The organism is Streptomyces sp. NBC_01341 (genome assembly GCF_035946055.1).
Taxonomy (GTDB): Bacteria; Actinomycetota; Actinomycetes; order Streptomycetales; family Streptomycetaceae; genus Streptomyces.
Genome location: NZ_CP108364.1, coordinates 4,456,923 through 4,514,593, shown reverse-complemented (window position 1 = coordinate 4,514,593; position 57,671 = coordinate 4,456,923). Strand labels below are relative to the sequence as shown.

Annotated in this window: 42 protein-coding genes and 3 rRNA genes (2 of these 45 cut by a window edge); 17 read left to right on the top strand and 28 right to left on the bottom strand. The window is 69.9% G+C overall.

Translation table 11 applies throughout. The features are described from left to right. Window positions 1-1,181, bottom strand: partial view of a preprotein translocase subunit SecA gene (gene secA / locus OG206_RS19990; RefSeq protein ID WP_327117962.1) — the 5' end (the start) only. It extends 1,648 nt beyond the left edge of the window; the window shows 1,181 of its 2,829 coding nt (coding positions 1-1,181); it begins with the start codon at window positions 1,179-1,181; the stop codon falls past the left edge of the window. A gap of 239 nt (window positions 1,182-1,420) precedes the next feature. On the opposite strand from secA, the gene OG206_RS19985 reads away from it, so the two are divergent. Further along, on the top strand, window positions 1,421-2,011 hold the full coding sequence (locus tag OG206_RS19985; protein WP_327117960.1) for a GNAT family N-acetyltransferase: 591 nt from the start codon (window positions 1,421-1,423) through the stop codon (window positions 2,009-2,011). Between the two features lie 10 nt (window positions 2,012-2,021). Then, window positions 2,022-3,197, top strand: a complete 1,176-nt coding sequence (locus tag OG206_RS19980; protein ID WP_327117958.1) for a winged helix-turn-helix domain-containing protein — start codon at window positions 2,022-2,024, stop codon at window positions 3,195-3,197. A gap of 19 nt (window positions 3,198-3,216) precedes the next feature. On the opposite strand, the gene OG206_RS19975 is transcribed toward OG206_RS19980, so the two are convergent. From OG206_RS19975 to mtnA, 7 genes are all read right to left on the bottom strand, one after another. Next, entirely contained in the window at window positions 3,217-3,969 is a 753-nt protein-coding gene (locus OG206_RS19975) for a response regulator transcription factor (protein ID WP_327117956.1), read from the bottom strand. 196 nt (window positions 3,970-4,165) lie between these two features. Beyond that, window positions 4,166-4,855 (bottom strand): ribosome hibernation-promoting factor, HPF/YfiA family, encoded by a 690-nt coding sequence (gene hpf, locus OG206_RS19970; protein ID WP_327117954.1) that lies wholly within the window; start codon window positions 4,853-4,855, stop codon window positions 4,166-4,168. 329 nt (window positions 4,856-5,184) lie between these two features. Beyond that, the gene (locus tag OG206_RS19965; protein ID WP_327117952.1) at window positions 5,185-5,904 is read right to left on the bottom strand and encodes a ComF family protein; all 720 of its coding nucleotides are present in this window, start codon (window positions 5,902-5,904) and stop codon (window positions 5,185-5,187) included. A 200-nt stretch (window positions 5,905-6,104) separates the two neighbouring features. Next, complete coding sequence (locus OG206_RS19960) at window positions 6,105-7,931, bottom strand: LpqB family beta-propeller domain-containing protein (protein WP_327122340.1); 1,827 nt, start codon at window positions 7,929-7,931, stop codon at window positions 6,105-6,107. A gap of 28 nt (window positions 7,932-7,959) precedes the next feature. Continuing rightward, window positions 7,960-9,975 carry an MtrAB system histidine kinase MtrB gene (gene mtrB / locus OG206_RS19955; RefSeq protein WP_327117950.1) on the bottom strand — a complete coding sequence of 672 codons (2,016 nt, stop codon included), beginning with the start codon at window positions 9,973-9,975 and terminating at the stop codon, window positions 7,960-7,962. Window position 9,976: 1 nt separating this feature from the next. Next, window positions 9,977-10,666: a two-component system response regulator MtrA gene (mtrA, locus tag OG206_RS19950; protein WP_187281934.1), complete on the bottom strand. Its 690-nt coding sequence runs from the start codon at window positions 10,664-10,666 to the stop codon at window positions 9,977-9,979. 4 nt (window positions 10,667-10,670) lie between these two features. After that, complete coding sequence (gene mtnA, locus OG206_RS19945) at window positions 10,671-11,819, bottom strand: S-methyl-5-thioribose-1-phosphate isomerase (RefSeq protein WP_327117948.1); 1,149 nt, start codon at window positions 11,817-11,819, stop codon at window positions 10,671-10,673. A 140-nt stretch (window positions 11,820-11,959) separates the two neighbouring features. Here mtnA and OG206_RS19940 point away from each other — a divergent pair, with 140 nt between their 5' ends. From OG206_RS19940 to OG206_RS19920, 5 genes are read left to right on the top strand one after another with little or no spacing between them, the layout of a single operon-like run. After that, window positions 11,960-13,171 (top strand): glycerophosphoryl diester phosphodiesterase membrane domain-containing protein, encoded by a 1,212-nt coding sequence (locus OG206_RS19940; protein WP_327117946.1) that lies wholly within the window; start codon window positions 11,960-11,962, stop codon window positions 13,169-13,171. A gap of 4 nt (window positions 13,172-13,175) precedes the next feature. After that, complete coding sequence (locus OG206_RS19935; protein WP_442805872.1) at window positions 13,176-13,868, top strand: DUF4129 domain-containing protein; 693 nt, start codon at window positions 13,176-13,178, stop codon at window positions 13,866-13,868. After that, complete coding sequence (locus OG206_RS19930) at window positions 13,865-15,091, top strand: DUF4350 domain-containing protein (RefSeq protein ID WP_327117942.1); 1,227 nt, start codon at window positions 13,865-13,867, stop codon at window positions 15,089-15,091. The genes OG206_RS19935 and OG206_RS19930 overlap by 4 nt, the downstream gene beginning before the upstream one ends. Further along, window positions 15,088-16,107, top strand: coding sequence for an AAA family ATPase (locus OG206_RS19925; protein ID WP_327117940.1), 1,020 nt, complete (start codon window positions 15,088-15,090; stop codon window positions 16,105-16,107). Before OG206_RS19930 ends, OG206_RS19925 begins: the two co-directional genes overlap by 4 nt. A 10-nt stretch (window positions 16,108-16,117) precedes the next feature. Further along, entirely contained in the window at window positions 16,118-17,431 is a 1,314-nt protein-coding gene (locus OG206_RS19920) for a DUF58 domain-containing protein (protein WP_327117938.1), read from the top strand. 239 nt (window positions 17,432-17,670) lie between these two features. Here OG206_RS19920 and rrf read toward each other — a convergent pair. The 4 genes from rrf to OG206_RS19900 all read right to left on the bottom strand — a co-directional run bounded on the left by rrf (window position 17,671) and on the right by OG206_RS19900 (window position 24,524). Further along, window positions 17,671-17,787, bottom strand: a 5S ribosomal RNA gene (gene rrf / locus OG206_RS19915). 79 nt (window positions 17,788-17,866) lie between these two features. Beyond that, a 23S ribosomal RNA gene (locus OG206_RS19910) occupies window positions 17,867-20,991 on the bottom strand. A gap of 298 nt (window positions 20,992-21,289) precedes the next feature. Beyond that, window positions 21,290-22,815, bottom strand: a 16S ribosomal RNA gene (locus OG206_RS19905). The 16S, 23S and 5S rRNA genes sit together here, the layout of an rRNA operon. Before the next feature lie 701 nt (window positions 22,816-23,516). Continuing rightward, window positions 23,517-24,524, bottom strand: a complete 1,008-nt coding sequence (locus OG206_RS19900) for a stage II sporulation protein M (RefSeq protein ID WP_327122339.1) — start codon at window positions 24,522-24,524, stop codon at window positions 23,517-23,519. Between the two features lie 120 nt (window positions 24,525-24,644). Here OG206_RS19900 and OG206_RS19895 point away from each other — a divergent pair, with 120 nt between their 5' ends. Continuing rightward, entirely contained in the window at window positions 24,645-25,628 is a 984-nt protein-coding gene (locus OG206_RS19895; RefSeq protein ID WP_327117936.1) for an RDD family protein, read from the top strand. A 90-nt stretch (window positions 25,629-25,718) separates the two neighbouring features. Here the strand turns inward: OG206_RS19895 and OG206_RS19890 are convergent, their stop codons facing one another. The 9 genes from OG206_RS19890 to OG206_RS19850 all read right to left on the bottom strand — a co-directional run bounded on the left by OG206_RS19890 (window position 25,719) and on the right by OG206_RS19850 (window position 35,900). Next, entirely contained in the window at window positions 25,719-26,351 is a 633-nt protein-coding gene (locus OG206_RS19890) for a hypothetical protein (RefSeq protein WP_327117934.1), read from the bottom strand. 286 nt (window positions 26,352-26,637) lie between these two features. Then, complete coding sequence (ahcY, locus tag OG206_RS19885) at window positions 26,638-28,095, bottom strand: adenosylhomocysteinase (RefSeq protein ID WP_327117932.1); 1,458 nt, start codon at window positions 28,093-28,095, stop codon at window positions 26,638-26,640. Window positions 28,096-28,357: 262 nt separating this feature from the next. Then, window positions 28,358-29,350: a cation diffusion facilitator family transporter gene (locus OG206_RS19880; protein ID WP_327117930.1), complete on the bottom strand. Its 993-nt coding sequence runs from the start codon at window positions 29,348-29,350 to the stop codon at window positions 28,358-28,360. Between the two features lie 87 nt (window positions 29,351-29,437). Continuing rightward, window positions 29,438-30,607 carry a mannose-6-phosphate isomerase, class I gene (manA, locus tag OG206_RS19875; protein ID WP_327117928.1) on the bottom strand — a complete coding sequence of 390 codons (1,170 nt, stop codon included), beginning with the start codon at window positions 30,605-30,607 and terminating at the stop codon, window positions 29,438-29,440. A 177-nt stretch (window positions 30,608-30,784) separates the two neighbouring features. Further along, window positions 30,785-31,921, bottom strand: a complete 1,137-nt coding sequence (locus OG206_RS19870) for an SIS domain-containing protein (RefSeq protein WP_327117926.1) — start codon at window positions 31,919-31,921, stop codon at window positions 30,785-30,787. Window positions 31,922-31,960: 39 nt separating this feature from the next. After that, window positions 31,961-32,143, bottom strand: a complete 183-nt coding sequence (locus OG206_RS19865) for a Trm112 family protein (RefSeq protein ID WP_327117924.1) — start codon at window positions 32,141-32,143, stop codon at window positions 31,961-31,963. Between the two features lie 188 nt (window positions 32,144-32,331). Further along, window positions 32,332-33,699, bottom strand: a complete 1,368-nt coding sequence (locus tag OG206_RS19860) for a phosphomannomutase/phosphoglucomutase (RefSeq protein ID WP_327117922.1) — start codon at window positions 33,697-33,699, stop codon at window positions 32,332-32,334. 61 nt (window positions 33,700-33,760) lie between these two features. Then, a complete protein-coding gene (locus OG206_RS19855; RefSeq protein ID WP_327122338.1) occupies window positions 33,761-35,377 on the bottom strand; it encodes an L-lactate permease in 1,617 nt (538 codons plus the stop codon). 148 nt (window positions 35,378-35,525) lie between these two features. After that, on the bottom strand, window positions 35,526-35,900 hold the full coding sequence (locus tag OG206_RS19850) for a DUF3499 domain-containing protein (RefSeq protein WP_327117920.1): 375 nt from the start codon (window positions 35,898-35,900) through the stop codon (window positions 35,526-35,528). A 321-nt stretch (window positions 35,901-36,221) separates the two neighbouring features. Here OG206_RS19850 and OG206_RS19845 point away from each other — a divergent pair, with 321 nt between their 5' ends. After that, entirely contained in the window at window positions 36,222-36,650 is a 429-nt protein-coding gene (locus OG206_RS19845) for a metallopeptidase family protein (protein WP_327117918.1), read from the top strand. 91 nt (window positions 36,651-36,741) lie between these two features. Here the strand turns inward: OG206_RS19845 and OG206_RS19840 are convergent, their stop codons facing one another. The 3 genes from OG206_RS19840 to OG206_RS19830 all read right to left on the bottom strand — a co-directional run bounded on the left by OG206_RS19840 (window position 36,742) and on the right by OG206_RS19830 (window position 42,646). Next, window positions 36,742-38,283 (bottom strand): DUF5719 family protein, encoded by a 1,542-nt coding sequence (locus tag OG206_RS19840; RefSeq protein WP_327117916.1) that lies wholly within the window; start codon window positions 38,281-38,283, stop codon window positions 36,742-36,744. Beyond that, complete coding sequence (locus tag OG206_RS19835; RefSeq protein ID WP_327117914.1) at window positions 38,280-42,128, bottom strand: glycosyltransferase; 3,849 nt, start codon at window positions 42,126-42,128, stop codon at window positions 38,280-38,282. The genes OG206_RS19840 and OG206_RS19835 overlap by 4 nt, the downstream gene beginning before the upstream one ends. Before the next feature lie 254 nt (window positions 42,129-42,382). Further along, complete coding sequence (locus OG206_RS19830) at window positions 42,383-42,646, bottom strand: WhiB family transcriptional regulator (RefSeq protein WP_031093859.1); 264 nt, start codon at window positions 42,644-42,646, stop codon at window positions 42,383-42,385. 651 nt (window positions 42,647-43,297) lie between these two features. Between OG206_RS19830 and OG206_RS19825 the strand changes: the two genes are divergently transcribed. From OG206_RS19825 to OG206_RS19815, 3 genes are all read left to right on the top strand, one after another. Further along, entirely contained in the window at window positions 43,298-43,837 is a 540-nt protein-coding gene (locus tag OG206_RS19825; RefSeq protein ID WP_327117910.1) for a cysteine dioxygenase, read from the top strand. A gap of 136 nt (window positions 43,838-43,973) precedes the next feature. Then, entirely contained in the window at window positions 43,974-44,930 is a 957-nt protein-coding gene (gene cofD, locus OG206_RS19820; protein WP_327117908.1) for a 2-phospho-L-lactate transferase, read from the top strand. Then, entirely contained in the window at window positions 44,927-46,252 is a 1,326-nt protein-coding gene (locus OG206_RS19815; RefSeq protein WP_327117906.1) for a coenzyme F420-0:L-glutamate ligase, read from the top strand. The genes cofD and OG206_RS19815 overlap by 4 nt, the downstream gene beginning before the upstream one ends. A gap of 16 nt (window positions 46,253-46,268) precedes the next feature. On the opposite strand, the gene OG206_RS19810 is transcribed toward OG206_RS19815, so the two are convergent. From OG206_RS19810 to OG206_RS19800, 3 genes are all read right to left on the bottom strand, one after another. Beyond that, complete coding sequence (locus OG206_RS19810) at window positions 46,269-47,267, bottom strand: DNA-3-methyladenine glycosylase family protein (RefSeq protein WP_327117904.1); 999 nt, start codon at window positions 47,265-47,267, stop codon at window positions 46,269-46,271. A gap of 77 nt (window positions 47,268-47,344) precedes the next feature. Continuing rightward, the gene (locus OG206_RS19805; RefSeq protein ID WP_327117900.1) at window positions 47,345-48,436 is read right to left on the bottom strand and encodes an NDP-sugar synthase; all 1,092 of its coding nucleotides are present in this window, start codon (window positions 48,434-48,436) and stop codon (window positions 47,345-47,347) included. An 80-nt stretch (window positions 48,437-48,516) separates the two neighbouring features. Beyond that, a complete protein-coding gene (locus tag OG206_RS19800) occupies window positions 48,517-49,959 on the bottom strand; it encodes an N-acetylmuramoyl-L-alanine amidase (RefSeq protein ID WP_327117898.1) in 1,443 nt (480 codons plus the stop codon). Between the two features lie 138 nt (window positions 49,960-50,097). On the opposite strand from OG206_RS19800, the gene OG206_RS19795 reads away from it, so the two are divergent. The 4 genes from OG206_RS19795 (at window position 50,098) to OG206_RS19780 (ending at window position 56,064) form a co-directional block, all read left to right on the top strand. Further along, window positions 50,098-50,850, top strand: coding sequence for a TIGR03089 family protein (locus tag OG206_RS19795; RefSeq protein WP_327117896.1), 753 nt, complete (start codon window positions 50,098-50,100; stop codon window positions 50,848-50,850). A 186-nt stretch (window positions 50,851-51,036) separates the two neighbouring features. After that, window positions 51,037-52,434, top strand: a complete 1,398-nt coding sequence (locus OG206_RS19790; protein WP_327117894.1) for an LCP family protein — start codon at window positions 51,037-51,039, stop codon at window positions 52,432-52,434. 222 nt (window positions 52,435-52,656) lie between these two features. Next, the gene (locus OG206_RS19785; RefSeq protein ID WP_327117892.1) at window positions 52,657-54,360 is read left to right on the top strand and encodes an LCP family protein; all 1,704 of its coding nucleotides are present in this window, start codon (window positions 52,657-52,659) and stop codon (window positions 54,358-54,360) included. Window positions 54,361-54,408: 48 nt separating this feature from the next. Next, entirely contained in the window at window positions 54,409-56,064 is a 1,656-nt protein-coding gene (locus OG206_RS19780) for an LCP family protein (protein ID WP_327117890.1), read from the top strand. Between the two features lie 60 nt (window positions 56,065-56,124). Here OG206_RS19780 and OG206_RS19775 read toward each other — a convergent pair whose 3' ends face one another. Beyond that, window positions 56,125-57,147 carry a glycosyltransferase family 2 protein gene (locus OG206_RS19775; protein WP_327117888.1) on the bottom strand — a complete coding sequence of 341 codons (1,023 nt, stop codon included), beginning with the start codon at window positions 57,145-57,147 and terminating at the stop codon, window positions 56,125-56,127. A 141-nt stretch (window positions 57,148-57,288) separates the two neighbouring features. Here OG206_RS19775 and OG206_RS19770 point away from each other — a divergent pair, with 141 nt between their 5' ends. Continuing rightward, window positions 57,289-57,671, top strand: the 5' end (the start) of a protein-coding gene (locus OG206_RS19770) for an LCP family protein (protein WP_442805871.1). It continues 1,165 nt past the right edge of the window; the window shows 383 of its 1,548 coding nt (coding positions 1-383); the start codon lies at window positions 57,289-57,291; its stop codon lies off the right edge, out of view.

Below are 57,671 nucleotides of genomic sequence, written 5' to 3'. Positions count from 1 at the left end.
TGGAACTCCGCGGCCTCGGTCATGGCCGTACCGGTCATGCCGGAGAGCTTGCCGTACAGGCGGAAGAAGTTCTGCAGGGTGATCGTGGCGAGCGTCTGGTTCTCGTCCTTGATGTCCACCCCTTCCTTCGCCTCGATGGCCTGGTGCATGCCCTCGTTGTAACGGCGGCCGGCGAGGATACGGCCGGTGTGCTCGTCGACGATCATGACTTCGCCGTCGATGACGACGTAGTCCTTGTCCTTCTTGAAGAGTTCCTTGGCCTTGATCGCGTTGTTGAGGTACCCGACGAGCGGGGTGTTCACCGACTCGTAGAGGTTGTCGATCCCCAGCCAGTCCTCGACCTTCGCGACACCGGGCTCGTGGATGGCCACGGTGCGCTTCTTCTCGTCGACCTCGTAGTCGCCGGTCTCCTCGATGCCCTTCAGCGGGTTGCCCGCCTCACCGCGGGTGAGGCGCGTGACCAGCTTGGCGAAGTCGCCGTACCACTTGGTCGCCTGGTCGGCGGGGCCGGAGATGATCAGCGGCGTCCGAGCCTCGTCGACGAGGATCGAGTCGACTTCGTCGACGATGGCGAAGTTGTGTCCGCGCTGGACGAGCTCGTCCTGGGACCACGCCATGTTGTCGCGGAGGTAGTCGAAACCGAACTCGTTGTTCGTGCCGTACGTGATGTCACAGGCGTACTGCTCACGGCGCTGCGCCGGTGTCATGTTCGCGATGATGCAGCCGACCTCGAGACCGAGGAACTTGTGCACCCGGCCCATCATCTCGGAGTCACGCTCGGCCAGGTAGTCGTTCACCGTGATCAGGTGTACGCCCTTGCCGGAGAGCGCGTTGAGATACGCCGGCAGGGTGCCGACGAGGGTCTTGCCCTCGCCGGTCTTCATCTCGGCGACGTAGCCGAGGTGCAGGGCGGCGCCGCCCATCATCTGGACGTCGTAGTGGCGCTGTCCGAGGACTCGCTTCGCGGCCTCACGGACGGTCGCGAATGCTTCGGGAAGCAGGTCGTCCAGGCTCTCGCCGTCCGCGTACCGTTCCTTGTACTCGTCGGTGAGCGCCCGCAGCTCGGCGTCGGAGAGGTTGACGAAGTCCTCTTCGATGGAGCTGACCTGGTCCGCGATGCGGTGCAGTTTGCGCAGGATCTTGCCTTCGCCTGCACGCATGAGCTTGTTGAAGACGGACACTGAGGCTGGTCTCCTTGCCGGTCGGGCCTGGCACTGGGTCGTGTAATGGACTCGGCGCGGGCACGGCAGGTGGGCCCCACCGCAACGGCCATCGTAAGCGAGGACCCCGCCGCGCCGGGAGGGCTGCCGCCGCGTTGGCCCCGCCGCACCCTTCCAGGACAACGGACGGAGGGGACGGAAGGTGCCGGGCAGCCCGAAAAGTACTCGCATCACGGCGGCCGGCTCAGCAGTATTCCTTCATGGAACCCACGGCCTTCACCACCGATCGCCTGCTTCTGCGGCCCTTCGAGCCCGGGGACGCGGAAGCGGTGTACAGCGCCTGTCAGGACCCGGAGATCCAGCGCTGGACGGTCGTCCCCTCGCCGTACACCCGCGCCGACGCCGACCTCTTCACGCGGCAGCTGTCGCCCGCCGGATGGCAGGACGACACGATGTACAACTTCGCGGTCCTGCCGCGGGACGGCGGCACGCTCGTCGGCGCGCTCGGCCTCGGCTGCCGCACCCTGCCGGGCACCTACGAGGTCGGCTTCTGGACGACGGCCGGGCACCGCGGCGCCGGCTACACCACCGAAGCCGTGCTCGCGGCAGCCCGCTGGGCGTTCACCGAGCTGTCTGCGGACCGGCTGGAATGGCGGGCGGAGATCGGTAACACCCCGTCCCGGGCCGTCGCCCTGCGTGCCGGTTTCCGGATGGAGGGCGACCAGCGGTCCGCCCTGGTCAACAAGGGCGTACGGCTCGACACCTGGACGGGCGCCCTGCTCCCGGCCGACCTCGGGCTGCCCGGCGCCCTCCCCCACCGGTCGGCCACAGGTGTCAGCGGCGCGCTCTAGGGTCGTGCGCATGACGTCTGTGCCGCAGCCCGTTCTGGAACTCTCCGCCGACCAGGCCCGCCGTATCGCCCTTCGCGCCCAGGGCCTCCTGGGCGCCCCGGACCGCCGGGGCGGGGTCCGGGGAGTGCTGCGCGCCCTCGGGGCCGTCCAGCTCGACACGATCTCGGTCCTGGCCAGATCGCACGAGCTCGTCCCCTACGCGCGTCTGGGGGCCGTCGGACGGCGCACCGTCGACGAGGCCTACTGGTCGGGTGGCCACTCGTTCGAGTACTGGTCGCACGCCGCATGCGTCCTGCCGGTCGAGGAGTGGCCGCACTTCGCCTTCCGCCGCCGCGCCTACCGGGCCCGGCCGCAGTGGAACCACGACCTGCCCGACGGGGTCTACGAGACGGTGATCAAGCAGTTGCGCGCCGAGGGCCCGCTGACGGCCACCGAGCTCGGCGGCGCGAAGAACGGCGGCGAGTGGTGGGACTGGTCGGCGTCCAAGGTCGCCGTCGAGCGCGCCCTGATGTACGGCGAGGTCGTGTGCACCGAGCGGCGCGGGTGGAAGCGGATCTACGACCTGGCCGAGCGGGCGATCCCCGACCCCCTGCTCCACGACGGCATGGACGACAGGGAGTGCCTGCGCAGGCTCGTGGCGCTCGCCGGACAGTCACTGGGCGTCGGCACCCGGGCGGACATCGCCGACTACCACCGACTCAAGGCCGAACAGTTCGACGCGGTCGTGGCGGATTCCGGGCTGGTCCCGGTGTCGGTGCGGGGCTGGACGAAGCCGGCGTGGGCACACCCGGAGGCCCTGGCCTCGGAGCCACGCGGACGCCACCGCACGACGCTCCTGTCACCGTTCGACTCCCTGATCTGGGAGCGGGCGCGCACGGAGCGCATCTTCGGGTTCACCCACCGTCTGGAGGCGTACGTCCCCCGGCCCAAGCGGATCCACGGCTATTTCGCGATGCCGCTGCTGGCGGGCGGCAGGCTGCAGGGCCGGGTCGACCCGGCGAGGGAGGGGACCACACTGGTCGCACGCCAGGTGTCGCTGGACGGCGCGAAGTCCGTGGCGCCGATGGCCCAGGCCCTCGCCGAGGCGGCGTCCTGGGTCGGCTGCACCGACGTCCGGCTCGAGCGGGTGGACGCACCTGAGCTGCGCCGGCCTCTCATGGCAGCGATCGCCCGGGCTCTCGCCTGAGAGCTGTCCTGCCGGGACATCACCGGATCTCGAGGATCTTCTCCCGCATGGCATAGACCACCGCTTCCATCCGGGAGTGCAATTGCAGCTTCTCCAGGATATTGCGGACGTGGTTCTTGACCGTGTTCTCCGAAATGAACAATTCCTTGGCGATGTCGCGGTTGTTCATGCCCGTGGCGACGAGCTTGAGGACCTCCAGCTCGCGCTCGGTGAGACGCGGTGCCGGCACGAGGCGGCGCTCGTCGGTGCGCTGGATCATCGATTTGAACTCGGTGAGCAGCTTGGAGGCCATCGACGGACTGATCTGGGACTGGCCGTCGGCCACCGCCCGAATCGCCGTGGCCACCTCATCGGTGGAGATCTCCTTGAGGAGATAGCCGGTGGCGCCGGCCTTGATCGCTTCGTAGAGGTCGGCCTCCTCGTCGCTGATCGTCAGCATGATGATCTTGGCGCTGGGTGCGACCTCCTTGATGGAGGTGCACGCTTCGATGCCCCCGCGCCTGGGCATCCGTACATCCATCAGCACGATGTCGGGCAGCAGGTCCGCCGCCTTGTCCACCGCTTCGGCACCGTCCCCCGCCTCTCCGACGACCTGGATGTCCTCCTCCTGGGCGAGGACGATCTCCAGCCCCCTGCGGAACAGCGCGTGGTCGTCCACCACGAGCACCCTGATCGGCTCCTTGCGGGAACTGCCGTCGTCCGCACCGGAGTCCGCACCGGCAGCGCCGTCGGCACCGGTCGTCCCGCGCACGGGCCCGAAGGTGTCCGCCATCGTTTCTCCCCCCTGAAGGCCACTGCCTGAGGTCACAGGCTGTCCGCCAACGACAGTGCACACAGCACTGATTGGCCTGGGGCGCCATGCTTTCATGCCCGGCGGCCGAAGCGGTGCCCCCGCGTGCGCACGCGGTGCCCCCGGCAGCGCGCGAACGCTTCCAGGGGCACCGCGGATGAGCTGTGGACGGTGGACGTCAGCCGCCGAGCGCACCGCCCGCGCCGCCCGCCCCGTCGGAGGCCAGCGGGTCGGTCCTCAGGTGGATGACGCCGTAGTCGTAGGCGTGCCTCCGGTAGACGACACTGGGCTCCTTGGTCTCGGAGTCGACGAAGAGGTAGAAGTCGTGTCCGACCAACTCCATCTCGTAGAGCGCCTGGTCGAGCGTCATGGGCGCTGCGACGTGCATCTTCTCGCGCACGACGAGCGGTCCTTCGCCCTGTACCTCGAGCGAGCCGACCCTCCTGGTGGGGACGGACTCGGCCGGCTCCTCGGGAATCAGCTCCCCGTCCCCGTTGAACGAGGCGGCTTCCGGCACGACCTCTGCGACCTCGGCTGCGGACAACCGCCCGCTGCCGCGCCTGCTGTAGCGCTTGTCGTGCTCCTTGCGCAGCTGTGTGTCCAGCTTGTCGGTGGCCAGGTCCAGCGCTGCGTACGGGTCGCCTGCCGCCGCTTCCGCCCGGATGACCGGTCCACGCGAGCGGAGCGTGATCTCCACCCGTGCGGCTCGGTCGGCCTGACGGGGATTCGGCTCCTTGGACACCTCGACGTCGAGGCTGATCACCTTGCCGTCGAACTTCTGGATCTTGTCCAGCTTCAGTTTCTCGGCCACGTGCTTGCGGAACCGCTCAGGCACCTCGGTCTTGCGGCCCTTGACGACGATGTCCACGCAGAACTCCGTTCCCGGATCGCTCCGCTTCGGCGGCGGAGCATCTCCCTTTTGCACCAGGCTCCAGTGATCACCGGAGCCGCGGACTCGGTGACTTCCACCTCCTCCTCCCCCACCGATGAGGTATCCACCCCACCGACTTCCATGCTTCTGGCCTGCTGGTGAGTTACCTGCCCGAAACCTGGTGGTGCATTCGTCGAGGCGCGGGATTCACCGTTCCTCACAACCGAACATAGCCTGCCCACCACCGTGTCGGCACCCGCTACTCACGCGTACCTCCGATCAGGGCCCTTTACCCACTTACTACCTGCAACGATGCAAGTTAACTGTCAGTTCCGGTTTAATTCGAAAGCAGTCGGAGAAGCTGCGACAACCGCGGCCATGAGCCCCTCCGCCCCGACGCCCCCGGCGCGCGCCGCGGCCCGGACGGCGCGCGCGGCATCGGCCAGCGAGGCGCCCGTCGTCAACAGGTCGTCGACGAGTACCACCCGGCCCCGCACGAGGAGTTCCGCACCGCCGTCCGCGACCACCAGGGCGCCCGACAGATTCGCCTGCCGCTCGCGCGCCCCCAGCCCCGCCTGGTCGGCTACCGCCCGCCGCTGTCCCAGCACCGCGAGCACCCGGGCCCGCGCGCCCCCGCGCCGCAGCTCGGCGCCTGCCGCGACCGCGATCCTGCGCACCGGATCGTGCCCCCGCGCAGCCGTGGCACGCCGGGCGGACGGAACGGGGACCAGGAGCAGGGGACGCGCCCCGCCCGCTTGCCCCGCCCCGGCTCGTACGGCGGCCGCCAGCGCCCCGCCGAGTGCTCCGGTGAGGCCCAGCGCCCCTCGCTCCTTGTGGGCCAGCAGCACGGCGCGTACGGCGTTCTCGTACGGCGCGGCGGCGTGCACCACGGGGAGACCGGCCGGCTCGGGCGCGGGCCTCACCCGGCGCGGCTCGGCCCCCAGCGCCCGCGCGCACTCGTCACACAGATCGGAACGCGGCCTGCCGCACCCCGCACACGGCACGGGCAGAACAAGCCCCACGAACTCCCGCCACCAGCCCCTCACCCCTCCACTGTGCCGAGTGAACCGGCAGCGGGCCACCCCTGTGGACAGCGCCCTGTGGACAACCGGCCGACGGGACTGCGACGCCGGCCGAACGGACACCGCAGGCCGCGGGTCCCGCCTTCGCGCACAGGTCGTCCCTCACGGTCCGGCCCGGCGCTCGGCCGGCCACCGCGCACCTCCGGGCGGGCCCGGAACCCCCCTCAGCCCGGGTAGACGAGCGAGGAACCGTCCTTGAGGACCGTCTGCCAGTTGTCACCCGGCGACAGTTTCACTATCCCGTCGCTCTCGGTGTCAGCCATCAGCGGCAACTGCTCGTCGTCCGCCGCCGCGACAGCGGTCACCTGGTTCACGCCCGGCAGAACACCGGACGACGAGGTGGACCCGTCGGCCTGCACGTAACGCACCTGCTGCACACCGCCCTCCTCCTTGCCGACCACGACGAGCCGGCTGCGGCCCGACCAGGACACCGCCGTCACCTCCGCCAGCTGGGGCGCGGCCTGCCGCAGGTCCTCCACGGACACCGTCTCGGACTTCCCCGAGCCGTGGCGCTCGACCCTGCCGATGCGCAGCGTCGTATGCCCGTCCTGCGAGACCCGAAGGGCGATGCGCACCCCGTCGGACGACATCCGCAGCGCCTCGATCCGCCCCCCGTCCAGGCCAGGAACCGCGACCTCCTGCGGTTCTCCGGCCCCGTCCACGAGGCGCAGCAGCCTGGGACCGGCAGGATCGCGGTCGGCGACCCACAGGTCACCGTTGCCGTCCCAGCTCGGCGCCGAGAGCCGGTCGGCGGGCCTGGCCGCGCCGCTGGTCACCACAGGGGCGGACGGCTCGCTCTCCGAGACGAGGGAGGACACGTAGAGGTGCTGCCCGTTCGCCGAGACCGCGGCCGCCTGCTGCTCGTCCCTGGCCACACCGACGGCGCCCATGGCCACCGGGCCACTGCCGAACGGGCCGGTGACAGGCTCCGGATCACCGCTTCCCCTGCTGCTGCCGGGGATGCGCTGCACGTGCCCCTTGCCGTCGACGAAGTACTGGCTGTCAGGGGTGTCGGGCGCCTTGTCCGCGGCGAACTCCTCCGCCTCGTCCGCCCCCAGCGAGCACAGTGGCCCTTGCCCGCCCTGCAGCTCCACCTGCCCCACGCGCGCGGACGTCAGGTCGCGCAGGGTGAAGAGCACCTGGGCGGCCATCATCCGGCAGGCACCCTGGCCCGCCTTCTCCGCCTTCTTGTTCAGCGGCACCTTCAGAACGTTCTGGTCGTCCGGAGCCAGCGACGTGACCCCCTTCTTCAACGACGTACCGGCGGGGAAGCGCGAATCGACCACCGGCCGCAGCCAGTTCGAGGGCCCTGCCAGCAGCGCCCGCACCGTCTGCGTCGTGGTGTCCATGCGGGTGACGGGATCCGTACGGTTGCGTACGTAGACGGGGTCGGCGACCAGCGCCGGCTCCTCGCCCGCCCGGCCCGCGGCGAAGTAGTACTTGTTCACGGAACGGTAGAGACGCTTGAAGTCGGACTGTCCGAGCACCAAGCCGTCCGGCACCATGTCGATGCGCCATTCGTGCTTGCCGTCCGCCCCCTTCTCCCGGACCAGGTGCAGTATCTGGGAGTACTCCGTCGGGGCCAGCGGCCGGTAGGAGCTCTGCGCGTCGACCGCCGCCACCTGCTCGCCGGTCAGCGTGTAGATGGTCTCGGTCCCCCTGCGTTCCTTGTCGTGGATCGTGGGCCCGTTGCGGTTGGGCGCCTTCGCGAGCACCGTGGTGCCCTCGCTCGGCTGCCAGGTGCGGGCCGCCTCCGCCGTCAGGTACGTGCGGGTCGTCCGGAAATCCGGATCGTCGCTCGTCATCGACTCGAGGAACCCGTCGACGATCTCCAGCGGCGCGGCGCCCTCCCTCGGCGGGACGGCGTACACCTGCACCTGCGATTCCCCCGGCTGTGAGGCATCGACCGGTTTCACGTCACCGGTGTCCGGCATCGCCCCGCACCCCGCGAGTACCACCACACCGCAGCCGAGCAGCACGGACAGCCGCACCGCCCGGCCGCGGCCGCCCCGACGACGCTCACTGTCCACGAGTCGTGTCCTCCCGCTCAGGGTCCTGCGCCTCTGGATCGGCGGCGCCGCCGGCCGGGCGCGACACCACGCGCGCCCCGTTGCCCGGCAGCGCCGCCGGGTGGACCGATGCCGGGGTACGCGACCCCGCAGTGCCGTGCGCGGGCACGGTGATCGGAGAACGCGCGGAGCCGGACTGGCTCGGTACCGACATGAGCCGGTGCTCGGATGCGGCAGGCGCCGCCTCCGCACGCTCACGCTCTTCCCTGTTGCGCCGGGAATCCTCCGGCTCCAGCGGTATCGGTGACCCGCGCAGCGGCTCGTCCGCCGTACGCGGCAGGGTCAGCCGGAACTGTGAACCACCACCCGGCTCGCCCCACGCCTGCAGCCATCCGCCGTGCAGCCGGGCGTCCTCGACGGCGATCGACAGTCCCAGACCCGTACCGCCGGTCGTGCGGGCCCTCGCCGGATCCGCCCGCCAGAAACGGTTGAAGACGCGGGTCGCCTCGCCGGGCTTGAGCCCGACGCCGTAGTCACGCACCGCCACCGCCACCGCGCCCTGGGCAGCACCCAGGCGCACGACGACATCGCGGCCCTCGCCGTGCTCGACGGCGTTGACGACGAGGTTGCGCAGGACCCGCTCGACACGACGGGCGTCCGCTTCCGCGATCACAGGCTGCTCGTCGCCGATCACACGGATCCGGCTGCCCTTGCGTTCGGCCAGCGGCGCGGCGCCGCCGATCACGCGCCGGACGACCGTCCGCAGGTCTATCGGTTCCGCCTCCAGCGCCGCCGCCCCCGCGTCGAACCTGCTGATCTCCAGCAGGTCGGAGAGGAGCGACTCGAAACGGTCGAGCTGGTCCCCCAGCAGTTCGGCGGACCGGGCCGTGACGGGGTCGAAGTCGACACGTGCCTCGTGGATCACATCGGCGGCCATGCGCACCGTCGTCAGAGGAGTGCGCAGCTCATGACTGACGTCGGAGACGAAACGCCGCTGCATACGGGAGAGCTCCTCCAGCTGCTGGATCTTCAGCTGAAGGCTCTGCGCCATCTTGTTGAAGGCTTCACCGAGGCGGGCGATGTCGTCCTCGCCGGTGACTTTCATACGCTCCTGGAGCCGGCCCGCGGAGAGCCGCTCGGCGATGCCGGCCGCCATCCGCACGGGCGTGACGACCTGGCGCACCACGAACCACGCGATGGCCCCCAGCAGCACGACGACGAAGAGACCGGCCGTGGCCAGCGTCGTCGTCACGAGGGTCAGCGATTTCTCCTCCTGCGTGAGCGGGAAGAGGTAGTACAGCTCGTACGGGTTGTGGTCGATGTCGTACAACCGCTTGCCCACGACCAGCCCGGGCTCCGGGCTCTTGCCGTGGGAGTACCGGATCAGCGAGTACGTCTGGAAGGCACCCGCCCCCTGGCCCACGTCGTCGCGCAGCCTCTGCGGGATGCTGGACGCCTCCACACTGCCCGAACCCCGCGGGGCGCGGCTGGTGCCCTGCCCCGCCGAGTCGGGGCTGAGCGCCACGACGTTGAAGGCGTTGGCCCCGCCGCTGGCGAGCTGATCGACCAGCTCGGTACGCCACGAGGTGTTGGCCGTCGCGCCGTCGGCGCCCTCCTCGCTCTGGTCACCCGGAAGCAGGGGGGCGTTCGCGTTCGCCTGGGCGGCGGCGAAACCGCCGGCCGCCTGGGTCTGCGCGGCCTTGCCCTTCGCGTCGAGCAGGCCGTTACGGACCTGCCCGATCACGACGAATCCCAGGAGCAGCAGCACACTGACCGACATCAGCAGGGTGCCGGCGACCACCCGCAACTGCAGGTTGCGCCGCCACAGCCGGACCGCCGGAAGAAGGGGCCCGCTGATCCACCGCAGGAGCAACCGGGGCACGGGACCACCGGGTGTCCGGTCGCGGAGCAACCGGACACCCCGCTGGACCTTGCCGAAGCGAAAGGAGGCCCCCGTGGGACCGGCAGCCCGCTCCGTGCGTGCCCCGGTGCCCCCGGGTGGCGGAGCAGCGCTGCCCAGGGTCATGTCAGCTCGGTCCGGCCTTGTAGCCGACACCGCGGACGGTCACGACGATCTCCGGCCGTTCCGGGTCCTTCTCGACCTTCGAGCGGAGCCGCTGCACGTGCACGTTCACCAGACGGGTGTCCGCGGCATGGCGGTAGCCCCATACCTGCTCGAGCAGCACCTCACGGGTGAAGACCTGCCAGGGCTTACGGGCGAGTGCGACCAGCAGGTCGAACTCCAGCGGGGTCAGGGCGATGGACTGCCCCTCCCTCTTCACCGAGTGGCCCGCCACGTCGATGACCAGGTCCCCGATCGCCAGCTGCTCGGGCGCGGGCTCTTCGGACCTCCGCAGACGTGCCCTGATCCGGGCAACCAACTCCTTCGGTTTGAACGGCTTGACGATGTAGTCGTCGGCCCCGGATTCCAGGCCCACCACCACGTCCACCGTGTCGCTCTTGGCCGTGAGCATGACGATCGGCACACCCGACTCGGCCCTGATCAGCCGGCAGACCTCGATGCCGTCCCGTCCGGGCAGCATGAGGTCAAGCAGCACCAGGTCCGGCTTGGCCTCACGAAATGCGGCCAGTGCCTTGTCGCCGTCCGCTACGAACGACGGCTCGAAACCTTCTCCCCGCAGCACGATGCCGAGCATCTCGGCCAGTGCGGTGTCGTCGTCGACGACAAGGACGCGTCCCTTCATAAACGACATCATCCCATTAGCTAATCGTTACCTGCGATGATCTGGCACACAGCTCTGCCAGTCCGACTCCCGTTACCGGGGAAACTACGCCCTCCTCCGTGACGATCGCCGTGACCAGTTCGGGCGGCGTGACATCGAATGCGGGGTTGTACGCCTTGGCCCCCAGGGGCGCGAGCGCCCGCACGGCCCCCCCGCCCGCAGTCGGGAGCCCCGGCGCGGATGTGATCTCCGTCACCTCTGCGGCCGACCGCTGCTCGACGATGATCGACGCGCCGTCCGCGGTCTCCAGATCCACTGTGGTGGTCGGTGCCACGACGACGAACGGCACGTGGTGGTACTTCGCCAGCACCGCCAGCGGATAACTCCCCACCTTATTGGCCACCGAGCCGTCCGCCGCGATGCGGTCCGCCCCGATGAGCACGGCATCCACCTCCCCCGCCGCGAACAACGAACCCGCCGCACTGTCCGTGAGCACGTTGTACGGCATCCCGTTCCTTCCCGCCTCGTACGCCGTCAGCCGCGCACCCTGGAGAAGCGGCCTCGTCTCGTCAACCCAGAGCCGGAGCAGCCTGCCCTCACGGTGCGCCCTCAGCGCCACGGCGAAGGCCGTCCCCGCGCCGCCGGACACCAGCGCCCCGGTATTGCAGTGGGTCAGCAACCGGTGCTGACCGTCTCCCGGCAGGAGTTCCGCCAGCAGCTCCAGACCGTACTGCGCCATGCGCCCACTGGCTTCGGCGTCCTCCCGGTGCAACGCCCGCGCTTCGGCCAGGGCAGCCGCGGCAGCGGCAGGCATGCCGGCCCCGGCCTCAAGCGCCGACCGGTGCACCGCCGCGACCCGACGCGCCCCGTACCCCAGGTTCACGGCGGTGGGCCGCGCCCGCTCGAGCAGTCCCGCCGCCGACACCACGTCCTCGCCCCGGGCAGCGGCGAGCGCGACGCCGTACCCCCCTGCGATGCCCAGCAGCGGCGCACCACGCACCGCCAGCGTCCGTATTGCCTCGACGAGCGCCGGAACGTCGGCGCACACCAGCTCGACCTCCTCCGAGGGCAGCCGCGTCTGGTCGAGGAGCACCACGGCAGGCCCTTCGGGAGGCTCCTCCCAGCGAAGCACCGAAAGGGGCGGCGGCTCGATACCCACCGGCGTTTGCGCGTCCTGATCAGCCATCTGCCCAGTCTGCCCGCTGAACCGCCCGCACACGAAGGCGAGAAGGAGACGGAGGGCCAGGCCCGCACCGGAGCCACGCGTGGCACGATGGCTGCCAACCCGCCGCCCCGATGAGCGGACGGGACCGTGAAGGAGCGACGATGAACGACTCTCCGGGCTGGGCTTCGCCCGGATCCGCCCCCTCCGACGACCAGGAAGCGGGCATCCCCAAGCCGTCCTCGCCCGTCGACGAAGCCGGTCCCGCCGACGGGCAGTGGTCCCCCGCCCAGCCGCCACCGGGTCAGTGGACCCCACCTGCGGCTCCCGGCAGCGGCCCCGGCGCACCCCCGCCCGCGCCGAACTGGGGCGGCACGCCTCCGGGCCAGGGCTGGGGCGGTCCGCCCATGGTGGCGAAGCCGGGAGTCATCCCGCTGCGACCGCTCAGCGTCGGCGAAATCCTCGACGGCGCCGTCTCCACGATGCGCGCCCACTGGCGCACCGTGCTGGGCATCAGCCTCACCGTCTCCGTGTTCGCCGAGATCGTGGTCATCCTCGTGCAGCGCTATCTGCTGCCCGAGCCCACCTCGGTCGACCCGAATGCCGTGGGGGCGGAGGCGCTGCGCCAGGCCACCGACTCTGCGGCGTCGCAACTCCTCACCAGCGCCCCGGGCGCGCTGATCGCCATGATCGCCACGCTCGTCACGACCTCCGTCCTCACCGTGGTGATCAGCCGCTCCGTGCTGGGCCGCGGAGTGACACTCTCCGAAGCCTGGGCCGAGGCCCGCCCCCGGCTTCTGCCCCTTGTCGGGCTGACGTTGCTGCTGAGCCTGATGAGCGCCGCGATCATGGCTGTGGGCCTGCTTCCCGGCCTGCTCATGGGCGACGGCGCCGGAGGGATCGCCCTCGCCTTCGTCGGCCTCGTCGCCGCATGCGGCGTGGTGCTCTGGCTGATGATCCGCTTCACTCTCGCGGCACCGGCGCTGATGCTCGAGAGGCAGCCCGTACTCACCGCCCTGCGCCGGTCCGCGAAGCTGGTCAAGGGCAGCTGGTGGCGCACCTTCGGCATCCTGGCGCTCACCTATCTGCTGGTCGTCATCGTCAGCCTGATCATCGCGGTTCCGTTCGGCATCATCGCCGTGACAGTGGACAGCGACGGACTCAGCGAGTTCCTCAACAGCAGCTCGTCCGACTTCGGCTGGCCCTTCCTCGTCATCACCGGCATCGGCCAAGTGATCATCTCCACGCTCACCTACCCCTTCACCGCGGGAGTGATGGCCCTGCTCTACGTCGACCAGCGCATTCGCCGCGAGGCGCTCGACCTCGATCTCGCCCGGGCCGCCGGCGTGCCCGGCTACGACACCTCCGGGAACTGATGCGGTGAACGGGCCGGGGGGCACCATCGCAGCAGGACGCTTCACCGGGACGGGAGGGGACATACCCGTGGACACATCGCGCGTCCCCGCCCGCGAAGCGGCCCGGGACGAACTGTCCGACCCGATGTACCACGAACACGATCCGAACCTCCTCGAGCGCGGAATCGACCGCTTCTGGGACTGGATCAGCGGCCTTTTCGACGGTGCCGCCGGGGCCGCCCCCGGCGGCCCGGTCGGGCTCGTCGTGATCGTTCTGGCCGTCGTCGCTCTGGGCGCCGCCCTGTGGTGGCGGCTCGGAACACCGCAGCGCACCGTCCGCACACCCGATGCCCTGTTCGACGCCACCATGCGCAGCGCGGCCGGCCACAGGAGGGCGGCAGCCGCACACGCCGACGCCGGACGGTGGACCGAAGCCGTCCAGGAACGCATGCGCGCCCTCGTACGCTCCCTCGAGGACCGCGCCGTACTCGACACACGCCCCGGCCGCACCGCCGACGAGGCGGCGGTCGATGCGGGCCGGCTGCTGCCCGCCCACGCGGCCCGTCTCCGAACCGCCGCCCGGGTCTTCGACGACGTCACGTACGGCGGCCGCACGGCCGACGAGGCCGCATACCTGAGCCTGTGCACACTCGACCGGGACATCGAGGCAGCGAAGCCCCTGCTGACGGCCGCGACAGCCGGAGGAGCCGCCCTGTGACCGGCACGACAGCCGTCCCCACCACCTCCGCGTCCCGCACCCCCGGACAGATATGGCAGCGCACGCGAGGTGTCCTGCTGGCCGTCCTCGTCCTCGTCGTCGGCGGGGTGGCCTTCGCCGCCTTCCAGTCCGGCGGGCGGCACGGCCGCCTCGACCCCCGCTCCCCCGACCCCCAGGGCAGCCGGGCCGTCGCCGAACTCCTCCAAGACCACGACATATCCGTCGACGTCGCCACCACGCTCGCCGAGACAACTGCTGCGGCGGGGCCCGACACCACGCTCATGGTGGCCGGCCCCAACGTACTCACCGCCCACCAGCAGAGGCGCCTCAGCGCGGCAACCACCGAGTCCGGGGGGCGCACCGTGCTCGTCGCCCCCGGCCGGGACTCGGTGACCCGGCTCGCACCGTCCGTCCGTGCGGAATCCTCCGGCCCCGTGGCCGAACGCTCTCCGAGCTGCGCCCTCCCCGCCGCACGCTCCGCCGGAACCGCCGACATGGGCGGCGTGCACTACTCCACCGACGCAGACGGGGCCACCGCCTGCTACCCGGACGCCCGCCACGCCACCCTCCTCGTCCTGCCCGAACGGCGAACCGGCGACACCGTGCTCCTCGGCTCCCCCGACATCTTCCGGAACGACCGTCTCGACAAACAGGGCAACGCCTCGCTGGCCCTGCAACTCCTCGGCTCGCGACCACATCTCGTCTGGTACCTCCCCTCGCTCGACGACCCCTCCGCTGCCGAGCCCGGCAGCGGAAACCCCGATGACAGCGACAACGAAGGCGGCGGAGAGACCAGCTTCATCAGCCTGATCCCCTCCGGCTGGCTGTGGGGCGCGCTCCAGCTCACCGTGGCCGCCGCCCTCGCCGCCGTCTGGCGAGCCCGGCGTCTCGGCCCCCTCGTCACCGAACGGCTACCGGTCGCCGTGCGCGCCTCCGAATCCACCGAAGGACGGGCCCGCCTCTACCGCAAGGCCAACGCCCGCGACCGCGCCGCCGCCACCTTGCGCGCGGCCACCCGCACCCGCATCTCTCCCCTCCTCGGGGTGTCCCCCCGCGACACCGAGTCGCCCGAAATCCTCCTGCCCGCCGTAGCCGCGCGCCTCAGCATCCCGGGCGGAGACCTCGGCACCCTCCTCTTCGGCCCTCCACCCGCCGACGACGCCGCACTTGTCCTGCTGACCGACCAACTCGACGCCCTCGAAAGAGAGGTACGCACTTCATGAGTGCCACGACCCCGGAGACCGCCGAGCCAGCGGCACCCACAGGAACCCCTGCGCTCCCCGTGAACTCCGACAGTGCCCGGGCATCCCTGGAAGCTCTGCGTTCAGAGATCTCCAAAGCCGTCGTCGGCCAGGACCCCGCCGTCACCGGTCTGGTCGTCGCTCTTCTCTGCCGAGGACACGTCCTTCTCGAAGGCGTCCCGGGCGTAGCGAAGACCCTCCTGGTCCGGGCCCTCGCAGCGTCCCTGGAACTGGACACCAAACGCGTCCAGTTCACGCCCGATCTCATGCCGAGCGACGTGACGGGCTCGCTGGTCTACGACGCCCGCACCGCCGAGTTCTCGTTCCAGCCCGGGCCCGTGTTCACCAATCTGCTGCTCGCCGACGAGATCAACCGCACCCCTCCGAAGACACAGTCCTCGCTGCTGGAGGCCATGGAGGAACGCCAAGTCACCATCGACGGTTCACCCAGGCCGCTGCCCGATCCCTTCCTGGTAGCCGCCACCCAGAACCCCGTCGAGTACGAGGGTACGTACCCGCTTCCCGAGGCACAGTTGGACCGATTCCTCCTCAAGCTCACCGTGCCCCTGCCCTCACGGGAGGACGAGATCAACGTCCTCACCCGGCACGCGGACGGGTTCAACCCTCGCGACCTCGAAGCGGCCGGCATACGGCCCGTCGCCGGGCCCGCCGACCTGGAGGCCGCACGCGCCGCCGTCGCCAAGACCTCCGTCTCTCCCGAGATTGCCGCCTACGTCGTCGATATCTGCCGTGCCACGCGTGAATCCCCCTCGGTCAACCTCGGCGCCTCCCCGCGGGGAGCCACCGCACTGCTCTCCACCGCACGGGCCTGGGCCTGGCTCACCGGCCGGGACTACGTCACCCCGGACGACGTGAAAGCCCTCGCCCTGCCCACGCTTCGCCACCGCATCCAACTGCGCCCGGAGGCCGAGATGGAAGGAGTCACCCCCGACTCCGTCATCACAGCCGTCCTTGCCCACGTCCCCGTCCCCCGGTAAGGCGATCACCATGGCACTCACCGGTCGGGCCGCCCTGGTGGCGGCACTGGGATCACTCCCCGTAGCCATCGTGGCCCCGAGCTGGACCGGCATGCTCGCGGTCGATGTCCCGCTCTCATTGGCAATTCTGTGCGACTACGCCCTGGCCGCGCCAGTACGTACGCTCCAGTTCACTCGATCCGGTGATACATCCGTTCGACTCGGTGAGACCGCCACCGTGCAACTCACCGTGACCAATCCATCGCGGCGTCCGCTGCGCGCCCACCTGCGCGACGCCTGGCCCCCGAGCAGTTGGAGCTCGGAGCCCGAACAGCGCTCGTCGCGGCACGAGTTCGTCGTAGCCGCCGGTGAACGGCGGCGCCTCACCACTGTGCTCCGTCCGTCCCGGAGGGGGGACCGCCGGGCGGAGCGCGTGACGATCCGCTCGTTCGGGCCCCTGGGGCTCGCCGCCCGTCAGGGATATCACCGCGTGCCCTGGACGGTCCGGGTACTGCCCCCCTTCACCAGCAGGAAGCACCTGCCGTCGCGGCTGGCCAGGCTCCGCGAGCTCGACGGTCGGACCAGCGTGCTCACCCGCGGGGAGGGGACGGAGTTCGACAGCCTGCGGGCCTACGTCCCGGGAGACGACACCCGCTCCATCGACTGGCGGGCCACGGCACGCCAGACCGGCGTCGCGGTCCGCACGTGGCGCCCGGAGCGGGACCGGCACATCCTGGTCGTTCTGGACACGGGCCGTACCTCAGCGGGCCGGGTCGGCGATGTTCCCCGTCTCGACGCCGCCATGGACGCGGCCCTGCTCCTCGCAGCCCTCGCCACCCGCGCAGGCGACCGCGTCAACCTTCTCGCCTACGACCGGCGCATCCGAGCCCGGGTACAGGGCAGGGCAGCCGGCGGAGACATTCTGTCGGCCTTCGTCGGCGCGCTGGCACCGCTGGAGCCCGAACTGGTGGAGACCGATGCCCGCGGCCTCAGTGCGGCCGCGCTGGCGAGCGCGCCTCGACGCTCCTTGATGGTCCTGCTGACGAGCCTGGACGCGGCACCGATCGAAGAGGGCCTGCTTCCTGTTCTCCCTCAGCTCACCCGGCGCCACACGGTTCTGGTCGCCGCAGTCGCGGACCCCCAGGTCGAGGCGATGGCGCGGGCACGGGGCACGGTGGACGCGGCCTACGAAGCGGCAGCCGGCACACAGACCCAGGCACAGCGCCGCCGCACCGCGGACCAGCTTCGTCGGCACGGCGTCACGGTCGTCGACGCCCCTCCGGATGACCTCGCCCCGGCTCTGGCCGACGCCTACCTCACGCTCAAAGCAGCCGGCCGGCTGTAGTACAAGCAGAGTTTCGGCAAGGGGTACGGCGCTGCACCGTTGCGAGGCGTCTGCCAAGAACCCCGCACATCGGCCACTGGGTGCGGGATGAGCGGCGCCAGGCACGACCGGAGCCGGCCGCCATCACGTCGGGCACGAATCACCCTCGCGGCTACGCCAGTGCCGTCTTCGCCGTCCCATGGGCCGGGAACGCAGAAAAGCCCCGTGCCACAAGGGCACGGGGCTTTCCCGGAATAATTGTTCGGCGGCGTCCTACTCTCCCACAGGGTCCCCCCTGCAGTACCATCGGCGCTGAAAGGCTTAGCTTCCGGGTTCGGAATGTAACCGGGCGTTTCCCTAACGCAATGACCACCGAAACACTATGAAATTAACCAACACCGGATGAAAACACGGCCGTTCGTTATTTCAGAACTAACACAGTGGACGCGAGCAACTGAGGACAAGCCCTCGGCCTATTAGTACCAGTCAGCTCCACCCGTTACCGGGCTTCCACATCTGGCCTATCAACCCAGTCGTCTACTGGGAGCCTTAACCACTCAAGGTGGTGGGAATACTCATCTCGAAGCAGGCTTCCCGCTTAGATGCTTTCAGCGGTTATCCTTTCCGAACGTAGCCAACCAGCCATGCCCTTGGCAGGACAACTGGCACACCAGAGGTTCGTCCGTCCCGGTCCTCTCGTACTAGGGACAGCCCTTCTCAATATTCCTACGCGCACAGCGGATAGGGACCGAACTGTCTCACGACGTTCTAAACCCAGCTCGCGTACCGCTTTAATGGGCGAACAGCCCAACCCTTGGGACCGACTCCAGCCCCAGGATGCGACGAGCCGACATCGAGGTGCCAAACCATCCCGTCGATATGGACTCTTGGGGAAGATCAGCCTGTTATCCCCGGGGTACCTTTTATCCGTTGAGCGACAGCGCTTCCACAAGCCACTGCCGGATCACTAGTCCCGACTTTCGTCCCTGCTCGACCCGTCGGTCTCACAGTCAAGCTCCCTTGTGCACTTACACTCAACACCTGATTGCCAACCAGGCTGAGGGAACCTTTGGGCGCCTCCGTTACTCTTTAGGAGGCAACCGCCCCAGTTAAACTACCCATCAGACACTGTCCCTGATCCGGATCACGGACCCAGGTTAGACATCCAGCACGACCAGAGTGGTATTTCAACGGCGACTCCACAACCACTGGCGTGGCTGCTTCAAAGTCTCCCACCTATCCTACACAAGCCGAACCGAACACCAATATCAAACTATAGTAAAGGTCCCGGGGTCTTTCCGTCCTGCTGCGCGAAACGAGCATCTTTACTCGTAGTGCAATTTCACCGGGCCTATGGTTGAGACAGTCGAGAAGTCGTTACGCCATTCGTGCAGGTCGGAACTTACCCGACAAGGAATTTCGCTACCTTAGGATGGTTATAGTTACCACCGCCGTTTACTGGCGCTTAAGTTCTCAGCTTCGCACACCCGAAAGTGCACTAACCGGTCCCCTTAACGTTCCAGCACCGGGCAGGCGTCAGTCCGTATACATCGCCTTACGGCTTCGCACGGACCTGTGTTTTTAGTAAACAGTCGCTTCTCGCTGGTCTCTGCGGCCACCCCCAGCTCATGGAGTAAATCCAATCACCAGTGATGGCCCCCTTCTCCCGAAGTTACGGGGGCATTTTGCCGAGTTCCTTAACCATAGTTCACCCGAACGCCTCGGTATTCTCTACCTGACTACCTGAGTCGGTTTAGGGTACGGGCCGCCATGAAACTCGCTAGAGGCTTTTCTCGACAGCATAGGATCATCCACTTCACCACAATCGGCTCGGCATCAGGTCTCAGCCTTAATGTGTGACGGATTTGCCTACCACACGGCCTACACCCTTACCCCGGGAACAACCATCGCCCGGGTTGGACTACCTTCCTGCGTCACCCCATCGCTTACCTAGTACAAGTCTGGTTCGTCGGCTCCACCACTACCCTCAACTCCGAAGAGATCGGGCCGGCTTCACGGACTTAGCATCGCCTGATTCAGTATTGGGCGTTTCAAAGCGGGTACCGGAATATCAACCGGTTGTCCATCGACTACGCCTGTCGGCCTCGCCTTAGGTCCCGACTTACCCTGGGCAGATCAGCTTGACCCAGGAACCCTTAGTCAATCGGCGCACACGTTTCTCACGTGTGTATCGCTACTCATGCCTGCATTCTCACTCGTGAACCGTCCACAACTCGCTTCCGCGGCTGCTTCACCCGGCACACGACGCTCCCCTACCCATCCATACTCCCGTTGGGGATATGTGTATGAATGACACGACTTCGGCGGTACGCTTGAGCCCCGCTACATTGTCGGCGCGGAATCACTTGACCAGTGAGCTATTACGCACTCTTTCAAGGGTGGCTGCTTCTAAGCCAACCTCCTGGTTGTCTCTGCGACTCCACATCCTTTCCCACTTAGCGTACGCTTAGGGGCCTTAGTCGATGCTCTGGGCTGTTTCCCTCTCGACCATGGAGCTTATCCCCCACAGTCTCACTGCCGTGCTCTCACTTACCGGCATTCGGAGTTTGGCTAAGGTCAGTAACCCGGTAGGGCCCATCGCCTATCCAGTGCTCTACCTCCGGCAAGAAACACACGACGCTGCACCTAAATGCATTTCGGGGAGAACCAGCTATCACGGAGTTTGATTGGCCTTTCACCCCTAACCACAGGTCATCCCCCAGGTTTTCAACCCTGGTGGGTTCGGTCCTCCACGAAGTCTTACCTCCGCTTCAACCTGCCCATGGCTAGATCACTCCGCTTCGGGTCTAGAGCGTGCAACTCAATCGCCCTATTCGGACTCGCTTTCGCTACGGCTTCCCCACACGGGTTAACCTCGCTACACACCGCTAACTCGCAGGCTCATTCTTCAAAAGGCACGCAGTCACGACGCACCGAGCAAGCTCGATGCGCGACGCTCCCACGGCTTGTAGGCACACGGTTTCAGGTACTATTTCACTCCGCTCCCGCGGTACTTTTCACCATTCCCTCACGGTACTATCCGCTATCGGTCACCAGGGAATATTTAGGCTTAGCGGGTGGTCCCGCCAGATTCACACGGGATTTCTCGGGCCCCGTGCTACTTGGGTGTCTCTCAAACGAGCCGTTGATGTTTCAGCTACGGGGGTCTTACCCTCTACGCCGGACCTTTCGCATGTCCTTCGCCTACACCAACGGTTTCTGACTCGTCTCACAGTCGGCAGACTATGAAAGAGAGATCCCACAACCCCGCATGCGCAACCCCTGCCGGGTATCACACGCATACGGTTTGGCCTCATCCAGTTTCGCTCGCCACTACTCCCGGAATCACGGTTGTTTTCTCTTCCTGCGGGTACTGAGATGTTTCACTTCCCCGCGTTCCCTCCACACTGCCTATGTGTTCAGCAGCGGGTGACAGCCCATGACGACTGCCGGGTTTCCCCATTCGGAAACCCCCGGATCAAAGCTTGGTTGACAGCTCCCCGGGGACTATCGTGGCCTCCCACGTCCTTCATCGGTTCCTGGTGCCAAGGCATCCACCGTGCGCCCTTAAAAACTTGGCCACAGATGCTCGCGTCCACTGTGCAGTTCTCAAACAACGACCAGCCACCCATCACCCCACCCTTACAGGTGAGTGCACTGGGGCCGGCAACCGAAGGCAGCCTCACGGCCATACCTTCAGATACCCAACAGCGTGCCCGACCCGACCAACCCGTTCCCGTTTTCCACGCCGAAGCAGTACTCACAAAAACTTGCCGATCGTGCCGAATAGTCAACGTTCCACCCATGAGCAACCAGCACCGAACATTCGCCGGTGTACTGGCCTCTGGTCAGCCGAAGCTGACAAGAAGTGCTCCTTAGAAAGGAGGTGATCCAGCCGCACCTTCCGGTACGGCTACCTTGTTACGACTTCGTCCCAATCGCCAGTCCCACCTTCGACAGCTCCCTCCCACAAGGGGTTGGGCCACCGGCTTCGGGTGTTACCGACTTTCGTGACGTGACGGGCGGTGTGTACAAGGCCCGGGAACGTATTCACCGCAGCAATGCTGATCTGCGATTACTAGCAACTCCGACTTCATGGGGTCGAGTTGCAGACCCCAATCCGAACTGAGACCGGCTTTTTGAGATTCGCTCCGCCTCGCGGCATCGCAGCTCATTGTACCGGCCATTGTAGCACGTGTGCAGCCCAAGACATAAGGGGCATGATGACTTGACGTCGTCCCCACCTTCCTCCGAGTTGACCCCGGCAGTCTCCTGTGAGTCCCCATCACCCCGAAGGGCATGCTGGCAACACAGAACAAGGGTTGCGCTCGTTGCGGGACTTAACCCAACATCTCACGACACGAGCTGACGACAGCCATGCACCACCTGTATACCGACCACAAGGGGGGCACCATCTCTGATGCTTTCCGGTATATGTCAAGCCTTGGTAAGGTTCTTCGCGTTGCGTCGAATTAAGCCACATGCTCCGCTGCTTGTGCGGGCCCCCGTCAATTCCTTTGAGTTTTAGCCTTGCGGCCGTACTCCCCAGGCGGGGAACTTAATGCGTTAGCTGCGGCACCGACGACGTGGAATGTCGCCAACACCTAGTTCCCAACGTTTACGGCGTGGACTACCAGGGTATCTAATCCTGTTCGCTCCCCACGCTTTCGCTCCTCAGCGTCAGTAATGGCCCAGAGATCCGCCTTCGCCACCGGTGTTCCTCCTGATATCTGCGCATTTCACCGCTACACCAGGAATTCCGATCTCCCCTACCACACTCTAGCTAGCCCGTATCGAATGCAGACTCGGGGTTAAGCCCCGAGCTTTCACATCCGACGTGACAAGCCGCCTACGAGCTCTTTACGCCCAATAATTCCGGACAACGCTTGCGCCCTACGTATTACCGCGGCTGCTGGCACGTAGTTAGCCGGCGCTTCTTCTGCAGGTACCGTCACTTTCGCTTCTTCCCTGCTGAAAGAGGTTTACAACCCGAAGGCCGTCATCCCTCACGCGGCGTCGCTGCATCAGGCTTTCGCCCATTGTGCAATATTCCCCACTGCTGCCTCCCGTAGGAGTCTGGGCCGTGTCTCAGTCCCAGTGTGGCCGGTCGCCCTCTCAGGCCGGCTACCCGTCGTCGCCTTGGTAGGCCATTACCCCACCAACAAGCTGATAGGCCGCGGGCTCATCCTTCACCGCCGGAGCTTTTAACCCCGCCCCATGAGGGACAGAGTGTTATCCGGTATTAGACCCCGTTTCCAGGGCTTGTCCCAGAGTGAAGGGCAGATTGCCCACGTGTTACTCACCCGTTCGCCACTAATCCACCCCGAAAGGCTTCATCGTTCGACTTGCATGTGTTAAGCACGCCGCCAGCGTTCGTCCTGAGCCAGGATCAAACTCTCCGTGAATGTTTTCCCGTAATCGGGATCACAACACGAGAGCGGAACAACCAGGTCGGAATATGACCGGTTGTTCACAGCGTCCTCGCTGTTGTTGCCTACCGGATCCGAAGATCCCGCAGGACTTTTCAAAGGAACCACCAACCTGCCGAAGCAGGCCGGGGTATCAACATATCTGGCGTTGACTTTTGGCACGCTGTTGAGTTCTCAAGGAACGGACGCTTCCTTCGGTCCCGTTTCACCGGGGCCCTCCGGGCGCTTCCCTTCGTTCTTGCGTTTCCGACTCTATCAGACTCTTTCGTGTCCGATTCCCGGTCGAAGCGGGCTACTGCTTGTTTCGCTTTCCAGTTCTTCGCTTTCGCGTTTCCCTTTCCGGCGGTTCCAACTTTACCAGACTCTTTTTCGTTCCGTTTCCGGTCCGAATTTGATTCCGGCGACCTATGGAGTGGTCTTTGCCTTTCGGCTGACTCGACTTTATCAGAAGCAATTCGGCCGAAGCTAATCGGCGTGTTTGCCAGAGAGAGAAGAATCGATCGGCTCTGCGGGAATGTCGTCCCCTGCATGAGCGAGATGAACTTTAGCCGTCGCAACCGAGCCTGTCCAGCTCCTTGCAACCGTTCAAATCTACCTCCCCACGCCGACCGTGTCAACGGTTTTTTGTGGGCGAAGAGGAGACTAGCAGGCCAACGCCCTCTGACGCACATCGCCCTTCAGGCGGCCGAAGGGAGTTCGGCGCTTCGCTCGCCGGCCTGGAGATCCCCGGTGTCACCTGCCCGGGCCGCCCGTCCACCGAGCACGTAGACATAGGCGAGGAAGGCTCCCTCGGCGACGACGCCGATGGCGATGCGCGCCCAGGTCGGCAGGCCCGACGGGGTGACGAAGCCTTCGATGACACCGGAGACGAACAGGACCAGCGCCAGCCCTATGGCCATGCCGAGCGCGGCCCTGCCTTGCTGGGCCAGCGCCGTGCGCCGTGTGAAGGGGCCCGGGTCGATCACGGTCCAGCCAAGACGGAGTCCGGTACCGGCTGCCACGAACACAGCGGTGAGTTCGAGCAGCCCGTGCGGCAGGACGAGTCCGAGGAAGGTGTCCAGCCGGCCGGCGGAAGACATCAGGCCGATACCGACGCCGAGGTTCAGCACATTGACGAAGAGGATCCAGATGACCGGTATGCAGAGGAAGGCCCCCAGTACGAGGCACATAGCCGCGGCCTGGGCGTTGTTCGTCCAGACCTGGGCGGCGAACGACGCCGCGGGGTGGCTGGTGTAGTACGTCTCGTACTCCCCGCCAGGGCGCGTCAGTGCCCGCAGGTCCTCGGGGGCCGCAATCGCCGCCTGCACCTCAGGGTGGGTGCCGATCCACCAGCCGATGACCGCTGCGAGCAGCGTGGAGAGCACGGCTGTCGGGATCCACCAGTGCCGCGCGCGGTAGACGGCGGCAGGAAAGCCCGCCGAAAGGAACCGGGCGGCATCACGCCACGACGCCCGACGCGTCCCCGTGACAGTGGAACGTGCGCGGGCCACGAGCTGGGTGAGTCGCGCCGTCAGCATCGGGTCCGGCGCGCTCGATCGGATCAGGGACAGATGGGTCGCTGTGCGCTGGTAGAGCAGGACGAGCTCGTCGACCTCCGCCCCGGTCAGGCTGCGCCCCCGGTGCAGAAGGTGGTCCAGCCGGTCCCACTCGGTGCGGTGGGAGGTCACGAAGACGTCGAGGTCCATGGTCGGCTTCTGCTCCATGCATGGGTGCGTACGGGTCCGTAACTACTGCGGCGCGTTGCGGGTCAGCTTGGCAGACTGTGCCTCCGAGGGGCAGGGAAGGGCGGCGAGGGGTGGGTGGCGATGAACGAGCTCGTGACCGGGGACGCGGTCGTACTGGGGTTGCAGCCGGCGAGGCTTCCGAGCCGGGCGCTGGCGATCGCCATCGATCTCGCGGTACTTCTGACCGTTTTCGTCCTGCTGTCCGTGGGCCTGGCCGTGGCGACCGTGACGCTCGACGAGGCGGCGACCGCCGCGGTGGGCGTCGCCGCATTTCTTCTCGTGCTGGTGGGCGGGCCCATCGCGGTCGAGACCCTCAGCCAGGGGCGTTCACTCGGGAAACTCGCCTGCGGCCTTCGCGTCGTACGGGACGACGGTGGACCGATCCGCTTCCGGCACGCTCTGGTGCGGGGCTCCATGGGCGTGGTCGAGATCCTGGGCACGTTCGGCGTCGTGGCCTGCGTCTCGTCGCTGGTGTCCGCCCGCGGCCGACGGCTCGGTGACGTGTTCGGCGGGACCCTCGTCGTACGTGAGCGGGTGTCCGTGGCCCGGACCCCCGCCGTGCCCCCGCCACCGCCCTGGCTGGTGGGGCGCTTCCATCAGGCGGACCTGTCCACCGTCCCCGACGGCCTCTGGCTCGCGATACGGCAGTACCTCACGCGGATGCGCCAACTGGACGCTGCCGTGCGGTGGTCGATGGCGGAGCAGCTGTCGTCCGACCTCGCGGCGCTGACCGGGGCACCGGTGCCGCAGGGAGTTCCCGCGGCGGCGTATCTGGCGGCCGTGGTGCACGAGCGGCAGACGCGTGACGCCCGTCGGGTGGCTGCTGCCGCGAACCGCGCCGCGTGGACGCAGGCGGAGGTATCCCCTTCGGCGGCGCCCCTGTTCACACCCGCGCACCAGCCTGGACACCTCCTCCCGGACGCGGCCGGCGACGCACCGGGGAGCGTGCGCCGGCCCCTGCCGGATACAGGTCGGCCGCAAGCCCGCCACGAGCGCGATACGCCGACGGCGCGCCTCGACGGCGCTCAGGGGCGGCCGACGACCGGGTTCGCCCCTCCGGCCTGAGTCCTGAACTCGAAGCCCTGAAACCAGAACTCGGCACGCGCAGACCGGAACCCGGAACCCGGCACCTCGACGGACCGCCGGACTCGACGCCTAGGCCTCGCTCGCCGGGCGGGACATCGCCGAGGGCGGTGATTCGAGGTGTTCGAGCTCGATTCCCGGTGCGGCCAGCACCACGTCACCCGCGATGTGCACGGTGTGCCTGTCACCGGTGTCCAGGGCGTCGACCTGGTATTCGTCCACGACCAGAGGTCCGTTGTCAGTGGCGTGCGCTTCACTGTTCAGCAGGGACCAGGCCTGGTCGACGGTGCGGGGGGCGAGGACCGGGTCCGTGAAGGTGACCAGACGGACGCGGGTGGCGGGGGATGTGGGGGTGAGGCGCAGGATCCGGGCGGTGGCGACGAGGAAGGCGGGGGAGGCGCCGGAGAAGGCGTGGGCGCGGACGTTCCCTTCGGTGGCGTGCGTGCCGGTGGGGTCGGTCCGCACCCATGTGACGCCGTCGATGGCGGCACCGCGGATCTGCCAGCTCGCGGCGTGCAGTTCGAGGCGGATGGGGCGGCCGAGCTCGTCCAGGGCCAGATCGACGGAACCCAGGTGGGCGCCCGCGGGGTCCGTGGTCTGCGAGACGTAGCGCCAGCCGGACGGGCCGGGGGCGCAGTGGAAGTGTTCTTCGCCGAGGGGGGCGTGGTCGTGGAGATCGTGGAGCGAATAACGGCCGCGGGGCATGGGGTCCTTCGGGTTCCTCGGGCTGTGCGGGCCCGGTACGGCGCAGGCCCCCGGCACGGGGGTGCGGGGGCCTGCGTTCGGACCTGCTGCTGAGGGTTCCGCCGGCCGGGGGCCGGCGAGGGGCCTAGGGCCTCTCTTTTAGATCATGATGGGCTCGCGTGCCCTGGCACCGCACCTCGCGGCGTTGTCGTCAGTCGGCAACGCTCCGCGTTGACTCCCTCCTCCGCCTTGCGATGCACGGCACCAGACCTCGCTCCCTGATCCAGCCTGATCCAAACGAAAGACCCTAGTAGCGGTAGAGGTCGGACTTGTACGGGCCCTCGACCGGGACGCCGATGTAGTCGGCCTGCTCCTGGCGCAGTGTCGTGAGCTTCACGCCCAGTGCGTCGAGGTGCAGGCGGGCGACCTTCTCGTCCAGGTGCTTCGGCAGCACGTAGACGTCGGTCGGGTAGGCCTCCGGCTTGGTGAACAGCTCGATCTGGGCCAGTGTCTGGTCCGCGAACGAGTTGGACATGACGAACGACGGGTGGCCCGTGGCGTTGCCGAGGTTCAGCAGACGGCCCTCGGACAGCACGATCAGGACCTTGCCGTCCTTGAACTTCCAGGTGTGGACCTGCGGCTTGACCTCGTCCTTGACGATGCCGTCGATCTTCGCGAGACCGGCCATGTCGATCTCGTTGTCGAAGTGGCCGATGTTCCCGACGATGGCCTGGTGCTTCATCCGGGCCATGTCCGAGGCCATGATGATGTCCTTGTTGCCCGTCGTCGTGATGAAGATGTCCGCGGTCTCCACCACGTCCTCGAGCGTCGCGACCTGGTAGCCGTCCATCGCGGCCTGCAGGGCGCAGATCGGGTCGATCTCCGTGATGATCACGCGGGCGCCCTGTCCTCGCAGGGACTCGGCGCAGCCCTTGCCAACGTCGCCGTAGCCGCAGACGACGGCGGTCTTGCCGCCGATCAGGACGTCGGTGGCGCGGTTGATGCCGTCGATCAGCGAGTGGCGGCAGCCGTACTTGTTGTCGAACTTCGACTTGGTGACCGCGTCGTTGACGTTGATCGCCGGGAACAGGAGGGTGCCGTCGCGGTGCATCTCGTACAGGCGGTGCACACCGGTCGTGGTCTCCTCGGTCACGCCGCGGATCTCGGACGCCAGCTGCGTCCACTTCTGCGGGGACTCACCGAGGGTGCGGTTGAGCAGCGTGAGGATGTGGGCGAACTCCTCGCTGTCCGCGGTCGACGGGTCCGGGGCCGAGCCGGCCTTCTCGAACTCGACGCCCTTGTGGACGAGGAGCGTGGCGTCGCCACCGTCGTCGAGGATCATGTTCGGGCCGCCGGTGGAGGTGTTCGGCCAGGTGAGCGCCTGCTCCGTGCACCACCAGTACTCCTCCAGGGTCTCGCCCTTCCAGGCGAAGACCGGGACGCCCGCAGGGGCCTCGGGGGTGCCGTTCGGACCGACCGCGATGGCGGCGGCCGCGTGGTCCTGGGTGGAGAAGATGTTGCAGGAGGCCCAGCGGACCTCGGCGCCGAGCGCGACGAGGGTCTCGATGAGCACCGCGGTCTGCACGGTCATGTGCAGGGAGCCGGTGATCCTGGCGCCGGCCAGCGGCTGCGTGGCGGCGTACTCCTTGCGGATCGACATCAGGCCGGGCATCTCGTGCTCGGCGAGGGTGATCTCCTTGCGCCCGAAGGCGGCGAGGGAGAGGTCGGCGACCTTGAAGTCCTGGCGATTGGCGGCCGTCGTCATAACGGGCTGCTCCTCGTGATGGGTCGAGGGTGGACTGGCTGGCTCTGCGGCGGCCACGGGCACACGAATGCCCGAGCAATCCGCAGTGCAGTCCGTCGGAGGCCCTCTCTCCCTCGGCCGGCCCGCTCCAGCGGACCGATCGACCGCCATCAGCAGCGACGTCTGGTACTCCCCCGAATCTACACCGAACGGCCCAGCGAGCCCCAGCCCGCCCGGGCATCGGTGTGGGTCGCAGGGCCGTTCGGGGCCGTTCCTCAGGGGGTCAGTGGCCGGATCCGGCAGGTTCGCCGGAAGCGGCCGGGCCGCCCGGCGCCTTGCCCGGATTGACGCCGGCCTCGGCTGCGGCCTCGTTGTAGATGTCCGGTTCGAGGTAGATGACACGGGCGATCGGCACGGCCTCGCGGATCCGGGTCTCGGCGGCGTTGATCGCGGCAGCGACCTCGGCGGCGGTCTCGTCGTGGCGTACCGCGATCTTGGCGGCGACCAGGAGTTCCTCGGGGCCGAGGTGGAGCGTGCGCATGTGGATGATGCGGGTGACGGTGTCGCCGTCGACGACCGACGCACGGATCTTCTCGACGTCCTCGATACCGGCCGACTCGCCCAGCAGGAGCGACTTCGTCTCCGCCGCGAGGACGATCGCGATGACGATCAGCAGGACACCGATGCACAGGGTGCCGATGCCGTCCCACACGCCGTCGCCGGTGCCGAGCGCCAGGCCGACGCCGGCGAGGGCGAGGACCAGGCCGACCAGTGCGCCGAAGTCCTCGAGGAGTACGACGGGGAGCTCGGGCGCCTTGGCCCGGCGGACGAACTGCGTCCAGGTGAGCTTGCCGCGGGTCTGGTTGGACTCGGCGATCGCCGTGCGGAAGGAGAAGCCCTCGGCGATGATCGCGAAGACGAGCACGCCGACGGGCCAGTACCATGCTTCGATCGCGTGCGGGTGCTTGATCTTCTCGTAGCCCTCGTAGATCGCGAACATGCCGCCGACGGAGAACAGAACGATGGACACGAGGAAGGCGTAGATGTAGCGCTCGCGCCCGTAACCGAAGGGGTGCTCGGGTGTCGCCTCCCGCTTGGCCTTCTTGCCGCCGAGCAGCAGGAGCCCCTGGTTGCCCGAGTCCGCGAGTGAGTGGACGCTCTCGGCCAGCATCGACGACGAGCCACTGAAGAGGAACGCCACGAATTTGGCCACCGCGATCGCGAGGTTGGCGGCGAGTGCCGCCACGATCGCCTTGGTTCCGCCTGACGCGCTCATGGGTGCCTGGTGTCCCTTCCTCGGTGCTGCGGCTCGGGCGCCGCGTTACGGCCGGACATTGTTGCAGTCGCTGGTGCGGACGGTACGTCAGACGACTACGGTCGCCCGGAAGAGTGTTCCGGTACCGGACACTTCGACCGTTTCGTCCGCCGGGACGAACACGGATTCTCCGGGTGCGAGGGTGGTCTCCCCGGCCTGCGGGGATCCCTCGGTGCAGAGCAGGATCTGCGGCGCGCCGGCGGCCAGTTCGACCGGGGCACCGCCGGCGGACAGGACGTAGCGCGACAGCCGGAATTCGTCGACCGGCGTCTCGTAGAGCTCCTCACCCGCGGCCGATGCCTCGGGCCGCAGGATGCCGGGCTCGCTCGCTTCGAAGCGGACGATGCGCAGCAGTTCGGGGACGTCGATGTGCTTGGGGGTCAGTCCGCAGCGCAGCACGTTGTCGGAGTTGGCCATGATCTCGACGCCGAGGCCACCGAGGTAGGCGTGCGGCACACCCGCCCCGAGGAACATGGCCTCGCCCGGCTGGAGTTGGACGTGGTTCAGCAGCATCGCCGCGATGACACCCGGGTCGCCCGGGTAGTGGTGGGCGATCTGGGCGTACGGGGCGTGGGCGCCGCCGAGCCGTTCCGCGGCCTCGGCCGCCTCGGCGACCGTGCCGGCCATCTCGTCGGGGTCCGCGGTGAGGATCGCCGTGAGGACCTCGCGCAGCGCCGCGTCCTCGGGGCGGGCACGCAGCAGGTCGACGTAGGGCTTGAGCGAGTCGACGCCGAGGGCGGCTATGGCGTCCGCGGCTTCGGCGGGCCTGCGGAATCCGCAGAGTCCCTCGAACGGGGTGAGCGCGCAGATCAGCTCGGGCTTGTGGTTGGCGTCCTTGTAGGTGCGGTGCGGCGCGTCGATGGCGACGCCCCGGCGCTCCTCGTCCGCGTACCCCTGCTGTGCCTGCGCGAGGTCGGGGTGGACCTGGAGGGAGAGCGGCGCTCCGGCGGCCAGCAGCTTGAGCAGGAAGGGGAGGCGGGGGCCGAAGGCGCGGACGGCGGCGGGGCCGAGTTCGCGCTCGGGGTCCGCCGCGATGACGTCGGTGAGCGACCGCTCCCCGGGGGCCGTGGGGCGGTTGAGCCTGGAGGGGGCTCCGGGGTGGGCCCCCATCCACATCTCCGCCTGGGGTTCGCCGGTCGGGGCTGTGCCGAGCAGTTCGGGAATGGCTGTGGTGGACCCCCAGGCGTAGGGGCGCACGGTGTTGGACAGGCGGTCCATGGCGATTCGTCCTCGTGGTTGTGCGGGGGCTGTGGTGCCCCGTGGGAAGGCGGGCCGTCGGACTCCGTTGTCCTTGGCGGGCGGTCGGCCCCTGCGCGGAAGGCGGACTTTCGCGCCGTGTGGGTAAGGGCTGCCGTGTGGGTAAGGGCTTTCGTGCCCGGTGCGGGGATCCGGCGGTCAGACCCTGTTGTCGGAGGCGAGGGAGAGGTAGACGGCGGCGAAGTCGGTGACCGCGAGGAGTTCGGCGAGGGCTTCGAGTTCGCTGCCCTCCTCCGGTTCGAGTTCACTGATGGCCGTCTCGTGGCCGAGGGCCAGCTCCCGGGCCGCCGGTCCCGCGGTCAGCCCGCCTGCCGGGCGGTCACGGAGCAGGACGACCCGGGCCCGCATGGCCTCGGGCTCGTCGACCCGGTCCCGGAAGAAGTCGTCGGGGTCGGCTCCCGCGGCGAAGGCTCCGGCCAGCAGCGCCCCGTGCGAGGGCAGGGCCTCGGGCAGTTCGGCCACCAGGGCCGGGCGGCCGGCGAGCTCTGCCAGGACCGCGGCGAACCGGCGGCCGACGGGGCCGGCGGTGTCACCCTCCGTCCACACGAGGGGCAGGCTGTCGGCGAGCTCGGCGGCAAGGGTCTTGGCCGGGTTGCTGTACGTGGCGACGGCGGGCCCGCAGCGCTCGGCGGTGCGGTCGAGCCGGTCGGCGACCTTCTGCAGGACGTCGGCGGGTGCGTCGACGAGGCCCACCCGGTCCAGCAGGGCCAGCAGCGGGGTGAGCAGGGCCCACAGGGTGCCTGGGCCGGCGGCCGATGTCTCGGCGTCGTACTCGCCGTGCGGGGCAGCCGCCATCGGGACGACGAGTCCGTGGATCCCGTCGACGGCTTCCCGCAGCGGGGAGCGGACGGGGGCGACGGCCACGACGGTGCAACCGCGGCGGTACGCCTGCTCGGCGAGGCGGGCGAGGCCGGGTTCCGATCCGTCGGCGGTGGCGATCAGCAGCAGGTCCACGGATCCGGCCCAGCCCGGAAGGGTCCAGCGCAGCGCGCCGGCGGCCGCCGCGACCCCGGTGGGACGGATCGCGGTCACGGGCGCGGCGGCCCCGGCGAGGGCGCCGATCAGATCGGCGACGCCGGACGCCGCGGTACCGGGCCCCGCGACGAGGACGGCACGTGGCCGCCCTTCCGGCGCCAGCGCACCGATGCCCGCCTCGGCGGCGTGCCGGGCGGCGGTACGGACGCGGGCCCCGGCTTCGGCTGCGCCGCGGAGCAGCCCGCGCCGGTCTGCCCGGGTCAGGGCTTCCGGTGCGTCGAGCAACGACTCGTCGAGCATGGCGGTGGGCCTCCGATCACCGTGCTGATCAAGGTGCGGTTACGCGGGGCGCCGGGCCTCGTCGACAAGGAGGACCGGGATGTCGTCGCGCACCGGGTAGGCGAGACCGCAGTCCGCGCCGGTGCAGACCAGCTCGGGGCTTTCGGCGGCGGACCGGTCGTCTAGCGCGGCGTGACAGGCCGGGCAGGCGAGGATCTCCAGAAGGCCGGCTTCGAGCGGCATGGGCGGGTCCCTTCGGGCGTGCGGTGCGGTCCGGGCCCGGTACGGGTCCGCGGAGCTCGGGGCTTGGTCAGCCTACCGCCGGGCCGACGGGGTCGCGGCCCGGCAGGACCCGCCCGACCGGGCATGCGTCGGGCGGTGGCGGCAGGGACGCCGGGTGTCCACGCTGCGTGTGCCCCGGTGCCCGCGGGTCACGCGCGGACGAGGGCGAGAACCTCGTCGCGTACCGCTTCCATGGTCTTCCCGTCGCGCGCCTCGACGTTGAGGCGCAGGAGCGGTTCGGTGTTGGAGGCGCGGAGGTTGAACCACCAGTCACCGCTCGTGACCGTGAGTCCGTCGAGCTCGTCGAACCTGACGTCGTCGCGCTCCCCGTAGGCGGCTCTGATCGCGTCGAGCCGTTCCGCCTGGTCGGCGACGGTGGAGTTGATCTCACCGGACCCGGTGTAGCGGTCGTACCGGTCCAGGAGACCCGAGAGCGGACCGTCCTGTCCGCCGAGAGCGGCGAGGACGTGGAGGGCCGCGAGCATGCCGGTGTCGGCGTTCCAGAAGTCGCGGAAGTAGTAGTGGGCGGAGTGCTCGCCGCCGAAGATCGCCCCGTGAGCGGCCATCTCGGCCTTGATGAAGGAGTGGCCGACGCGGGTGCGGACGGGGGTTCCGCCGTTCTCGCGTACGACCTCGGGGACGGACCAGGAGGTGATCAGGTTGTGGATGACGGTGCCCTTGCCGCCGTTGCGGGCCAGCTCGCGGGCGGCGACGAGGGAGGTGATCGCAGAGGGGGACACGCCGTCGCCGTGCTCGTCGACGACGAAGCAGCGGTCCGCGTCGCCGTCGAAGGCGAGACCGAGGTCGGCTTCCTCGGCGAGGACCCGGGCCCGCAGGTCGACGATGTTCTTCGGGTCGAGGGGGTTGGCCTCGTGGTTCGGGAAGGTGCCGTCGAGCTCGAAGTACATGGGTACGAGGTCGAGGGGGAGGCCCGCGAAAACGGTGGGGACGGTGTGGCCGCCCATGCCGTTGCCCGCGTCCACGACGACCTTGAGCGGACGGATCCCGGAGAGGTCGACGAGTCCCCGCAGGTGTGCGGCGTAGTCGTCGAGGGTCTCGCGCTCGGTGACCGTGCCCGGGACCTCGGCGGCCGGGTCCGGGAGGCCGTGCTCCGACCACTTCTCGACCAGGGTGCGGATCTCGGTGAGGCCGGTGTCCTGGCCCACGGGCGCGGCTCCGGCCCGGCACAGCTTGATGCCGTTGTACCGGGCCGGGTTGTGCGAGGCCGTGAACATCGCTCCGGGCAGGCCGAGGGCCCCGGACGCGTAGTACAGCTGGTCCGTCGAGCAGAGCCCGATGAGGGTCACGTCGGCGCCGCGGCCCGTGGCACCGCGGGCGAAGGCGGCGGCCAGACCGGGTGAGGAGGGCCGCATGTCGTGGCCGATCACGATCGCGTCCGCTTCGGTGACCTGGACGAAGGCAGCGCCGAAGAGTTCGGCGAGCGGCTCGTCCCACTGGTCGGGCACGACTCCGCGCACGTCGTACGCCTTCACGAGCTGCGACAGGTCAGCTACCACGGCCGGTCCTCCTGGGGTCTGTGCGGACGGCCCAAACTACCGGGCGGTCCCGGGCCGCCCGTCAGGGGAGCATCCAGCCCAGCAGGACCGTGCTCTGCGCCGTCACCACCAGGCACATCACCAGCAGCAGGCCGAGGCTCCAGGGCAGGACCTTGCGCAGCAGGTCCCCTTCCCGCCCGGCAAGGCCGACGGCGGCGCAGGCGATCGTCAGGTTCTGCGGCGAGATCATCTTGCCGAGCACTCCCCCGGAGCTGTTCGCGGCGGCGAGCAGTTCCGGCGACAGGCCGGATTCGTGCGCGGCGGACACCTGGAGGGCCCCGAAGAGGGCATTGGCCGAGGTGTCGGAGCCGGATACCGCGACGCCGAACCAGCCGAGCACCGGGGAGAGGAAGGCGAGCCCGGCGCCCGCCGCGGCGACGGACTGGCCGATGGTGGCGGCCTGCCCGGAGAGGTTCATGACGTAGGCGAGGGCGAGTACGGACGTCACCGTGAGGATGGCATGGCGCAGTTCACACACGGTGGCCGCCCACTCCCGCGCCGCGGCACCGGCCCGTACGCCGAGTACGGCGGCGGTGATCAGCCCGGCGAGCAGGACGAGGGTGCCGCCCGTGCCGAGGAGCGGAAGGGTGAACACGTTGGCACCCACCGGCCGGCCGCCGGGCCCCGCGACGTCGAGGAAGGGCCAGTCGAAGACGCGGGTGGCCTCGGCCAGCAGCCGCTTGACCGGCGGGATCTGGGCGAGGGAGAACACCGCGACGATCAGTGCGTAGGGGGCGTAGGCGCGCAGCACCTCGCGGCGCGGGTCCTCCTGGTCGAGGTCTTCGCTGCGGGCACCGGTGAGCACGGTCGCGCGTACGGGTTCGCCGGCCGGCCGGCGGGCGCCGGGCAGCGCGATCAGGGCGCCCGCGCCCACGAGTGCGGCCGCGATGTCGGCGAGTTGCGCGGAGACGTAGTTGGACGCGGCGAACTGGGCTGCGGCGAAGGCCACTCCGCAGACGAGCGCGGGCACCCAGGTCTCCCGGAGCCCCCGCCTGCCGTCCACCAGGAAGACCAGGATCAGCGGGACGACGAGTGCGAGCAGCGGGGTCTGGCGGCCGACGACCGAGGCGACGTCGTCCAGGGGCAGGCCGGTGACCTGGGCCAGTGTCACGACCGGTGTGCCCATGGCCCCGAAGGCGACGGGCGCGGTGTTGGCGACCAGGGAGACGACGGCCGCCTTCACCGGGTCGAATCCGAGCGCGACGAGCATGACCGAGCAGATCGCGACGGGTGCGCCGAAGCCGGCCAGGGCCTCCAGGAGCGCGCCGAAGCAGAAGGCGATGACCAGCGCCTGGATGCGGGGGTCGTCGGAGACCCGGCCGAAGGAGCGGCGGAGGACGTCGAAGTGCCGGGTGCGGACGGTCATCCGGTACACCCAGAGGGCGTTGACGACGATCCACATGATGGGGAAGAGGCCGAAGAGGACACCTTGTGCCCCGGCGGAGAGCGTCTGCCCGAGGGGCATGCCGTAGGCGAGCCGGGCGACGAGTACGGCGACCGCGAGGCCGATGAGCCCGGCGAGGTGGGCTTTCATCCGGACGGCGCCCAGCAGGACCAGCACGCTGACGAGGGGCAGTGAGGCGACGAGTGCGGACAGGGCGAGCGAATCGGCTACGGGTTCGAGTTGCTGGACAAACACACAGACCTCCCCGGATTCCGTGATGCGGAAGCGATCATTCACGGGTGGGGGAATGGTCGTGTCCGCGACAAGTCCACGTCAATGCTCCGCGCAGGAGAACTTCCCCGAACGGGCATGTGGCCAGAGGAGCGGAAGAATTGACGGAGTGTCAGGAATCCGGGGACCGCAGCACCCGCAGATGACCTCGGCGGGCGACCTCCACCGGATCCGCCGCACGCGGCCCACGGCCGGCGCCCGGCTGCCGGTCCTGGGGCCTCGCCGCCTCGCGCACGGCGTTGGCGAGCGCTTCGAGATCGTCACCGCTGGGGCGGGAGGGAACCGAGGGGTCGGAGAGCCGGACGACCTCCCAGCCCCGTGGCGCGGTGAGCCGCTCACCGTGCTCGGCACAGAGGTCGTAGCAGTGGGGCTCGGCATAGGTGGCGAGCGGGCCGAGGACCGCGGTCGAGTCGGCATAGACGTACGTCAGTGTCGCGACGGCGGGACGGCCGCACGCGGTTCGCGAACAGCGACGTACAGGGCTCACGATGTTGGACGGTACCGCACTCTTGAGCGGGCCGCGACGAATCTCCCCCGGCTCACCCCTCGTGTCGCCCCTCTGCCGGGGGGTGGCACCGTGCCCGCACAGCCGTGCCGACCTGCGCGGCAGCCTGCCGGAGGCGGTGCGCTCCGCGACGCTCTCGGTCATCGGACAGGACATAAACGGTCATTCGGCGGAGGGTCCCCGGTCGAGGCAAGGACCGAAATCGCACCCGCCCGCGGCCGGAACGCGCATCCGCGGACATCCGGTCTGCCTGCGCGGAAGCCGTGATCAGCACGGCCGGAGGAGGGTTACGCTGCGTCGGTGATGGACAGTTCCGTACCGCCCCACCCACAGGAGCCCCGGCCCCGCCGTCGAGACCGTCATGGCCGCGGGATGCGCGGACCGGTCGCGCCGCCGCAGGTCCCGCTGTCGCTCAGCAGGGCCGAGAGCTTCCGCGACCTCGTCCAGGACTCGGTGGAACGGTTGGAGCGGCGCTGGCCGCAGCTGACGGACGTCGACTTCCTGGTCCTCGACGTCCCGGGCTCCCTCGATGACACGGTGCCGCTGGGCCGCGCGCTGTCCGCGTCCAAGGGCAGGCCCGCGCAGATCGTCGTCTACCGGCGCCCCGTGGAGATCCGCGTCAAGAGCCGCGACGAGCGGGCCCTGCTGGTGCACGAGGTCGTGGTGGAGCAGGTCGCGGAGTTGCTCGGGCTGTCACCCGAGTCGGTGGACCCGCGCTACGGACAGGACTGAGCGTCAGGAGCACCACTGCGTGCCGTGGGCAGGACCGGACACAACGGGAGGAACCGGCGCCACGGGCAGGACCGCCCGTGACGCCGTGACCTCAGTCGTCCAGGACGGACAGGTCCTGCTGCACGGCGGGCACCTCGACGGTGCCCCCGTCGTCCGGCATCGTCTGCACCGTGAACATGCTGACGCCGCCCTCCTTGAGCGTGAGCGTGCGGGCGGCGTGGACCGGGCCGCCCGACTCCGTCTCCACCGTCAGCGCGTAGCCGCCCTTGAGACCGTCCGGTGCCTCCGGGATCACCTCGAGCGTCGTACCGCCCTTGACCGTGTAGGTCTTGGAGGTCTTCTCGCCGCCCCCGCTGCCCGCCGACGCGGTCACCTTGACCTTGGCCGTCGCTCCCGGGGCGGTCAGCGAGAGGACCGAGGCCTTCGCCCGGTTGTCGGCGACGCTCGCCCGGTCGCCGACCGGCGCGGTCGCCGGGATGAACGCGATCTCCTGCCCGGCACCGCTCCCCCGCACCACGCGCAGGGCGGCTACCACCGGTGTCCTGCTGCCGTCGGTCGAGGTCAGCCGGATCGAGCCGGGCTCACCCCGGGTGATGTTCTTGAGATCGACGCTCGCGGTCATCCGCGACTTGATGTGGAGGGTGTCGTTCCCCGCCGGTGAGAACGTCGCGTTCTTGCCCATGAGCTGGATCTTCACGTCGGCGTCGTCCTCGCCGGGTGCGAAGGCCACCAGGCGCACGGAGGTGGCGTCCGACGGGATGCCCGGCAGGACCAGGGTCTGCGCAGGGTCGGCGGACTTGGCCAGCCAGTCGCTGCCCACCTTGTCCTCGGCGGCGCTCACAGCGGAGCCGACCCGCCCGGTCCGCGTGGTGACGTGGACGGTCACGTTCTCGGCGGCCTCCCCGGTCAGCGTCGAGATCAGGATCGGCACGCTGGACCTCGCCGGGACCGTGATGCCCTCGCCCGCGTCCGACTTGAGGGGGCCCTCGGCTCCGTACAGCTCGATGTCGGCGACGGCGGCCGTGTCGTCGGGGTTGGTCAGATGGACGTAGTCCTGGCGGGCCGCCGCGGTGCTGGCTCCCGGGAACCAGAAGTCGGTGTCGGGGGTGGTGCAGCTGACACCGAGCAGACCGCGGGCGCCGCCTGCCTCGGCCGTGGTCGTCTGCTGGGTCGTCCAGCCGGGGGCCAGCTTGCCGGTCGCGGTGCCGACCAGGGCGGGGGCACCTGACTTGGACGTCTCGGCGATGGACGGCTTGCCGAGGTCCTTCAGGGAGAGGACAGGCTTGGACTCCGCCGTCCTCCCCTTTTCGGCGTCGGTCCCCTTGTCCTTGCCCTTGTCCGCGTCCTCTCCGGCGGGCGCGTCGTCCGCCGGCAGGGCCTCGGCGGCCTTCAGTTCGGCGGCACCGGCCTCCCCGCCGCCCTCCCCCTCCGGGGTGAAGGAGGTGTACGTCGTATCCGCCAGGTCGGACATGCTCGGCGCGGGGCACAGGAGGCTGGAGCGCTCCACGGGAAGCAGTGCCGCTGCCTGCGGCTCGACCGGGCCCTCGTCGCCGGGCGCGGTGAGCGCGGCGAAACCGGTGACGGCGGCGAGGGCGACGGTGCCCGCCACCAGGTACAGGGGTGTGGACTTCACTCGGACTCGCCTCGCGATGCGTTGCCGGTCGGCCACGGGCCCTGGCCCGGGGCTGGGTTCTGGTCGTGCCCGTCATGCCCGTCCTGCCCCTCGTACGGGGCGGCTTCGCCGGCCCCCGTGGCGTAGGGCTGCTGCTGGGCGTAGCCGTACGGGTCGTAGGCGCCCTGCTGCTGGTACGGGTCCTGCTGGTACGGATCGGCCTGGTAGTACTGGCCCGCGTCCTGACCGCCCTGGTACGGGCCGGTCTCCTGCACACCGGGGTACTGGCCGGTGTCCTGGCCCTCCGGGTACTGGCCGTAGTCGGCACCCTGGTACTGCTGGGCGTCCCACTCCCCGTAGTTCTGCTGGGGCACCGCCGCGTAGGAGCCCGTACCGTCCTGGTCGCCCGGGACCGGCGCGTAGGACCCCGTGTCCTGCTGCGGCACCGCCGCGTAGGAGCCCGTACCGTCCTGGTCGCCCGGGACCGGCGCGTACGGATCGGTGTCCTGCTGCGCCGGGATGTACGGGTCAGGAGCGGCGGCCGGGTCGTCCGGGTACGCCGGCCCCTCCGCACCCTCGGTGGCCGCGGCGGTCTCGGCCTGGGCCGCCGCACGCAGCCTGCGCGCCCGGCGTCCTTCACCCGCGACCGGCTCGTCCGGGACGGCGTCCGTCTCCTCGGGCAGGTCGTCGTCGATCTCCCGGCGGCGGCCCGGCAGAGCCATGACCACCAGGACGATGCCGAGCGCCACCTGCGCCCACACCCAGGCGCTGTGCGTGATCGGGGTGTCGTACGTGAGGTCGAGCCTGCCGCCCTCGGCGGGGAGGGAGAAGCCCTGCGCCCAGCCGTCCACGGTCTTCGGGGTCAGCGCCCGGCCGTTCAGCGTGGCCTGCCAGCCCGGGTCGGCCGCGTCGGCGATCCGCAGCACCCGCCCCGTACCGCCCTCGGGGACCTCGGTGTGCGCTTCCACCGGCAGCGATCCGACCGGGACCGGCACCGCGTCCTCGCCGGAGGGGACGATCGCGAGCCGGGAGACCTGACGGTCGACCCGCCACAGGGCGCTGCCGTCCAGCTGGCTGAGCCGGCTGAGCCCCGGGGTCGAGTCCAGGACGCGGCTCATCTGACGGGGCGCCCCGTCGCGTACGAGGACGTAACGGATCGCGAAGCCGCTGAGCTGGCTGCCCTGGTCGGCGCCGGAGCCCGCGACCAGGTTGGCGACGACCTTGTCGAGGTGGCTGTTGCTGCCGCCCGCCTCGGTGAGTTCGGCATCACCCAGACGGGCACCCGAGCCGCGGACCAGGCTGTAGGAGACAGCGGCCGGGGACGTGCCTCCGAGGACCAGGGTGCGCGGCTGGTCGCGGGTACTGCTCTCCTCCGCGACGAACGCCGGCACCTGCACCGGGTCGCGGCGCTCCAGCGGTCCCGCCGCGCCGCCGATCATCCAGCCGGCCGCGGCCAGGACCGGGGCGATCCCGGCGGCCAGCGCGATGAGGGCGGCGACGGGCTGACGCCAGCCGAAGCTGAGAGCGGCGACGCGGACCCGGGCGCCGTCCGCACCGAGCAGCGCGGCGGCGAGCAGCGCGATGCCGTAGACGAGAGTCGCGGGCCCCGCCCAGGTGGAGCCGTTGGAGAGGCCGGCGAAGGCCAGGCCGGTGAGCACGACCACCCAGGCGGTGCGGATGGCGAACTGCCGCTCCCCGCGCAGCAGGGCGGCCAGCGCGGCCAGCACGATACCCAGCAGCAGGACGCCGCCCGCGGCCTTGGGGCCACCGGGGCTGATGCCCAGCAGGTCGACAGCGGACGCCGTACCCGCGCCGAGGTCGAGACCGGCCTCCTTCAGGAAGTCCGACGGACTGGCCAGCAGCGAGAGCGACCAGGGCGCGAGGACCAGCAGCGGGGTGCCCACCGCGGCCAGGAAGCGGAGGCCGTACGCCGCGATGTCATTCCGGCGCAGGGCCAGCACCGCGATGCCGAGCACCACGGCCAGCGGCCAGACGACCGGGGTGAAGGCCGTGGTGAAGGTGAGCAGCAGGGTGTACGCCCAGGTGGCGCGCCAGCTGCCCCGTGCACTCGACCCGTTCCCGCGAAGTCCGTGCGCGGCCACGGCCGCGCGGGCGATCAGCGGGAGCAGCACGGCCAGGACGGCCGTACCGAGGCGTCCGGTGGCCAGCGCCCCGGTCGCTGCCGGCAGGAAGGCGTACGCGACGCTCGCCCAGGCACGCAGCAGCCGGGATTCGAGCAGCGGCCGCGAGGCGAAGTACGCGGTGAGCCCGGCGAGCGGGACCGAGCAGACGAGCAGCAGGGTGAGCGCGAAGCCCGTGGAGCCGAGGAAGAGTGCCGACAGGGCGGCGATCACGGCGAGGTACGGAGGAGCGGACTGGGTTCCGCCCGTGCCGACGGGGTGCCATCCGTCCGCGTACCGCCCCCAGAGGTCGGAGACGTCGGCCGGGGCGGGCAGCAGGGCGCCGCCCGCGAGCGCGCCGCCGCCGAGAAGGCCTCGGCAGGCCACCAGCGAGACGAGAAGGAGGAGCGCGAAGAGGACGGGGCCGGGCTTGCGGCCGAGCCGCTTGAGCCGCGCGAACTGCTCGATCTGCAGGAAGTCGGCGTCGTCCCCGCCGGGGCCGGACTCGACCGCTCCGTGCCGCGACCCGCCGGAGTCCGTGTCGGTGCGGCTGCCGAAGTTGCCCGCGACCTGTTCGAACGTGGCGCGGACCGTGGCACCGGGCGGAGGGAAGAGCGACCGCAGTTCGGCCGCGTCCACCGTCCCCCCGCGCCGGTCGCGCCGGGCGGCGAGGATCCGTCCGGGCCGCAGCAGGGTGCCGAAGAGTCCGGCGACCTCGTCGAGTGCCTGCCCGGGCACCTTGCCCACGAGATAGGCGACGGTGCGCAGCACCGTGCCGACGAGGAGACGGAGCAGGGCCCAGGGCAGCTGCTTGCCACGGGCGTTGACGAGCATCGTGTAGACGGCGCCCGCCTTGTCGACGCGGTGCGGGCTGGCGACCGAGCGCCCGGCACAGTCGATGGGGCGGCGTTCCCTCGCGGAGGCCTCGGCGTGCCGCAGGACGGCCTCCGGGGCGACGAGGACGCGGTGGCCCGCCAGGTGGGCGCGCCAGCAGAGGTCGACGTCGTCACGCATCAGCGGGAGTCTGCGGTCGAAGCCGCCGAGTTCCTCCCAGACGTCGCGCCGCACGAGCATGCCCGCGGAGGACACGGAGAGGACGGTGCGGACCTGGTCGTGCTGGCCCTGGTCCTGTTCGCGGCGGTCCAGTCCGGTCCAGCGGCGTCCGCTGTTGGCGATGGAGACGCCGACCTCGAGGAGCTGCTTCCGGTCGTACCAGCCGCGCAGCTTGGGTCCGACGATCGCGGCGTGCCTGTCGTTGTCGACGACGCGCAGCATCTCGGCGAGGGCGTCCGGCTCGGGGGCACTGTCGTCGTGCAGCAGCCAGAGCCACTGGACGGGATCGCCGTGCGGGAGCTCCGGAAGGTCGTAGGCGTCGTCGCGCCAGGTCCGTGTGACGGGGTCCCAGCCACTAGGGCGCTTCAGATACGGCAGGTCGTCGGGGGTGAGGACACCGGCGGAGCGGGTCGCCTCCTCGACGGCGGTGCCGAAGCTCGTGCGCCGCGCCAGGTGCAGGACGCGCTCGCCGCCCAGCGCCTCGGTGACCAGGCGGGCGGAGTCGTCGGCGCTGCCGGTGTCGGCGGCGACGACGTTCTGCACGGGGCGTTCCTGCCCGAGCAGGCCGGCGAGCACTTCGGGCAGCCAGCGCGCGCCGTCGTGGGCGACGAGCACGGCGGTGACGACGTGCCGGGGGAACTCAGGGGCTGCGGCGGCCGTATTCGGCGCCGCCGAGTGGCTGTGCACGGACATCGGGGTAGGGGCCCTCCGGCCGGTTCCGGAGGGGGTCCCCCGGGGGCTGCATCGGTGTACACGCGCGCCCCGGCGGGGCGTTGACGCGTCTCTCGGACGGGGCCCCACACTAACGGTACGGATGTGGGCCCCGCGCCGAGCGGTTGACCGGCGGGACGCGGAGGCGGCCGGACGTGCCGATGGCCTGGGGGCCGCACCCTTGTGCAGGGTGCGGCCCCCAGGCCATCGCGATCCCGGTGTCCGGGGGCGCTGCGTCAGATGGCCGCCTTTTTCAGGCGCCTGCGCTCACGCTCGGAGAGGCCGCCCCAGATCCCGAACCGCTCGTCGTTGTTGAGGGCGTACTCAAGGCATTCGGAACGGACTTCGCAGGCGAGACAGACCTTCTTGGCCTCGCGGGTGGAGCCGCCCTTCTCGGGGAAGAAGGACTCCGGATCGGTCTGGGCGCACAGCGCGCGCTCCTGCCAGCCGAGCTCCTCGTCCGCGTCCTCGACCAGCAGTTGCTGGAACAGCTCGGTCATGTGCGCCCCTCGTCCGTCTCTTGCGTCCCCGTGATGCGGCCGTTATCGATGCGGCCGAACGACACGAGTGAAATTACAAGTGTGTAGCTTCAGGCCAGTCAAGCGAAGATCTGCTATTGGCCCCGGTATTCACTCTGCGGAACCAAGCCTATGCGGAAAGTGTTCAAATCACCAAAAACCTGACATATGCCACTGGTGCCGCTCCACGGACCGCCCCCAGGGAGAAGGACGGGCCGGGCCGGCTCGATGTTTCGATTCGATCACCGAAGCGACCAAGATCACATTAGGGTCACGAGCCCTCAACCGCGTTTGCACACGCGGTTGATGCGCCACCTTGCCTCTGAAATGGGTGCCAAAACCTTTCTCCTGTCTTCACAACCGGATGGGGTGAAAGATTGCCGCCAAATCGGGCATTGAGTTGACAGAACGCACACGGTGCCGGTCTCCTTGATTTCATGCCAGCGACCGCAGCGACGTACGCCACCCACAGCCGTGGGTTCCGTAGCGCTGTCCAGGCCCGCTGTTGCTGTTCCAGCTGTCACAGCTGTTGAGCCGTAGCGCTCCAGCCCTGATCCAGCCTTCTCCACCGCATTCCGGTCTTCGCGACACCCCCACGTACGCGCATCCACATGCCGAGGAACCACCGCACCCATGAACAGCGACAGCGACCTCTCCATCGCCGGCGACATCCTTGAGGTCCAGCACCTCCTCCGCCCGGCCAGCCCCCACCCCTCCACCGTGGCCGAGTTCGTCGGCATGGCCCGGTCCATCGCCGCCGACCGCGACCGGTGGGCCCCGCTCGTCCGGTACGACACAACGACCCGCTGGTACCACCGGCTGCACAGCGCTCCCCCGGTACCCCGCACCGGCAGCGGCGCGGCCTTCCCCGGCTACGAGATCTGGCTGCTGAGCTGGGTCCCCGGCCAGGGCAGCGGACGCCACGACCACGGCCTGTCCTCCGGTGTACTCACCGTCCTGGAAGGCGAGTTGACCGAGCACACCACGCGCGGCGCACGGGTACTGACCACCGGTTCCCAACGGGTCTTCGCACCCGGTTACGTCCACGAGGTCGTCAACGACTCCCTGGAGCCGGCCGTCAGCCTGCACATCTACTTCCCGGGGCTGACCGCTATGCCGATGCACTCGGCCCGCTGCGCCACCGCCGCCGCCGCGGACGTCGTACCGGCCTGACGAGCAGCAGCCCACGGTCGAGGGCCCACCCGTCGCCCGCCACCACCCCCACAACGATCAGGCTCCGCCTGACAGCCCACCCGTCGCCCGCCACCACCCCCACAACGATCAGGCTCCGCCTGACAGACTGTTCTGTATGCGCATTGTGGTTCTGGCCGGCGGTATCGGTGGTGCTCGTTTCCTGCGTGGCCTCAAACAGGCCACGCCCGACGCGGACATCACGGTGATCGGCAACACCGGCGACGACATCCATCTGTTCGGGCTGAAGGTATGTCCCGACCTCGACACCGTGATGTACACCCTCGGCGGTGGCATCAACGAGGAGCAGGGCTGGGGGCGTACCGACGAGACCTTCCGGGTCAAGGACGAGCTCGCGGCGTACGGCGTGGGGCCCGAGTGGTTCGGCCTCGGCGACCGTGACTTCGCCACCCACATCGTCCGTACGCAGATGCTCGGCGCCGGTTACCCGCTGAGTGCCGTCACCGAGGCGCTCTGCGCCCGCTGGAAGCCCGGGGTCAGGCTGATCCCCATGTCCGACGACCGCGTCGAGACGCACGTGGCGGTGGACGTCGACGGCGAGAGCAAGGCCGTCCACTTCCAGGAGTACTGGGTCAAGCTGCGGGCCTCCGTACCCGCGCAGGCCATCGTGCCGGTGGGCGCGGACCAGGCGAAGCCCGCGCCCGGCGTGCTGGAGGCCATCGCCGGGGCCGACGTCATCGTCTTCCCGCCGTCCAACCCCGTCGTCTCCGTCGGCACCATCCTGGCCGTACCCGGTATCCGCGAGGCCATCGCCGAGGCGGGGGTGCCCGTCGTCGGGCTCTCCCCCATCGTCGGTGACGCGCCCGTCCGCGGCATGGCCGACAAGGTGCTGGCCGCCGTGGGCGTCGAGTCCACCGCGGCCGCCGTCGCCCAGCACTACGGTTCGGGGCTGCTCGACGGCTGGCTCGTCGACACCGTGGACGCGGGAGCCGTCGCCGAGGTGGAGGCCGCCGGCATCCGCTGCCGGGCCGTGCCCCTGATGATGACCGACACGGACGCCACCGCGGAGATGGCCCGCCAGGCACTGGCCCTGGCCGAGGAGGTGCGCGCGTGAGGTCCGGACCCGCGCCGACGGCGCCCTCGTACCGGGTGTGGGCCCTGCCGGGAATGCCCGAGGTGCGGGAGGGCGACGATCTCGCGAAACTGATCGCCGCCACGGAGCCGGGACTCGCCGACGGCGATGTCCTCCTGGTCACCTCGAAGATCGTCTCCAAGTCGGAGGGCCGGATCGTCGAGGCAGCCGACCGGGAGGCGGCCATCGACGCCGAGACGGTCCGGGTCGTGGCCCGGCGCGGCACCCTCAGGATCGTGGAGAACCGCCAGGGGCTCGTCATGGCGGCGGCCGGTGTCGACGCCTCGAACACCCCCGCCGGGACGGTGCTGCTCCTGCCCGAGGACCCCGACGCCTCCGCCCGCGCGATCCGGGACGGCCTGCGGGACGCGCTCGGGGTGGAGATCGGAGTCGTCGTCACGGACACCTTCGGCCGTCCCTGGCGCAACGGGCTCACGGACGTCGCGATCGGCGCGGCGGGCGTGAGGGTGCTGGACGACCTCCGGGGCGGCACCGACGCGCACGGCAATCCGCTGAGCGCCACGGTCGTGGCCACCGCCGACGAGCTGGCCTCGGCCGGTGACCTGGTGAAGGGCAAGGCGTCCGGGCTGCCCGTCGCGGTCGTACGCGGGCTGCCCCACGTGGTGGCCGGTGCCGGGGAGCCCGAGGAGGGGGCCCGTGCCATGGTGCGGGTGGCGGCCGACGACATGTTCCGGCTGGGGACGTCGGAGGCGGTGCGGGAGGCGCTCGGCCTGCGGCGCACCGTGCGGGAGTTCACGGACGAGCCGGTCGACCCCGGTGCCGTGCGCCGCGCGGTGGCGGCGGCGGTGACGGCCCCGGCCCCGCACCACACGACACCGTGGCGGTTCGTGCTGCTGGAGTCCGCCGGTGCCCGGCACCGGCTGCTGGACGCCATGCGGGACGCGTGGATCGCCGACCTGCGGCGGGACGGGCGCGGCGAGGAGTCGATCGCCAAGCGGGTACGGCGGGGTGACGTCCTGCGCAACGCGCCCTACCTCGCGGTGCCGTGCCTGGTGACCGACGGATCGCACGCCTACGGGGACGAGCGCCGGGACACCGCGGAGCGCGAGATGTTCGTGGTCGCGGCCGGTGCGGGTGTGCAGAACTTCCTGGTGGCGCTCGCGGGTGAGCGGCTCGGTTCGGCGTGGGTGTCCTCGACGATGTTCTGCCGGCCCGTGGTGCGCGAGGTACTGGACCTGCCGGACACCTGGGACCCGCTGGGCGCGGTGGCCGTCGGCCATCCCAGGGCGGAGCCCGCGGTACGGGGGCCGCGCGACCCGGAAGCGTTCATCGCGGTGCGCTGAGGGGGCCCCCGGCCGGTCACAGCGGGGCGATGTCGCGCGGTGTCATCCGGGGGGCCCTGCGTGCCGGAATGCGGCCCGAGAGCATGATCAGGCGCGTCGCGCGGTGGCGCTGGCCCTCGTAGGGGGCCAGGAGCGCCAGCATCTCCTCGTCGTCGGCGTCCCGGTTGTCCGCGAGCGCGTGGCCGACGATGCCCGGCAGGTGCAGGTCGCCGACCGTGACCGCGTCGGCGGCACCGTTCGAGCGCTGGAGGGTCTCCGCCGCTGTCCAGGGGCCGATGCCCGGGATCAGCTGGAGCCTGGCCATGGCCTCGGTGAGGCCCATCGCGGCCGCTTCCTCCATGCGCCGGGCCACCCGGACCGCGCGCAGGATCGTCGCGGAGCGCTTGGAGTCCACACCCGCGCGGTGCCACTCCCAGGACGGGATGAGCGACCAGGTCCGCGCGTCCGGCAGGACGTGGAGGCCGAACGTGGCGAACCGCGGGTCCGAGGGGCCGGGGGCCGGGGTGCCGTGGGTGCGGAGCAGGAGCCGCCAGGCGCGGTATGCCTCGTCGGTGGTGACCTTCTGCTCCAGGATCGAGGGGATCAGGGACTCCATCACGAGCCCGGTGCGCAGCAGGCGCAGACCGGGCCGGCGGTGCTGGGTCAGGGCGAGCAGCCGGTGACGGGGGCGGAAGTCGTCCGGGACGTCGTCGGCGCCGAGCAGTGCGGGGAGCCCGTCCAGCAGCCACTGTGCACCCGGCCCCCAGGCCGTCCCGTGGACCGTGCCGTCGTGGGTCGCCGAGACGCGCAGGGTGCCGGGGCCGGCCGGGGTGCGGGTGGCCCGCCAGAAGGTTCCGTCGGACAGTGCGCGGTAGGCGGGGTCGGCCGGGCCGCGGCGCAGCGGGCTGAGGACCAGCCGCAGGTCCAGCGGGCCCGGCGGGGTCCAGGTCCGGGTCAGTGCCGGGGCGGACGTGTCCGTGGCCGCCGGCCGCCCGGGGGGTACGGCGGCGGTGCGGGGTACGAAGCGTCCTGCCACGGGTGAGGTCCTCGGTCGTCGGGGTGCCTGTCGAGGGTACGGCCGATGGCGGTCGTCCGGCGGCCGGACGACCGCCGTCACTGGTCGGAGGAGAAGCGGACCGCCGCGTCCGGGAGGACCGCACCGCACCAGACGCGGATCCCGTCGCGCAGTTCGTTGTCGGCGCCGACCCGTGCCCCGTCGCCGATCACCGCCCCCGTGAGGATCGAACGGCTGCCGATCCGCGCTCCCGATCCGACGAGCGAGTCGGTGATCACCGCGCCCGGTTCGACGACGGCGCCCGCGAGCACGGCCGACCCCGCGATCCTCGCGCCCTCCCCGATCAGCGCGCCTTCCCCGACGACGGTGCCGCCCGTGAGTTTGGCGTCGGCGGCGACGGAGGCGGTGGGCAGGACCAGCCGTTCGCCGCAGCGGCCGGGGACCGCCGGGGACGGGGCACGCCCCAGGACCAGGTCGGCCGATCCCCGTACGAACGCCTGGGGGGTGCCGAGGTCCAGCCAGTAGGTGGAGTCGACCATGCCCTGGAGGTGAGCGCCCGAGTCCAGGAGCCCGGGGAAGGTCTCGCGCTCCACGGACACCGGCCGCCCGGCGGGAATCGTGTCGATGACCGACCGCCGGAAGATGTACGCCCCCGCGTTGATCTGGTCGGTGACTATCTCCTCGGGTGTCTGCGGCTTCTCGAGGAAGGCCGTCACCCGGCCCGTGCCGTCCGTCGGCACGAGACCGAAGGCGCGCGGGTCGTCCACCCTCGTCAGGTGCAGGGAGACGTCCGCCCCGGAGGCGGCGTGCGACGCGACCAGGGCCCGGATGTCGAGACCCGTCAGGATGTCCCCGTTGAACACGAGGACGGGTTCGTCCGGGCCGGATGCCAGCCGCGACGCCACGTTCCGGATGGCCCCGCCGGTACCGAGCGGTTCGTCCTCGGTGACGTACTCGATGGAGAGGCCGAGCGACGAACCGTCCCCGAAGTACGGTTCGAATACCTCCGCCAGATAGGACGTCGCGAGCACGATGTGCTCCACCCCCGCGGCCCTGGCGCGCGCCAGTTGGTGGGTGAGGAACGGCACCCCCGCCGCCGGCACCATCGGCTTCGGGGTGTGCACCGTGAGGGGACGCAGCCGGGTGCCCTTGCCACCGACCAGGAGGATCGCTTCTTTTGCCTCTGTCACAGCACCGTCTCTGCTTCCTGCTGGGGCCGGGGCCTCGTATCGGCTGGCCAGTGTATGCAGACCGGTCGGAGCTCTCCCGGTCAGCGGCCCTGCAGTTTGGCCGAACTGGTCCGGGCCGTGCCGAGCTTCTTGTAGAGACGGCTTCCGGGGCATTCGGTTGCGAAGCCGTCGCGGTGCCCGGAGATGACGTTTAGCTTGGCCTTCGCACCCTTCTTGTACTTGCCGCTGCCGCCGGAGACGAGGGTGACCTTGCCCTTGGGGTTGCGGCCGAACAGCCCGAGCTTCCAGGCGGTGAGCTTGGCGATCGCCGTCACGGCGGCGGCGGGCGGGTTCTTCGAGCTGTACGTCCCGAGGACCGCGATGCCCATGCTGTTCGTGTTGAACCCGAGCGTGTGGGCTCCGAGGACGGCCTTGGTCACACCTCCGGCACGCCCTTCGTAGATGTTCCCGCACTTGTCTACGGCGAAGTTGTAGCCGATGTCGCGCCAGCCGCTGCTCTTGACGTGGTAGCGGTAGATGCTGCGCAGGACCGAGGGCGCCTGGGAGCAGGTGTAGTTGTTCCCGGTGGCGCTGTGGTGGATGAAGGCGGCCTTGACGGTCGAGGTGTAGGCGAAGGCCCGCTCACGCAGGCTCTCGTCGGCACCCCAGCCCTTGCGCGTGACGATGCGCGGACGCGGTCCCACGAAGGGCTTGGCGCCGGCCCCGACGACCGCTTGTTCCTCCGATTCGGCCTTGCTCAGGGCGGTGATCTCGGCGGCACCCAGCGGGGCGAGGTCGGCGTTGACGGCGGAGCTCTCGGCCGCCGCCATGCCGAGACCCGCGGCTTCCGGGAGTGCGCCGGGCTTGGGGGCCGTCGCGGGGGTCGCGACGCCCGGCGACGGGGTGACGGAGGACGGCGTCCCGGTGGCCGGGGTGTCCTCGGCGCGCGGCAGCACCGGGTCGTCGCCGGGATCGACGAGTTCGACGCGGAGTCCGGCCGGGAGCGGGGCGGTGTCGGCGGCGCCGCTTCGCGGTCCGGCGTTCTCGGAACGTACGCGTACCTCGACTCCGTCCGAGTCGCCGACCCAGAGCGGGACGGTGGAGCCGCGCACCCGGCCCGACAGCCGCTCGACGCTTCCGGCGTCGGCCGCGTGGTCGGTGTTGTGGGTCTCCAGGGCCTGCCAGCCGGACCACCGGGTGGTGTCGGTGGCCCGGGTGCGGACCTGGACGGTGCCGTGGAGTTCGGTGTCGGCGTCGTCCCAGACGACGCCGACCAGGGAGAAGCGGCGGGAGTCCCGCCGGAGCAGCCCCTGTGCGGCAGCCGGGGTCATGGATTCGGAGGGCCGGCCGGTGGCTCGTGGGACCGCTCCGCCGAGGGGCCGGAGCGGCAGTGACTGTGTCGAACCGGAGGGTTCGGCGGGGACGGCCGCGGACGCGTGGGCGACCGGGGCGGAGACGGTGGCGGCAGGTGCGGGGGCGGCGAGCGGGAGGGTGAGTGCCGTCGCGCAGGTGACGCCGATGGAAGTTGCAAGAAGTGCACGCATACAGGAAATAATTCGCAGAGTCCGGCATTCCGGCTACTGGAGTACGCGCGCGTGCAGTTGACGCACCGTCTGCCGAACCGGTGTACGGGACACCCGTCACGCCCGCCGGGCCGTCACCCGCCGCGTACCCTTGCGCGGATGAACGCCAGTGATCGCACCCCCGCCGACCTGCTGCGATCCGCGCTCGCCGCGGACCCGGCCCGTCCTCTCGTCACCTTCTACGACGACGCAACCGGAGAGCGTGTCGAACTGTCCGTGGCGACCTTCGCCAATTGGGTGGCCAAGACCGCCAATCTGCTCCAGGGGGATCTCGCCGCCGAGCCCGGCGACCGCCTGGCTCTGCTCCTCCCCGCCCACTGGCAGTCGGCCGTCTGGCTGCTCGCCTGCTCCTCGGTGGGCGTCGTGGCCGACGTGCAGGGCGACCCGGCCTCCGCCGATCTCGTCGTCAGCGGGCCGGACACGCTCGACCGGGCCCGCGCCTGCCGCGGTGAACGGATCGCGCTGGCGCTGCGCCCGCTCGGCGGGCGGTTCCCGCAGGCGCCCGAGGGGTTCGCGGACTACGCGGTGGAGGTCCCGGGGCAGGGCGACCGCTTCGCCCCGTACGCCCCGGTGGACCCCGCGGCCCCCGCGCTGGCCGTGGCCGGCACCGAGCTGACGGCGGACCAGGTCGTCGCGCGCGCCCGCCAGGACGCGGCGGAGCTGGGACTCACCCCGGGCTCCCGGCTGCTGACCGGCCGGGCCTACGACAGCTGGGAGGGACTGTCCACCGGACTCCTCGCACCGCTGGCCTCGGGGGGTTCCGTCGTCCTGTGCCGCCACTTGGACCACCTGGACGAGGCAGCGCTGGCCAGGCGCGTCGAGAGCGAACGGATCAGCAACACGGCGGTATGACAAGCGCGGTGAACGACACCCGTCCGGCCCACGCCGGGCCGAGCCCCCGGGACTGAGCACCGACGGCGGTACATGATCAGGCGGTACGAGGCAACGTCGAGAACGCCGCCTGAATGCACAACCAAGCGTGAGGTTCAGCCGTCTACTTCTGCGACCGGCGGCCCTTCGCGCCGCCGAACATGAAGGATGGACGCAGACGTGAGCGACAGCCCCGGCCCTCCGGCCGAACCGGACCGCCCCGACCACTCGGCAGGGGACGAGCCCGAGGACGGGGCGCGCGACGCGTCCGGGACCGCCCCGGAGAACGACGGCGACCGCCGGGACGCCGGGAGCGGCGTCGGGAGCGGCGAGGGCGACACCGCCGGGACGGCGGCCCCGGAAAGCGCCGGCGGGGAGGGCGGGGACGGAACCTGGGCCGCGCGCCCCGAGCGCGAAGGCCACAAGAGCCACTGGCTCCGCTGGACCGCCCTCGCCGTCTCCTTCCTCGTGCTGGTCGCGGCCGGGGTCGGCTGGTGGCTGTACAAAAAGCTGGACGGCAACATCACCACGGACACCAGCGCCGCGGCCGAGCTCAAGGCGTACGAGAAGGACAGGCCGCTGCCCGTCGCACACGACGCGCAGAACATCCTGCTGATCGGCTCCGACACCCGGTCCGGGGACAACAGCGCGTACGGCCGCGACGACGGCGGCAGCCAGCGTTCGGACACGACGATCCTGCTGCACCTCGCCGCCGACCGCCGGAGCGCGACCGCGGTGTCCATCCCCCGCGACCTGATGTCCGAGATCCCCAGTTGCCACACGGCGGACGGCAAGGCGACCAAACAGCAGTTCGCGCAGTTCAACTGGGCCTTCGAGCTCGGCGGCACGGCCTGCACGATCCGCACGGTCGAGAAGATGACGGGTATCCGTGTCGACCACCACATGGTCATCGACTTCGCGGGCTTCAAGGACATGGTCGACGCGGTGGACGGCGTAGAGGTCTGCCTCAAGAAGCCGGTCGACGACGCCGACGCCCACCTCAAGCTCCCCGCCGGGCGCCAGGAGCTCGACGGCGAGCAGGCCCTGGGCTACGTCAGGGCCCGCAAGTCGATCGGGAACGGCAGCGACACCGAGCGCATGGACCGCCAGCAGAAGTTCCTCGGGGCCCTGGTCAACAAGATGCAGAGCAACGGCGTCCTGCTGAACCCGACGCGGCTCTACCCGGTGCTGGACGCGGCGACCAAGTCGGTGACCACCGACCCGGGCCTCGACTCGCTGCGGGACCTGTACGACCTGGTGCGCGGCATGCGGAACGTCCCGACCGAGAAGGTGCAGTTCCTGACCGTGCCCAGGCAGGCCTACCGCGCCGACGCGAACCGGGACGAGCTCGTGCAGCCGGACGCCGACAGGCTCTTCACCCAGCTGAGGAAGGACGAGCCCGTCACCGTGGTCCCGCCCGAGAAGAACAATTCCGGAGATTCACAGGCGGATCACAGCTCCGAGAACCCGTCCGGCGAAAAGCCCGGCGCATCCGGGGACGGCAGCCCGACGCCGGCTCCGACCTATTCGGGGTCCAATGCGGCTGATGACCCGTGCGACTCGTAAAGCAATGCCCAAGTATCAGGACGCAATCGGAGCGGAATAGGCGGAATGCCCGGTTGTAAGGGGCGTGGACTGCGTCACGCACGGCCCCTGTGGCCGATTCCGCCGGTTACGCTGACGCGATCCGGTGCTCGCGGTCATCAGACGGCGCTGACCGGAAGAAGCAACCGAGGGCCCTGCCGGGGGAGGTGCCTCGCGTGGCACCGACGGAGGATTCAGGAAACCGTGGACGCGCACAGGCGTGGGCGGGCGGAGGAAATCGACCCCGCCGACCAGTGGATACTCAACCCGCAGACCGGCAATTACGAATTGCGACTGAACCACTCCGGAGCAGAACCGCCCGGCCCCTCCGGGGGCACCGGCGACCCCTCCGGCAGTGGGGGTGAATCCGGCGAATCGCCCGGGCGTGTGCCCGCACAGCGGAACCGTACGCGCGGCGGCCCCGGCCAGGAACCGCCGGCCGGCCACCGCGGGCACAAGCAGCCGAGGTCGCGCCGGCGCAAGGTCCTGCTGTGGACCGGCGGGGTCATGGCCTTCGTGACCCTCGCCGGGTCGGCGGGGGCCTACGCCCTCTACCAGAAGTTCAACGGCAACCTCGTGACCGTCGACGTGGGCGACGCGGGCAGCAGAACCGTCGCCCACGCCGACAGCCCGCTCAACATCCTGATCATCGGCACGGACAAGCGGACCGGCAAGGGCAACGAGGGCTACGGCGACAAGGGGAGCACCGGCCACGCCGACACCAACATCCTCTTCCACGTCTCCGCCGACCGCACCAACGCGACGGCACTGAGCATCCCCCGGGACCTGATAACCGACGTGCCGGACTGCACCACCAAGCAGCCGGACGGCTCGGAGAAGGTCATACCCGGCACGAAGAACATCCGCTTCAACGTGAGCCTCGGCCAGGAGGGCCGCGACCCCGGCTGCACGATGCGCACGGTCGAGAAGATCACCGGCCTGCCGGTCGACCATTTCATGATGGTCGACTTCAACGCGGTCAAGACGCTCTCCACGGCCGTGGGCGGCGTCGAGGTCTGCCTGGCAAAGCCGGTCAACGACGCCGACTCCCACCTCGACCTGCCGGCCGGGCGGTCCACCGTCGAGGGCGAGCAGGCGCTGGCCTTCGTCCGCACCCGCCACAGTTTCGGCAACCAGAGCGACCTCGACCGGATCAAGATCCAGCAGCAGTTCATCGGCTCGATGATCCGCAGGATGAAGTCCGACGACACGCTGACCGACCCGCGCAAGCTCTTCAAGCTGGCCGACGCCGCGACCAAGGCGCTCACCGTCGACTCCGGAATCGGGTCGATCAAGAAGCTGACCTCGCTCGCCAGGGAGCTCGGCAGGATCGACACGAAGAACATCACCTTCGCGACGCTGCCGGTGGTGGACAACCCGGCCGAGCCGACGCCCGTCACGGTGGTCGTCGACCAGCAGAAGGCCCCGCAGCTCTTCGGCCTGATGCGCTCCGACACCTCCCTCACCGAGGTGAAGGCCCAGGAGAGGGCGGCCAGGACCAAGCGGGAAGCGGTCCTCGCCGGCAGCAGGGCGAAGCCCGCCGACATCGACGTCGATGTCCAGAACGGCGGTGACCTCACCGGCGCGGCGGGCGCGACCGTCCGCTGGCTGCAGGACGAACAGGGCGTGCCCGACGCCACGAACGGGTCGAACGCCCCGGCGAAGAGCGACAGGACCACGCTGGCGTACGTGCCGGAACAGGCGGACCAGGCCCGCGCGCTCGCGGACATCATGGGCCTGCCCGCCACCGCGCTGAAGCAGGGGAAGCCCGGCACCGGAGGGACTCAGGCGATGGTGCTGACCCTGGGCGCGGACTACGAGGGCGCCGGAGTGCCCCTCACCGGTCCGCGAAAGGCACCGGAGGACATTCAGAAGGCAAGCGCCGACAAGGCGGTATGCGCGAAGTGACGACGGGTCGTCGCGCCACAGGGAAGTCTGAGCAGCAGGGGGGTCCTGGTGGGACGGAACAGCACGCGCGGGAGAGAAACGCGTCCTCGCGGACGGCACGACGGCCCCGCCGCGAGCGAGGCGGAGGGCCACGGGGGGCACGGCAGATCGGGGCGGTCGGCCGCGTCGGCGGGCGGGCGGAGCTCCGGCGGGCCGAACCGCCGTTCACGGCGGGCGGCCAAAGGGGGCAAGCGGCGCGTACTGCGCTGGGTGGCGTCCGTCCTCGCCCTGCTGATACTCGGCACCGGCGGCGCCGGTTATCTGTATTACAGACACCTCAACGGCAACATCAAGAAGGAGGACCTGACGCTCGGCGACAAGAAGATGGCCGATCACAAGGCCAACGCCGCAGGTCAGACACCTCTGAACGTCCTGCTCATCGGCTCCGACGCCCGGGACACCGAGGCCAACCAGAAGCTCGGCGGGGCCAAGGAGAACTTCGGCGGTCCCGCCCTCGCGGACGTGCAGATGCTGCTGCACCTCTCCGCCGACCGCAGCAACATCTCGGTCGTCAGCATGCCGCGCGACACCATGCTGAAGATGCCCAGGTGCACGGACCCCGACTCCGGCAAGGTCTTCCCCGCCAGCACGGTCCCCGTCCAGACGAACGAGAGCCTGGAGCGCGGCGGCCCCGGGTGCACCGTGGCCGCCTGGTACGAGCTCACCGGCATCACCATCGACCACTTCATGATGATCGACTTCTCCGGTGTGGTCTCGATGGCGGACGCGGTGGGGGGTGTCCCGGTCTGTGTGAACGCCAACGTCTACTCGCACACACGCGACGGCAAGGGGTCCGGCCTGAAGCTCAAGGAGGGGACCACCTCCGTCAAGGGCAAACAGGCCCTCCAGTGGCTGCGCACGCGGTACGGCTTCGAGGACAACACGGACCTCGGCCGGACCAAGGCCCAGCACCAGTACCTGAACTCGATGGTGCGTGAGCTGCGCAAGGGCACCAAGCTCACCGATCCCGGGAAACTGACGGGTCTCGCCGAGGCGGCCACCACCGCACTGACGGTCGACAACGGGCTCGACAGCGTCAAGAAGCTCTACGACCTGGCCGGTGAACTCCAGAAGGCGCCGACCGACCGCATCACCATGACGACCATGCCGAACGTCTACGGCACGGGAAACCTGAGCGGCCGGGTCTTCCCGAAGCCGGAGGAGGCCGAGCAGGTCTTCCGGATGGTCCGTGAGGACATCCCTCTGGACGGCAAGGCGTCCAAGCGCAAGACGCCGGTCACGAAGGACCCGGCGGACGCGCCCGCCGACATCGCGGTCAGCGTGCGCAACGCGACCGGCACGGACAGCCTCGGCCCGGCTCAGGGCCGTGCGGGCACGGTCAAGGGCCTGCTGAAGGACTCGGGCTTCACCAGGGCTTCGGTCGATCCGCAGGGCGTCGAGGGCGCGGCCAGGACGGGCGTCCTCTACCCGAGCGCGGACCTGGAGGGTGATGCACAGGCCGTCGCCAAGGCACTCGGGATCCCGGTGTCGCAGGTCAAGAGGTCGACCGACGTGTCGGGCATCGTCCTGGCGGTCGGCGCCGACTGGCGCGAGGACGGGGCGTACCCGGCCAAGGCGGAGGACGAGAAGACTCCCGAGTCGGCGAACCCGCTGAACGGCATGGAGGAGCAGTGCATGAAGGTGAATCCGGACTTCACCTTCTGACGCACCCAGGGGAAGGGGACCCGCCGGACGGCGGGGCCCCTTCCCCTGCGCGTACGACCGTCAGGCCGTCTGCTCGCTGACCGCCGGGCGGCGGCTGGCGATGACCTTCCTCGCGAGGGAGCGCGGGCTGGTCAGGAAGCCGTACCCCCACGACATGTGCATGGTCGCGAGGGCCACGGGAATCTGGGCCCGCGCCTTCAGCGAGAGGCCCTTGCCGGCGGGGAGCGATCCGGCGACGATCGCCGCGGCGTATCCGGCCGGGACCACGAAGGCCCACGGGGTGACGGCGGCACCGGCGACGATGCCCACGGCTATGGCGCACACGGCCGTCGGCGGGGCCAGGTAGCGCAGGTTGATCGAGCCGGAGTGGTAGCGGGCGACGACGTGGCGCCAGCGGCCGTAGTCCTTGTACTGCTTGGCGAGCGCCCGGACGCTGGGGCGCGGGCGGTACTGCACCTTCAGCTCCGGCGAGAACCAGATGACACCGCCCGCCTCACGGATCCGGAAGTTCAGCTCCCAGTCCTGGGCGCGGATGAACTCGACGTTGTATCCGTCCGCCCGCTCGAGCGCCTCGCGGCGGAAGACCCCCAGGTAGACCGTCTCGGCCGGGCCGGCGTTCCCGCCGGTGTGGAAGGCGGCGTTGCCGACGCCGATCTTCGAGGTCATCGCGGCGGCGACGGCCTCCTCCCAGGCGTTCTCGCCCTCGGCGTGCATGATGCCGCCGACGTTCTGCGCGCCGGTCTCCTCCAGGAGCCTGACCGCGGTCGCGATGTAGTTCGGCGAGAGCATGCCGTGGCCGTCCACGCGCACCACGATCGGGTGACTCGATGCCTTGATGGCGGCGTTGAGCGCGGCGGGCGTACGGCCGGTGGGGTTGGGCACCGTGTGGACCCGGGGGTCCTCACGGACCAGCTCGGCAGCGATCTCGTCCGTACGGTCGGTCGAGGGGCCGAGGGCGATCACGACCTCCATCTCACCGGCGTACTCCTGCTCCAGGATGTGCCGGACCGAGTTCCTGAGATGGCGTTCCTCGTTGAGTACCGGCATGATCACGGAGACGGCGGGGTGCTGCGCGGCAGGCATGTGGTCCTCGGGGGGTCCTCGGGGGTGCCAGGGCTTCCGGAGGTTTCGCACCCCTGGAGCCGGCGTGATTCGGCCGCCACGTTACCGCGAACGGGGGACTGCGGCGCGCGCCGCCGGGTCTGCTACCGGTCTGCAGATCGTATGGGCCTACCGTGCGAAAGTCCCACTCGCACCGCGGAGGTGTCCCTCGTGCCCACGCCGCACCGATCGCCCCGTCCACCGCACCCCCGCACCGCTCCGCCTCAGCGCCGGCCGGCCCGGCAGCCCGAGGCGGGCAGCCGCGGGCGCAAGCGCGACGGGCGGAAGTCCGCGCCCCGGTGGGGCATGCGGGTCGTCACCGGGCTGTCGGTGCTGGTGCTCGGCGCCGGTGGTATCGGCCATGCCGTGGTGAGCGGTCTGGAGACCGGGATCGACCGGGTCGACCCCTTCAAGGACATGAAGAACCGGCCGCAGGGCGGACACGGGCTGAACCTGCTGCTCGTCGGAACCGACGGCCGCGACAAGATCACCAAGGCGGAGAGGAA

Coding starts and splice junctions, on each gene's coding strand:
- OG206_RS19985 (WP_327117960.1), top strand. CDS start 1,421: ATGGAACCCACGGCCTTCACCACCGATCGCCTGCTTCTGCGGCCCTTC.
- OG206_RS19980 (WP_327117958.1), top strand. CDS start 2,022: ATGACGTCTGTGCCGCAGCCCGTTCTGGAACTCTCCGCCGACCAGGCC.
- OG206_RS19975 (WP_327117956.1), bottom strand. CDS start 3,969: ATGGCGGACACCTTCGGGCCCGTGCGCGGGACGACCGGTGCCGACGGC.
- mtrB (WP_327117950.1), bottom strand. CDS start 9,975: ATGACCCTGGGCAGCGCTGCTCCGCCACCCGGGGGCACCGGGGCACGC.
- mtrA (WP_187281934.1), bottom strand. CDS start 10,666: ATGATGTCGTTTATGAAGGGACGCGTCCTTGTCGTCGACGACGACACC.
- mtnA (WP_327117948.1), bottom strand. CDS start 11,819: ATGGCTGATCAGGACGCGCAAACGCCGGTGGGTATCGAGCCGCCGCCC.
- OG206_RS19940 (WP_327117946.1), top strand. CDS start 11,960: ATGAACGACTCTCCGGGCTGGGCTTCGCCCGGATCCGCCCCCTCCGAC.
- OG206_RS19925 (WP_327117940.1), top strand. CDS start 15,088: ATGAGTGCCACGACCCCGGAGACCGCCGAGCCAGCGGCACCCACAGGA.
- OG206_RS19920 (WP_327117938.1), top strand. CDS start 16,118: ATGGCACTCACCGGTCGGGCCGCCCTGGTGGCGGCACTGGGATCACTC.
- OG206_RS19900 (WP_327122339.1), bottom strand. CDS start 24,524: ATGGACCTCGACGTCTTCGTGACCTCCCACCGCACCGAGTGGGACCGG.
- OG206_RS19895 (WP_327117936.1), top strand. CDS start 24,645: ATGAACGAGCTCGTGACCGGGGACGCGGTCGTACTGGGGTTGCAGCCG.
- OG206_RS19890 (WP_327117934.1), bottom strand. CDS start 26,351: ATGCCCCGCGGCCGTTATTCGCTCCACGATCTCCACGACCACGCCCCC.
- ahcY (WP_327117932.1), bottom strand. CDS start 28,095: ATGACGACGGCCGCCAATCGCCAGGACTTCAAGGTCGCCGACCTCTCC.
- OG206_RS19880 (WP_327117930.1), bottom strand. CDS start 29,350: ATGAGCGCGTCAGGCGGAACCAAGGCGATCGTGGCGGCACTCGCCGCC.
- manA (WP_327117928.1), bottom strand. CDS start 30,607: ATGGACCGCCTGTCCAACACCGTGCGCCCCTACGCCTGGGGGTCCACC.
- OG206_RS19870 (WP_327117926.1), bottom strand. CDS start 31,921: ATGCTCGACGAGTCGTTGCTCGACGCACCGGAAGCCCTGACCCGGGCA.
- OG206_RS19865 (WP_327117924.1), bottom strand. CDS start 32,143: ATGCCGCTCGAAGCCGGCCTTCTGGAGATCCTCGCCTGCCCGGCCTGT.
- OG206_RS19845 (WP_327117918.1), top strand. CDS start 36,222: ATGGACAGTTCCGTACCGCCCCACCCACAGGAGCCCCGGCCCCGCCGT.
- OG206_RS19835 (WP_327117914.1), bottom strand. CDS start 42,128: ATGTCCGTGCACAGCCACTCGGCGGCGCCGAATACGGCCGCCGCAGCC.
- OG206_RS19830 (WP_031093859.1), bottom strand. CDS start 42,646: ATGACCGAGCTGTTCCAGCAACTGCTGGTCGAGGACGCGGACGAGGAG.
- OG206_RS19825 (WP_327117910.1), top strand. CDS start 43,298: ATGAACAGCGACAGCGACCTCTCCATCGCCGGCGACATCCTTGAGGTC.
- cofD (WP_327117908.1), top strand. CDS start 43,974: ATGCGCATTGTGGTTCTGGCCGGCGGTATCGGTGGTGCTCGTTTCCTG.
- OG206_RS19800 (WP_327117898.1), bottom strand. CDS start 49,959: ATGCGTGCACTTCTTGCAACTTCCATCGGCGTCACCTGCGCGACGGCA.
- OG206_RS19795 (WP_327117896.1), top strand. CDS start 50,098: ATGAACGCCAGTGATCGCACCCCCGCCGACCTGCTGCGATCCGCGCTC.
- OG206_RS19790 (WP_327117894.1), top strand. CDS start 51,037: ATGGACGCAGACGTGAGCGACAGCCCCGGCCCTCCGGCCGAACCGGAC.
- OG206_RS19775 (WP_327117888.1), bottom strand. CDS start 57,147: ATGCCTGCCGCGCAGCACCCCGCCGTCTCCGTGATCATGCCGGTACTC.